At 43.6% G+C, this 57671-nt stretch carries 47 protein-coding genes and 1 pseudogene (1 of these 48 running past the window's edge); 37 read left to right on the top strand and 11 right to left on the bottom strand.

Annotation, left to right across the window (positions count from 1 at the left end):
• Both ACMQ5W_RS09435 and ACMQ5W_RS09430 read left to right on the top strand, forming a co-directional pair.
• Positions 1-199 carry the end of a toxic anion resistance protein gene (locus tag ACMQ5W_RS09435; RefSeq protein WP_419024959.1) on the top strand. It extends 947 nt beyond the left edge of the window, so only the last 199 of its 1146 coding nucleotides appear in the window; its start codon lies off the left edge, out of view; the stop codon is at positions 197-199.
• Between the two features lie 28 nt (positions 200-227).
• The gene (locus tag ACMQ5W_RS09430; protein WP_419025113.1) at positions 228-506 is read left to right on the top strand and encodes a DUF4143 domain-containing protein; all 279 of its coding nucleotides are present in this window, start codon (positions 228-230) and stop codon (positions 504-506) included.
• Positions 507-588: 82 nt separating this feature from the next.
• Here the strand turns inward: ACMQ5W_RS09430 and ACMQ5W_RS09425 are convergent, their stop codons facing one another.
• Genes ACMQ5W_RS09425 through ACMQ5W_RS09415 form a run of 3 tightly spaced genes read right to left on the bottom strand, consistent with a single transcriptional unit; the run spans position 589 to position 3754 of the window.
• Complete coding sequence (locus tag ACMQ5W_RS09425) at positions 589-1491, bottom strand: hypothetical protein (protein ID WP_419024958.1); 903 nt, start codon at positions 1489-1491, stop codon at positions 589-591.
• A 20-nt stretch (positions 1492-1511) separates the two neighbouring features.
• A complete protein-coding gene (locus ACMQ5W_RS09420) occupies positions 1512-2966 on the bottom strand; it encodes an SLC13 family permease (RefSeq protein ID WP_419024957.1) in 1455 nt (484 codons plus the stop codon).
• A 20-nt stretch (positions 2967-2986) separates the two neighbouring features.
• Entirely contained in the window at positions 2987-3754 is a 768-nt protein-coding gene (locus ACMQ5W_RS09415) for an HpcH/HpaI aldolase family protein (RefSeq protein WP_419024956.1), read from the bottom strand.
• Positions 3755-3908: 154 nt separating this feature from the next.
• Here ACMQ5W_RS09415 and ACMQ5W_RS09410 point away from each other — a divergent pair, with 154 nt between their 5' ends.
• The gene (locus ACMQ5W_RS09410; protein WP_419024955.1) at positions 3909-4805 is read left to right on the top strand and encodes a LysR family transcriptional regulator; all 897 of its coding nucleotides are present in this window, start codon (positions 3909-3911) and stop codon (positions 4803-4805) included.
• 552 nt (positions 4806-5357) lie between these two features.
• Here the strand turns inward: ACMQ5W_RS09410 and ACMQ5W_RS09405 are convergent.
• The 3 genes and pseudogenes from ACMQ5W_RS09405 to ACMQ5W_RS09395 form a co-directional block, all read right to left on the bottom strand.
• Positions 5358-6338 (bottom strand): Ig-like domain-containing protein, encoded by a 981-nt coding sequence (locus ACMQ5W_RS09405; RefSeq protein ID WP_419024954.1) that lies wholly within the window; start codon positions 6336-6338, stop codon positions 5358-5360.
• Positions 6339-6561: 223 nt separating this feature from the next.
• Positions 6562-7059 (bottom strand): helix-turn-helix domain-containing protein, encoded by a 498-nt coding sequence (locus ACMQ5W_RS09400; protein ID WP_419025112.1) that lies wholly within the window; start codon positions 7057-7059, stop codon positions 6562-6564.
• A gap of 54 nt (positions 7060-7113) precedes the next feature.
• A pseudogene (locus ACMQ5W_RS09395) lies at positions 7114-7368 on the bottom strand (AraC family ligand binding domain-containing protein); the annotation flags it as partial.
• A gap of 278 nt (positions 7369-7646) precedes the next feature.
• Here ACMQ5W_RS09395 and ACMQ5W_RS09390 point away from each other — a divergent pair.
• From ACMQ5W_RS09390 to ACMQ5W_RS09365, 6 genes are all read left to right on the top strand, one after another.
• On the top strand, positions 7647-10019 hold the full coding sequence (locus tag ACMQ5W_RS09390) for a glycyl radical protein (protein WP_419024953.1): 2373 nt from the start codon (positions 7647-7649) through the stop codon (positions 10017-10019).
• Between the two features lie 3 nt (positions 10020-10022).
• Positions 10023-10943 (top strand): glycyl-radical enzyme activating protein, encoded by a 921-nt coding sequence (locus ACMQ5W_RS09385; RefSeq protein WP_419024952.1) that lies wholly within the window; start codon positions 10023-10025, stop codon positions 10941-10943.
• A gap of 449 nt (positions 10944-11392) precedes the next feature.
• A complete protein-coding gene (locus ACMQ5W_RS09380; RefSeq protein ID WP_419024951.1) occupies positions 11393-11902 on the top strand; it encodes a helix-turn-helix domain-containing protein in 510 nt (169 codons plus the stop codon).
• 349 nt (positions 11903-12251) lie between these two features.
• Entirely contained in the window at positions 12252-13148 is an 897-nt protein-coding gene (locus ACMQ5W_RS09375; RefSeq protein ID WP_419024950.1) for a Fic family protein, read from the top strand.
• A 1184-nt stretch (positions 13149-14332) separates the two neighbouring features.
• Positions 14333-17029 (top strand): Eco57I restriction-modification methylase domain-containing protein, encoded by a 2697-nt coding sequence (locus ACMQ5W_RS09370; RefSeq protein WP_419024949.1) that lies wholly within the window; start codon positions 14333-14335, stop codon positions 17027-17029.
• The gene (locus tag ACMQ5W_RS09365) at positions 17013-19241 is read left to right on the top strand and encodes an Eco57I restriction-modification methylase domain-containing protein (protein ID WP_419024948.1); all 2229 of its coding nucleotides are present in this window, start codon (positions 17013-17015) and stop codon (positions 19239-19241) included. The genes ACMQ5W_RS09370 and ACMQ5W_RS09365 overlap by 17 nt, the downstream gene beginning before the upstream one ends.
• A gap of 18 nt (positions 19242-19259) precedes the next feature.
• Here the strand turns inward: ACMQ5W_RS09365 and ACMQ5W_RS09360 are convergent, their stop codons facing one another.
• Positions 19260-20495 carry a hypothetical protein gene (locus ACMQ5W_RS09360; protein WP_419024947.1) on the bottom strand — a complete coding sequence of 412 codons (1236 nt, stop codon included), beginning with the start codon at positions 20493-20495 and terminating at the stop codon, positions 19260-19262.
• A 732-nt stretch (positions 20496-21227) separates the two neighbouring features.
• On the opposite strand from ACMQ5W_RS09360, the gene ACMQ5W_RS09355 reads away from it, so the two are divergent.
• The 12 genes from ACMQ5W_RS09355 to ACMQ5W_RS09300 all read left to right on the top strand — a co-directional run bounded on the left by ACMQ5W_RS09355 (position 21228) and on the right by ACMQ5W_RS09300 (position 31940).
• The gene (locus tag ACMQ5W_RS09355) at positions 21228-21740 is read left to right on the top strand and encodes a replication initiator protein A (RefSeq protein ID WP_419024946.1); all 513 of its coding nucleotides are present in this window, start codon (positions 21228-21230) and stop codon (positions 21738-21740) included.
• Positions 21740-22522 (top strand): ATP-binding protein, encoded by a 783-nt coding sequence (locus ACMQ5W_RS09350; RefSeq protein WP_419024945.1) that lies wholly within the window; start codon positions 21740-21742, stop codon positions 22520-22522. Before ACMQ5W_RS09355 ends, ACMQ5W_RS09350 begins: the two co-directional genes overlap by 1 nt.
• A 28-nt stretch (positions 22523-22550) precedes the next feature.
• Positions 22551-22760, top strand: a complete 210-nt coding sequence (locus ACMQ5W_RS09345; RefSeq protein ID WP_419024944.1) for a MerR family transcriptional regulator — start codon at positions 22551-22553, stop codon at positions 22758-22760.
• Between the two features lie 135 nt (positions 22761-22895).
• Entirely contained in the window at positions 22896-24101 is a 1206-nt protein-coding gene (locus ACMQ5W_RS09340) for a tyrosine-type recombinase/integrase (protein WP_419024943.1), read from the top strand.
• A gap of 174 nt (positions 24102-24275) precedes the next feature.
• Positions 24276-24734: a low molecular weight protein-tyrosine-phosphatase gene (locus ACMQ5W_RS09335; protein WP_419024942.1), complete on the top strand. Its 459-nt coding sequence runs from the start codon at positions 24276-24278 to the stop codon at positions 24732-24734.
• 405 nt (positions 24735-25139) lie between these two features.
• Positions 25140-25985 (top strand): D-alanyl-D-alanine carboxypeptidase family protein, encoded by an 846-nt coding sequence (locus ACMQ5W_RS09330; protein WP_419024941.1) that lies wholly within the window; start codon positions 25140-25142, stop codon positions 25983-25985.
• On the top strand, positions 25975-26889 hold the full coding sequence (locus tag ACMQ5W_RS09325; RefSeq protein ID WP_419024940.1) for a hypothetical protein: 915 nt from the start codon (positions 25975-25977) through the stop codon (positions 26887-26889). The genes ACMQ5W_RS09330 and ACMQ5W_RS09325 overlap by 11 nt, the downstream gene beginning before the upstream one ends.
• 636 nt (positions 26890-27525) lie before the next feature.
• On the top strand, positions 27526-28245 hold the full coding sequence (locus ACMQ5W_RS09320; RefSeq protein ID WP_419024939.1) for a LytR/AlgR family response regulator transcription factor: 720 nt from the start codon (positions 27526-27528) through the stop codon (positions 28243-28245).
• Positions 28246-28559: 314 nt separating this feature from the next.
• Complete coding sequence (scfA, locus tag ACMQ5W_RS09315; RefSeq protein ID WP_067535701.1) at positions 28560-28703, top strand: six-cysteine ranthipeptide SCIFF; 144 nt, start codon at positions 28560-28562, stop codon at positions 28701-28703.
• Positions 28703-30073: a thioether cross-link-forming SCIFF peptide maturase gene (gene scfB / locus ACMQ5W_RS09310; RefSeq protein ID WP_419024938.1), complete on the top strand. Its 1371-nt coding sequence runs from the start codon at positions 28703-28705 to the stop codon at positions 30071-30073. The genes scfA and scfB overlap by 1 nt, the downstream gene beginning before the upstream one ends.
• Before the next feature lie 108 nt (positions 30074-30181).
• Positions 30182-31273 carry a glycerol dehydrogenase gene (locus ACMQ5W_RS09305; protein WP_419024937.1) on the top strand — a complete coding sequence of 364 codons (1092 nt, stop codon included), beginning with the start codon at positions 30182-30184 and terminating at the stop codon, positions 31271-31273.
• A gap of 100 nt (positions 31274-31373) precedes the next feature.
• Positions 31374-31940: a cob(I)yrinic acid a,c-diamide adenosyltransferase gene (locus ACMQ5W_RS09300; RefSeq protein WP_419024936.1), complete on the top strand. Its 567-nt coding sequence runs from the start codon at positions 31374-31376 to the stop codon at positions 31938-31940.
• On the opposite strand, the gene ACMQ5W_RS09295 is transcribed toward ACMQ5W_RS09300, so the two are convergent.
• A complete protein-coding gene (locus tag ACMQ5W_RS09295) occupies positions 31937-32557 on the bottom strand; it encodes an HAD family hydrolase (protein ID WP_419024935.1) in 621 nt (206 codons plus the stop codon). The genes ACMQ5W_RS09300 and ACMQ5W_RS09295 overlap by 4 nt on opposite strands.
• Before the next feature lie 190 nt (positions 32558-32747).
• On the opposite strand from ACMQ5W_RS09295, the gene trhA reads away from it, so the two are divergent.
• The 3 genes from trhA to ACMQ5W_RS09280 all read left to right on the top strand — a co-directional run bounded on the left by trhA (position 32748) and on the right by ACMQ5W_RS09280 (position 35798).
• Positions 32748-33407, top strand: coding sequence for a PAQR family membrane homeostasis protein TrhA (trhA, locus tag ACMQ5W_RS09290; protein WP_419024934.1), 660 nt, complete (start codon positions 32748-32750; stop codon positions 33405-33407).
• A 331-nt stretch (positions 33408-33738) separates the two neighbouring features.
• A complete protein-coding gene (locus ACMQ5W_RS09285) occupies positions 33739-35040 on the top strand; it encodes an FAD-dependent oxidoreductase (RefSeq protein WP_419024933.1) in 1302 nt (433 codons plus the stop codon).
• Between the two features lie 50 nt (positions 35041-35090).
• Positions 35091-35798: a pseudouridine synthase gene (locus ACMQ5W_RS09280; RefSeq protein ID WP_419024932.1), complete on the top strand. Its 708-nt coding sequence runs from the start codon at positions 35091-35093 to the stop codon at positions 35796-35798.
• A 134-nt stretch (positions 35799-35932) separates the two neighbouring features.
• Here ACMQ5W_RS09280 and ACMQ5W_RS09275 read toward each other — a convergent pair whose 3' ends face one another.
• A complete protein-coding gene (locus ACMQ5W_RS09275; RefSeq protein ID WP_419024931.1) occupies positions 35933-36550 on the bottom strand; it encodes a TetR/AcrR family transcriptional regulator in 618 nt (205 codons plus the stop codon).
• Positions 36551-37125: 575 nt separating this feature from the next.
• On the opposite strand from ACMQ5W_RS09275, the gene ACMQ5W_RS09270 reads away from it, so the two are divergent.
• From ACMQ5W_RS09270 to ACMQ5W_RS09260, 3 genes are read left to right on the top strand one after another with little or no spacing between them, the layout of a single operon-like run.
• Complete coding sequence (locus tag ACMQ5W_RS09270; RefSeq protein WP_419024930.1) at positions 37126-38793, top strand: OPT/YSL family transporter; 1668 nt, start codon at positions 37126-37128, stop codon at positions 38791-38793.
• Positions 38794-38805: 12 nt separating this feature from the next.
• Positions 38806-40548, top strand: coding sequence for an N-acyl-D-amino-acid deacylase family protein (locus ACMQ5W_RS09265; protein WP_419024929.1), 1743 nt, complete (start codon positions 38806-38808; stop codon positions 40546-40548).
• A 16-nt stretch (positions 40549-40564) separates the two neighbouring features.
• Positions 40565-41674, top strand: coding sequence for an aminopeptidase (locus ACMQ5W_RS09260; RefSeq protein ID WP_419024928.1), 1110 nt, complete (start codon positions 40565-40567; stop codon positions 41672-41674).
• On the opposite strand, the gene ACMQ5W_RS09255 is transcribed toward ACMQ5W_RS09260, so the two are convergent.
• Positions 41671-43014 carry an MATE family efflux transporter gene (locus ACMQ5W_RS09255; protein ID WP_419024927.1) on the bottom strand — a complete coding sequence of 448 codons (1344 nt, stop codon included), beginning with the start codon at positions 43012-43014 and terminating at the stop codon, positions 41671-41673. The genes ACMQ5W_RS09260 and ACMQ5W_RS09255 overlap by 4 nt on opposite strands.
• 109 nt (positions 43015-43123) lie before the next feature.
• Here ACMQ5W_RS09255 and ACMQ5W_RS09250 point away from each other — a divergent pair, with 109 nt between their 5' ends.
• Positions 43124-45316: a hypothetical protein gene (locus tag ACMQ5W_RS09250; RefSeq protein WP_419024926.1), complete on the top strand. Its 2193-nt coding sequence runs from the start codon at positions 43124-43126 to the stop codon at positions 45314-45316.
• Positions 45317-45376: 60 nt separating this feature from the next.
• Here the strand turns inward: ACMQ5W_RS09250 and ACMQ5W_RS09245 are convergent, their stop codons facing one another.
• The gene (locus ACMQ5W_RS09245; RefSeq protein ID WP_197492882.1) at positions 45377-45757 is read right to left on the bottom strand and encodes a hotdog fold domain-containing protein; all 381 of its coding nucleotides are present in this window, start codon (positions 45755-45757) and stop codon (positions 45377-45379) included.
• A gap of 175 nt (positions 45758-45932) precedes the next feature.
• Here ACMQ5W_RS09245 and ACMQ5W_RS09240 point away from each other — a divergent pair, with 175 nt between their 5' ends.
• The 9 genes from ACMQ5W_RS09240 to ACMQ5W_RS09200 form a co-directional block, all read left to right on the top strand.
• The gene (locus tag ACMQ5W_RS09240) at positions 45933-48008 is read left to right on the top strand and encodes a sigma-54 interaction domain-containing protein (protein ID WP_148492724.1); all 2076 of its coding nucleotides are present in this window, start codon (positions 45933-45935) and stop codon (positions 48006-48008) included.
• 169 nt (positions 48009-48177) lie between these two features.
• Complete coding sequence (locus ACMQ5W_RS09235; protein ID WP_419024925.1) at positions 48178-49224, top strand: L-erythro-3,5-diaminohexanoate dehydrogenase; 1047 nt, start codon at positions 48178-48180, stop codon at positions 49222-49224.
• 215 nt (positions 49225-49439) lie between these two features.
• On the top strand, positions 49440-50471 hold the full coding sequence (locus tag ACMQ5W_RS09230; protein WP_419024924.1) for an L-erythro-3,5-diaminohexanoate dehydrogenase: 1032 nt from the start codon (positions 49440-49442) through the stop codon (positions 50469-50471).
• A 181-nt stretch (positions 50472-50652) separates the two neighbouring features.
• Complete coding sequence (gene ablA / locus ACMQ5W_RS09225) at positions 50653-51915, top strand: lysine 2,3-aminomutase (protein WP_148492722.1); 1263 nt, start codon at positions 50653-50655, stop codon at positions 51913-51915.
• Between the two features lie 177 nt (positions 51916-52092).
• On the top strand, positions 52093-53109 hold the full coding sequence (locus ACMQ5W_RS09220) for a hypothetical protein (protein WP_148492721.1): 1017 nt from the start codon (positions 52093-52095) through the stop codon (positions 53107-53109).
• A gap of 15 nt (positions 53110-53124) precedes the next feature.
• Positions 53125-54768 carry a MutS-related protein gene (locus ACMQ5W_RS09215; RefSeq protein WP_419024923.1) on the top strand — a complete coding sequence of 548 codons (1644 nt, stop codon included), beginning with the start codon at positions 53125-53127 and terminating at the stop codon, positions 54766-54768.
• Positions 54769-54782: 14 nt separating this feature from the next.
• A complete protein-coding gene (locus ACMQ5W_RS09210) occupies positions 54783-56339 on the top strand; it encodes a lysine 5,6-aminomutase subunit alpha (protein ID WP_148492719.1) in 1557 nt (518 codons plus the stop codon).
• Positions 56339-57133 carry an OAM dimerization domain-containing protein gene (locus ACMQ5W_RS09205; RefSeq protein ID WP_148492718.1) on the top strand — a complete coding sequence of 265 codons (795 nt, stop codon included), beginning with the start codon at positions 56339-56341 and terminating at the stop codon, positions 57131-57133. Before ACMQ5W_RS09210 ends, ACMQ5W_RS09205 begins: the two co-directional genes overlap by 1 nt.
• Positions 57134-57318: 185 nt before the next feature.
• Positions 57319-57671, top strand: a 353-nt coding sequence (locus tag ACMQ5W_RS09200) for a CoA transferase subunit A (RefSeq protein WP_419024922.1), incomplete at its 3' end; no start/stop codon positions are given.

Here is a 57671-nt window from a genome sequence, read left to right as displayed (position 1 = left end):
AACTGCCAAAGAGTCTGAACGAGGCATCGTCGATATCGAAACCCTGAAAGCGACCAATCAGTCCTTGATTTCCACCTTGGACGAAGTCATGAACATACAGGAAGAAGGCCGCCGCAAACGTCAGGAGGCTGAGGTTGAGATTACCAGGCTGGAGGCAGAATTGAAGGATAAGATGCTGCAGATCAACAGTCAGAGATAAACTGTATCGGATTGGGTATTGAAAATTCATTACTGATAACCTGCTGCCGTTTTCTTCAGGTGTTCGATCCTCCGTTCGTGTGAAGCAGGCTGTCAAGCGTCATTTTTCAGATCCTTCACTGGCTTGTGCCCTGCTTAGAGGAACTCCGGCCAGTCTGTTGGGCGACTTGGAAACACTGGGAGTTTTGTTTGAAGCACTCTGTGAGAGGGATTTAAAGATTTATGCGGAATCTTTTGGCGGCACATTGTATCATTATCAGAGAGCAGATGGTGTGTATGTTGTTCCGATTACGGTATTGAAGAATTGAAAATTTGAAGTTTGAAGAAAAGCAAGAGCCGCTCACGGGAAACCGGAGCGGCTTTTAAAATGGATGCGATTGATGACATGCATTATTGCTGCATCCTGGCTAACTCAGCTTTGGCGCTGATGACGGGATTTCCGATGCGGCGGCTCATCTCAAGAGATGCGGCGACGCACTTTTCCAGATCTACGTCGCTGCCAATGCCCAGCTTATCCAGGAGATTTACGAAGTCTTCCGTAGCGATATTGCCTTTGGCATTTGGTATGACGGGGCATCCGCCCATGGCGCCCAGCGACGTGTCGAAGTCTGTAATACCGCATTCCAAGGCGGCGTAAGCGTTGGCAATGCCAAAGCCTTCGGTGTTATGCAGATGGACGGACAGCTGCGAGGGTGAAAAGCAGTCCAGAAACTTAGACAGAATGTCTTTGATCTGAGCAGGCGTGCCCATGCCGGCAGAATCTGCCAGACCGATGGCGGAAGCTCCCAGGGCGATCCCGCGTCGGGCATATTCGATGCTTCGGTTTGCCGGCGTTTCGTCTCCGAAGGGAGAGCCGAAGACGGCGCCAAGAGCCAGGGTGACCTTGATGCTCGGCAGCTTTGCAATTTCTGCTAAATCGGCAAAGCTTTTTTCGGCGGTGGTGTCAAAGCCTTTGGCGAATTCTTCGCTGACGGAGAGAAAGCAGGACACGTCGCTGATGCCAGCATCGAGGGAGCGGCAGGCGTCCTCATAATCGTTGACGAGACTGGTAATCTTTACGCCGTGTGCTTTGGCATAGGGCAAGATGGCGGCGGCAAGAACCTCTATATCCTGATACTGCCTGGTCAGCTTTGGTATTTTGGAAAAAACACCTAGTTCAATTTCATTGCAGCCGTAGTCGATCATCGATTTAATCAGAGCGATTTTGACGTCAGTGGGCAGGATTTGCTGATACCTCTGCCAGCCGTCTCTGGGGCAGACTTCGTGGATATTCACATGTTTTGGAAATTTCATAGATTACCTCTTTTCAATCATTATAGCATTAGCAGGATACTGGATGTAACAAAGGCGGAAATCATCCATAAGCCGAGAACCAGCAGACCTGAGGACCAAATGAACTTATTGGTGATATTTTTTTCACTGAGGAGCAGGGTTGCCTGTCCAGAGGAGGCGAAGGTCAGATACGCCATCTGGGCGCTGGTACTGATCGCAACAGGAAATACGACGATGTTGTACCCTGCATCGAGAAGCGGCATACAAAGGGATGCCACCAGAGCGCTCATGATATACATGGTCGCCGTGTTGGAGAAAAAGTTTGTCAGTATGGTTGAGACGACGATAGCGATGGCAAGGAGAATCAGCGGCGAGGAGGAGGTAATGGTGCTTCCCAGTTCACCGACTAGCCAGCCTTTGATGCCGTAGTCGTCAGCCAGAAGCTGTCCGCCCAAAGTGGCCAAAGAGCCGATAGCCAGACAGATGGGCCAGTTGATTCCTTTGGTAAAGGCTTCATTCAGATCGAAGATACGCTCCCCGTCTACGCGAACCAAGGCGAGAACTGCCATGACGGCGCACCCAAAGACGATGTTCTCCATGCCCTTGATGCTCGAAATGACTGGAATGCCGTCAGGAATAAAGCCGCAAAAGAAGGTATAGATCGCGATGAGGAGAAAAGCCAGCAGGGGGATCAGCTGTCTGCGGCTTGGTTTTGTATTTTCTGTGCCCAGAACCTGAATCAGATCCACCCCTGAAAGTTTATTCATGTCGCATCTGAAGATAAACTTCATCGAGAATATGTACACGAAGATGAAGACCAGCAGTAAGATTAGCGAGTAAAGGGAGAAGGCATAGGGTGGAATGTCCACACCGGTTCCGTCGATGAAGAACTGAGCGGTAGCCCAGTGGAGGGCATTCATCTTTCCCATGATATTGACGCCTACACAGGCACTTGTAAAGCACCCCAGATAGAGAAGGCGGCCGAATTGTGAATTAGGATCGATATCGGCTTCTTTACAGATGCTTTTCAGCAGTACAAAGCAGATTATCAGAGCACCGAAGACGCCGACAAAGACCGCAGCTGTCGCCAGTGTGAGCATCAGAACCGCAATGATGAGCAGAGGACGCTTCTGAAAACTTTTTCTGGTCAATATAAAGCGGGCGATGGTTTCCCCTGTCCCATCGCGGACGATGACATAACTGAGGGCGAAGAGGGTCATGACCTGCCATACCATGGGGTTTCCGATGAATGCGGCGATGACGCCTGCCGGCTCAAAGATTCCGTTGTACACCAGAGCGCACATGGAAAACAGCGCTGCCAGGATGCAGTCATTTGTCGCGATGAGTCCGATGATGGTGCCGATGAAGATGAGTACGATGCAGACGCCCGCATCGGTGATTCCTTCTGCCCAGGGTGAGACAAAGCGGGGAAGGAGAAAGGAAAAGAGGAACATGACGGCGGCTCCTATATAATATTGTTTGCTTTTCTTATCCATTTTGTTGCCTTTCTTAATTACTAAATAGGGAGATGGTTTCTTGCTTCTCGTGCGGTATCGCGAAGGTAATTCTGAATCTGTATCTCAGGACTTCCGCACATGATCAGCCTGCAGGCTTTGCTCAAGATGTCCTGGCTATCAGATGGTTCCATGATCATCGTGGTGTATATTTTACCGTATTGCTCGGCGAGGTTTTCTGCCTTCGCGGCCGCATCACGCACCTTTGGGTGGTCAATCTGGCCGGAAAGACCCAGGGAGACAGATAAATCAAATTGTCCTGTGCCGATACAATCGATTCCATTGAGACTGATGATTTTCTCCATATCTGCCAGGCCGCCGGTATCTTCAATGGTAGCGACGATAAAGAGATCCTCGTTGGTTTTTTTATAATAATCTGCGGGGGCGTCACTGCCGTAGTAGTTGGCTCGGGTGAAAGGACAGGCTCCGCGATTTCCCAGAGGCGGGTAATGGGCTGCAGTTACAAGGGCGATGGCATCTTCTTCGCTGCTGACATTTGGGACCAGAAGGCTGGTGACCCCCATATCTAAGATTTGATTGATCAGGATGGGGTCGATGGTCGCGATTCTCACCATGACGGCCAGGTCAACGGCTTCTGCAGCGCGAATCATGGTCAGCAGCTGACTTCGTGTGATGTGACCGTGTTCGCCATCGATGATAACATAATCAAAGTGTCTTGCCATTTCGACGATTTCCGGCGAGGGGATTTGAACAAAACAGCCAAATAAGTGTTCTTTTTCTTTCAGAAGGGTGCGTAAATTCTTTCTCATTTTGTGTTGGTTCCTTTCTACATTTTATTAGATTATATACAATGTCAATTAAAAAGTGAAATGCATCATTTTTGTTAAAATTAATAACTGATTGGAATAAGTGTCTTGTCAGCCTGCGGCCACTTTGATATAGTAAGAGTAAGGAGGTGGTGTCATGACCATTGATCAATTGGAACATTTTTATGCGCTTTCCCAGTGCAGAAATTATACGCAAGCGGCAAATCAGCTTTACATATCACAGCCGGCCCTGAGCAAGAGCATTCAGGCGCTGGAGAAAGAGCTGCATCTGGATCTGGTGCACCGCAATACGAGGACTGTGACCCTGACGGCGGAGGGCATCGCCTTCGCGGACACCTGCCGGGATTTGCTGCACACGCTGCGGCATGGGATCAACAATGCAAAATCTGCATCGGGCACACTGAACGGCCGGGTGGTTTTCGGTCTGCCGTCGGATCACTACGATGCTGCTGCAGTCAGCTTGATTTTGGCATTAAATGAGAAACAGCCGGGGATACGGTCAGATTTGAAGTTTTTTCCGCCAAACGGCCTGCTGCGGGCCTTGGACAATGACACCGTGGATTTTATCTTCTCATCCGATTGGCCCAGGGCGGAAAATCTGGCATTTCTTCGGGTCTGCGAGAGCGTCAACTGTGCTGTTCTGCCAAAGGATCACCGGCTGGCAGACAGGGAGGAGATTTCTTTTGCAGAGTTGAAAAACGAAGGCTTTCTCGCCATTTCCTATATGGTCTCCGGTAAAGAGCATGATTTGATTATTGAACTTGCAAGAGAGGCAGGGCTCTCGCCCAACTTGAACTATGAGGCAAATTCCTTTCCGGAGCTGCTGATGATGGTTGCGACAGGGAGAGGGGTGACGGTTTTGGCAGAAGAACACAAAGCACTGCAAATGGATGGGGTGAGCTTTGTACCTCTGATAGATGCGCCGAAGAAAGAAGAAAATCTGATTTGGAAAAGAAGCGATAACCCGTGTATTCTGGCGGTGGCGGAGCTGGCGGGAAAGATTTCCGAGCCGTGTGCAGAGGTTGAGGACTAAAGTGAAAGAAATGGATATGGCGAAAAAAAGCGCTATTTTAAGCTGGATATTGTTGGAGTGTGTACAACGATTAATGCAACTGTTATTACCATTGTAACTTTTGCTTGCCAATTGCGGCTTACTGAAAAAATAGTGGCTATTTCATATTTCGCTTTGATTGTTCTGTTCCTGTTGATGAGGATTGTTTTCGTGAAATACGAATTTAAGTTTTTTGCTGTTTTGGGATTTACAATGTTTCTAATGGTTGTATTCGTGCGGGATTTAAAACACGATTAATTGAAGAAGCCAGCCTGGGTATACCAATTTGACTGGAGATTTTAATAGGAGTGCTAACTTTTACGAGGAAGGTTTGCTTCATTGAAAATACTACTATTATAAGAAGAATCCTATATTGAGTTCAAAATTTTATTTCTGAATTATTGATGATGGTGACGATGGGTTCCTCAATTATTTAGAAAATGAGAAAATGGTGTATAAGATAGAGAAATGAATGATTATAGAGTCCAAACAACCTATCTTGTTACGGGCTGTTTGGACCCTGCTTCTTAGTATTTATAATTTTATAGAGTCTACATTAGAAATTGGTTCAAGTTTGATCGTTATTTCGTCATAGTTCAACGGGATACGAAGACTAAAACGACTTCCAGAGATATACTCTGGACCTAATATTGGATTTATATTGGCAATCAATGTTCCTTTTGCTCTGTAAATCAGTTTGTTATTTTTGTCGTAAGCACATGCATAAGCGTCAGTGTATTCCTCCCCACTGTAGTTTTCAACTACCTTAGTATTAATTACAAATTCTATTCCATAAGAATTATCCGAAGAAAACCATTTGCTTAGTGTTTTGATACCCAATAGACTTATCTTTGCATCATTATTTGTGAAAGTAGCGGTGGAGTCTACGGTTACATTCAATGGGAACTTTTCGTATACATTTATAGTAAGTATTCTATAATTTTCAGGATATGCTTTGGAATAAATTTTGATTTTTTCAACACCAGATGAAATAGCTCTGATTTCTGCTATTGCAGAGCTTGATGAGTTGGTTTGTTGAAATTTGAAATCCACACATTCTCCAGATATTACACTATACCCAATACTGTCCTTAAAATATACACGGATTGATGTAACCGTACTCGTATCCAATGACATATTTACTATATTATTCGGGGATATTCTTAAGCTATTTTTACCCTTAACAGTGCATTTGTAGCTCTTTCCTTTGTACTTTGCCGTAATCTTTGCGATACCTTCTTTCTTAACCTTGATTACGCCTTTGGAAGAGACTGTAGCGACACTCTTTTTGCTGCTCGCCCACTTTATCTTCGAATTAGAAATTACATTTCCTTTAGAAGAAATCAACTTCTGGGCATAAGTGTGTCCTAAGTGCATTGTTATATTTGCCTTTTTTAAGTGGGGTTTTGCTATAGCATAAGATGGTTCAGTGGCAAAAAGAACTGTAAATATCATTGCAATAATACATAGTGCAGCGATAACCAGCTTTGATTTTTTTCTAACATCGGTGCGCATAATGAGTCCTTTCTTAATTATTAAACTATTTCGTAAAAATTATTGATTATAATTATATTATGTAATTCTTAGGTTGTCAATAATAGCAAGCTTTGTGGTATTCTAAAGGTTTGTATAATATTTGGAAATGAATAAACTGCTTGAGTAAAAAGATGTATCTTGTGTATGAAATGTACTTTAAATTTAAGAAATATTTTTGGAGAAATTGTCGAGGCCTTCTTTGCTATTTAATATATTCCTCATAATAAACCTTTGCATTCTTATTATCCTGTGCATATTTTCCCGGAGAAACGCCGACGGCATTGTGGAATGTCCTGACGAAGTGGCTGACATCATGAAACCCCGATTCTTGGCATGCATTAGTCACACTGCTTCGCGAAGACAACAGAGACTTTGCCTTCGCGATGCGGCAGGAAACGATATATTTGTTTATGGTTGTACCGGTTTTGTCCTTGAACAGCTTACAGAGATGATATTTGCTGAGGCCGATGTGTTTGGCGATATTGTCCAGCGAAAGATCTGCCGTAAGATTGGAAGAGATGTATTCTAAGGTGTCTGCAACGATGCGTATGGAGTGATTGCTGCTATGCTGCGTCCGCAATGGAACAGGCGCTGTCAGGTAAACTTCCGATATAAAGGTGAGAATCTCAATGTAACAAACTTTTTTCAGAATATCACTGCCATATCTTTGTGCTTCTAATGATTCATATTTTTCTATCAAAGAAAGGATCTCTCGGAATTGGTTTTCGTTTAAGGAGACCTGATGAGAGAAATTTTTGTCTCTATTATAAACGTAATGAAGCAAATCTGTCTCGGCAGTGCAGTAGGGCAAAACAAAGATGGGCTTGAACTCAAAAATATAGCGCTCATAAATGTCTTGATCATTGGCTATGACGCGATGGATTTCGTTTACATTTGAAACAAAGAGATCTCCAGGCTTAATTGTATATATTTTATCGTTTATAATAAAATGTTTTCCTCCAGAGATGCTTAAATAAATCTCAACGAAATTATGGGAATGAAATTCCATATTGAATCCATCCGTATCAAGCAGATGCGAAATATTAAATTCTGCTTTTGATTCTTCTCTTTCAACAGATCTGCCGCTATAAAGACCACTCATCTTGAAATCCTCGTTTTTAAAATTGTCAGAAATCTATATAGACCAAAATACCACAATAAATGCAAAAAGTAAAGAAAGATATGCCAAGAATTGATAAATAAAGCGTGATAACATTGTTGTAAGACAACGACACCGATGGAAGGCTTTAAACCATTGCAAGAGAAGATGTAAAACGGAGGTAAACCATGATTACACCAAGAGTACAAAAACTGAAAGACAAGCAGAGAGATGCGACACCGACCTTTAGCGCGGAACGTGCCAGGCTGGCAACGGAAGCCTATCAGCTCTATGGCGGTGAGCCAAATGCGCTGCTCAAAGCAAACATGCTTTATTACATCATCGACAACATGACACTGTATCTGGATGAAGGCGATTTGATAGCCGGAAACTATACTGACAAACCTCGCTGTGCACCTATTTTTCCTGAATTCGCATCAAAGTGGATTGAAGATGAAATCGACGAGTTCACAACTCGTACACTAGACAGAATGGTCGCTTCAGATGAAACAAAGCAGGAAGTTCTGGATGTACTGAAATACTGGGAAGGAAAATCCTTTGATCAGATTACAGCAAATGCCTGTACAGACGAAGCCATTGAAGCGATGAATACAGGTATCCTTTCAATTGGCGGCATGGAAACGAGTACAGGACACGTACTGCCTAACTACCCGCGCCTTTTTGACGGCGGTCTGTCAAAGGTCATCGCGGACTGCGAAAAACTGATTGCAGACACGACCGTCGTCTGCCCGCAGGACCAGGAAAAAATCGACATGTGGAGGGCTATGATCATTTCTTGCAAAGCAGCGATCAGGTACGCTCATAGAACAGCAGGACTTATGGATGAACTGGCGGCGGAGGAAACAGACGCAGCCAGAAAAGCAGAATTGCAGGAAATGGCCGAAAACTGCAGAGTCGTTCCGGAGCACGCACCGGAAACATTCTGGCAGGCGGTTCAGTTTGCATGGATCATCCATATTACAATTTGGATTGAAAGCAACGGACACTCAAATTCATTTGCAAACTTTGACCGCACCATCAATGAATATTATGTAAAGGATCTAGCATCCGGAAAGATTACGGAAAGACATGCCTTAGACATCCTGGAATGCTTTTTCATCAAACTGACGGATATTCTAAAACTGAGACCTGCATACTTCAGCGAAAGCTGGGCGGGATATCCGATTTGGCAGAACATGACCATTGGCGGTGTTGGTGAAGATGGTCAGGACGGCTGCAATGAAGCCACCATGCTTCTTTTAAAAGCAAATGAAGAAGTGCAGACTTCACAGCCTACCATGTCGCTTCGTTATCATAAACACATGTCAGAAGAAGTATTTAACCAGGCGATTTCCATGATTCAGCAGGGAATGGCAACCCCTTCCTTCTTCAATGATCACCTCTGTATACCTTTGATTCTGACGAAGTGTGACGGAATCAACATCGCAGATGCCAGAAACTACGGAATGCTGGGATGCGTACAGCCAGTTCCAGGTGGCAAAACAGATGGCAGAGCACAGGTCGGCACCGTGAACCTTCTAAAGTGTGTCGAATTTGCTATGCATGATGGATTTGATCCACAGACAGGAAAACAGACGGGACCACACACCGGAAAATTTGCAGACTTCAAGACATACGAAGAATTTTTTGATGCATATATCAAACAGGTCGACTTCTCATTTGACCTGATGCTAAATGCGTACAACTCCGTTTCTTCCATTCACGCAGTAAGACAGAACATGCCTTTCGCATCACTGACCGTTGATGGATGCATCGAAAAGGGTAAATCGCTGCAGCAGGGCGGAGCAAAATACAACTATTCAGGGGCTCTTGCAGATGGTTTTGCCAATGCCATGGACTCCCTTGCAGCCGTGAAATTGTTTGTCTTTGATAAGAAAGAAATTTCGGCAGAAGATTTACTAAAACAGTGCGACAAAGACTTCCCGGATGAAGTCCTGAGACAGAAGCTGCTTAACATCGGACCTAAATATGGCAATGACGACGAATACGTAGATATGATCGGCCACGCAATCGTCAAGCACATCAACCAGTTCATCGAAGGGTACAGAGACAGCCGAGGTGCTCGCTTCTGCTTTGATATTGAATCTCAGTCATACAACATCAAACAGGGTAAGTGCGTAGGAGCAACACCGGAAGGACGTAAGAGCGGAGCCTCTCTGGCGGATAACGTATCACCCTGCATGGGCAGAGACATTACAGGACCTACAGCGACCGTGCTTTCCGTAGCGAAGATTGACCAGTTCTACACTACAGACGGCACATTATTCAATCTGAGATTCGACCCAAGGTCCATTGGCGGAGAAAAAGGGAAAAACGTACTGGGCGGAGTTGTCAAGACCTACTTCGACAATTACGGCGAGCATATCCAGATAAACGTAGTATCAAACGAAACGCTGAAGAAGGCGCAGGAAGAACCTGAAAACTATAAAAATCTGCTCGTAAGAGTCGCTGGCTACCTGGCTTACTTCACGGAACTTGACAAGAGTGTTCAAGACAACATCATTTCCAGAACATTACATACCGCAGAAGGTGGTTGTTAATCGATGACAAATAAGGAGCAAAGACTCATCGGCGGAATCCAGAGGTTTTCAACAGAAGATGGCCCAGGCATCAGGACGACCCTGTTTTTTAAAGGCTGTCCGCTGGACTGCAAATGGTGCCACAATCCGGAATTAATCAGCAGCCAGAAAGAGATCCTTTATTATGAACAAAAATGTATCAAATGTGGGGGATGCGCAGCTGCGTGTCCTCATCATGTTATTACCTTTGAACATAATGAGGTAAAAATCGACAGAGAGAGCTGCCGGCATTGCGCCATATGCACTAGCCATTGTTTTACAGGTGCGCTCAAGGTGGCGGGAGAAGAGAAGGAAAATGATCTGCTCATAAAGACGCTTTTAAGCGACAAAACCTTTTATGAGCAAACTGGCGGTGGAGTGACCCTTTCTGGTGGAGAGGTGACTTCCCAGGCGGATTATGCCCATGAGCTGGAAGAGATTTTAGTAAAAAAAGGAATCGACATTGCCATCGACACCTGTGGGCATTGCAAATATGAAAACCTCGAGAAGTTATGTAAAGATGCAAATCACATCCTTTTTGACATCAAGTGTTTTGATTCGCAGAAACACAAGGAGCTGACAGGAGTAAGGAATGATTTGATTATAGAAAATTTGAGAAAGCTGGCAGAGGACGCAGAGCTGAAGAGCAAAATCATCATAAGAATGCCGCTGATCCATCCGGTAAATGATTCTCTGGAAGAAATCAATCAAATAGGCACGTTGTTAAATGAAATAGGATTAGATGTTGTAAATTTAATTCCTTACCATGAACTGGGCAGGGGAAAGGCGAAGAGCATGGGTCTGACGCAGGATATTTATACAACCCCTACCGATGAGCATTTGGATGAAATCATCGCAACCCTTGTGAAATGGGGCTTGTATGTGACTGTCATGGGAAGGGAATGATGCCGGGAGAATGGTAATAAATTATCTGTGGACCTGTCGATGCGGCACTTTTAGAGACTGGAGCTTTTCCCATTCCACTTGAGGACGGAACAATTACGAGAGTAGGTATTAAGGGAAGCCTGAGAGGTGTGATTAACAGTGTTATTCGGGGAAGAGAAAATGACTCGGACTGTGCTGGGAGTAAAAATAATAAACTAGACAAGACTTCTCATTCGCTGGTCCGCATGCTATAATTTCCATATAGAAAGCCAAAGATAAATCGAAGATTGTCTTTTTGATTGAATAAATAGACGATGCAGGAACAATTAGCCAGGATTTGGGTTTTCCCCCAACATGACGAACAGCATGCCACGACAATAAAACTTTCATGTTAATATGCGTTGCTTGCAGCAACGGGCAATCCTTCATACAATGGGGTTAACAAATGTAGAGAAAAGAGGTTATTCAAAATGTTAAACGAAAACATGAAAGCAATCAGAAAATCAAAAGGACTTTCGCAAGAAGAACTTGGCATCAAGCTGAATGTGGTGAGACAGACAATCTCTAAATGGGAGCAAGGATTGTCAGTGCCTGATTCTGATATGTTAATCTCTATATCAGAGGCGCTTGAAACACCCGTAAGCACTTTGCTCGGAGAAACTGTTATTGAATCTGAGGTCGATGACTTGAAAGCGATTTCTGAAAAATTGGAGATTATAAATTTGCAGCTGGCACAAAGGAAAACCGCGAGACGAAAAATACTCCATTGGCTGCTTATCTCATTGTGTGCGGTCATAGTAATCATTTCTGTGGTCTTAATCCTATTAAACAGTCCCTATTTAGGCTGGAATTATAATGATTCTGAAACAGCCGTTGCTGGAGCAGCTTTTCACGCATTTGAATGGCTGTTTATCAGATTAGCCCCGATTATCCTTATAGGGGCGATCGTTGGGGTTTTCCTGACGCGGAAGAAAGTATAGAGCGGCTTTCCTTTTGAAGTATCGTTCTCACTGCAAATCAAAACATTTTAGGAGGACTTTCAATTATGATTAAGATACTTTTCATCTGCCACGGCAGGAGTAAGGTGTCAAAGTGCTTGGCGGCGGTTCGTGCGATAAATGGGGGCAAATCGGTGCAATAGGAGAAGCGGGGTACTACGGTTTTACTACGATTGTGAGATTTAAAATAGAGAAGTGTAAAATGTTTATCTGGAGGAGAAAAACATATCCTCCGGATTTTTTTATTATTCCGATACGCGAGAAATATTATTCCTATACATTGCTATTGTTCCGAAAACAGGGTATACTATTACTTGAAGCGAGGTGCAGAATGATGTATATATCCGTAAAACAGGCAGCAGAGAAATGGGGCATTTCAGATAGACGAGTACGAATTCTGTGCTCGGAAGGTAAAATTTCAGGTGTAATCCGTGAGGGACGTAGTTGGAGGATTCCAGCAGAGGCTGAGAAACCGGAAGATGGACGCTATAAGTCCGCAGAAAATCTTCTTGAGAGCATTGACAGGAAGAAAACAGAATTAGATTCCAGACGCCCTTTGACGGAGGGAGAGGCGGAACGGCTGACAGAGGAATTTGTGGTGGAATATACCTATAATTCTAACGCCATCGAGGGAAATACGCTGACGTTGCGTGAAACCGATATGGTGCTGCGCGGCCTGACTATTGATCAGAAGCCCCTGAAAGATCACATGGAGGCGGTCGGGCATAAAGAAGCCTTTGATTTGGTGCGGGACTTAGTGAAAGAGCAGACACCGCTTTCGGAGAGTGTTATTAAGCAGATCCATTATCTGGTGTTGGCTGACAAGAGAGAGGATAGAGGTGTTTATAGAAAAGTCCCAGTAAGAATTATGGGGGCAAAGCATAATCCTGTACAGCCCTATCTAATCCAGCCCCAAATGGAGCAACTGCTGGAAGCGTATAGAAACAGCACAGAGCATATCATTCCACGGCTTGCACGGTTTCACATCGAATTTGAAGGCATTCATCCCTTCATCGACGGCAATGGCCGAACGGGACGGCTGCTTGTAAATCTGGAATTGATGAAGGCAGGATATCCGCCGATTGATATTAAATTTACAGATAGGATTGCGTATTACAACGCTTTTGATGAATCCCATGTGAAACACAATTTGGGGGCGATGGAGAAATTATTTGCAGGGTATGTGAATACAAGGTTGGATAGTTATCTGGCAATGTTGGAAGAATGAAAAAATTGTGGAGATGTGGGAATGCTTGTTTTAGAATATTTTGAGTTAGACGATGAATTGGATAGAATAGGGGTATTTGATTGTGTTCTAAATAATGACAGTACACACCGTCTCTTAAGGTTGGGAGCGTAGGCGCATTGTTTCTGTTGAACAAATTTGTCACTGTGGAATGTGAGAGGTTTGCTTCTTTTGCCAGTCGGTAATCTGTTCAGCCACGCTCCACCATCAAATCTCTGATACACACTTATTAAAAAGAATGGAAAATTTGTTACACCCGATTATAGTGCTGGATTAAATATATTGGACAGTAGTAAAAAACCCCGATTTCTACAACGTTTTTACTACGTTTGACGGCATCAACTTGCCACATTTTGGCCCGTTTTGCGCATTATGTGAAATTTTTGATAATCTGGGAGGGCAAAACAGAGTCGGCAAAAGGTGCTAAAACACGGAAAATTAGCGCATTTTAGGAGGACTTTCAATTATGATTAAGATACTTTTCATCTGCCACGGCAGTGTTTAAGGGACGGGGCAAAAGCCTTGGTTTTACTGAGTTTCTTGGATGGAAGCATAGAATTTACACCTTATTTACACCTTTGGAAGATCGGATCGGAATAGTAAAGGCGTGGGGAAAACCTGCGTCTTTTGATATAATATGTGGTTGTTTTCTATATCAGAGAAAAAATCTGTGTTTGAAATTATCAATAATCACGAAGGTGTCAGATTTTGATAATAATTATCCAAAGAATCTGCTCAAGTATTAAAACAAGTGAACTTCCTGTGAAAGGCTAAATAAGCGTACAATTTGAACAAAAAAAGTCTCATGATCATGGGCAAAAATGAAAGCAAAGATTATTAGACGATATAATGTGTAGATTCAAAATTCAACAAGGTGTATATCTATTAAATTAATCAGGCCAGAAAGCAGGCGTGTATATATTGACTAACTGAAGATGAAATGTGGATGCAGGAGGAATTTTCATAGGGGGAAGTTCTCTTAGTCACTTTACAACGAACCTATCTAGAAAGGTTAATGTCTGGAATGACTTAACATTTCTAGATGGGTTTGTTCTTCTTCTGTATTTAGCGAAAGTAATAGGATGAAATGATGAGAAAGTAGTTGATAATATTCGTGATTGAGACTATAATAAAAAAGATTTGATATATGAGGAGAGATTGTATTTATGGATTTTTTGTCTATACAAGATGTTTCAAATAAATGGAACATTAGTAAAAGAAGAGTGCAAATATTGTGCCGTGAAGGGAGAATTAATGGCGCAAAAATGATAGGAAATATGTGGGTGGTTCCTGAAAATGCCGTAAGACCAACAGATGCAAGAACAAAGAACCCAGTAGTAGAGAAAAAAAAGTCATATTCACTTGTGAGGACGGATTTAAAAAAAGTATTAAAACATATGTATAAAAAGACGGAACAATATGAATTTGTTGAATCTGATAAAAAGATATATGTTTTGTCCATCCTTGCCGGGGCTCTGTGTTCAACTTATATCGGAATAAACAAAAGTGAATCAGAAATTATTAATCAGATTTTTGTTGATATATCGGGTAAGAGTAATCCATATGAAATTGATGAAGAAATTGTAGATATGGCAACTGAATTTATAGAATTATATAAAAATGACAAGGAAGTGGAAAGTGTTGTTTCATGGGCTTATCAATATTCAAATAAAATAGTTGATAATAGTGATTATAGTAATACGCAGTTTTTTACAGAAAAATATATGATAGATTTTATCGTTCATCATATCGAAGAATTATCTTTAACAAAAAAAATACTGGATCCGTGTTTGGGGGGAGGAAACTTTCTTGTTGAATGTTTGGAATTTTTGTGTGCGGGATGTACAGAGGTTGATGTTGAAAATACAGTCATATCTCAAACAAAAAAGTTATATGGGTATGATATCGATGATATTATTGCTAAAATTGCTGTGGTGAATATTAGAATAAAAGCACTTTCTATAATTCAAGAGAAAAGCGGTAAAGTATCTTTTGATATATGGCAAAAGATAATCCCCAATATTTTTTGTGCAATGGAAAAAGATTTCGCTGTTGGGTCTTTGGCAAAAGATAATAGAATTGTGTGTAATATTTTGAGTGGAGATATTGTGGAACATGATAAAGCATTAGGTAACGCTGAAGTAATAGTAACGAATCCTCCATTTGCATCAATAAAAGGTATGTCTAAAGAACAGAAAACTTTTTTGAAGATAAACTATCCTTTAGCAAATTGTGATACTTGTGTTGCATTTATGGAAGCCATAGGCAATCTTTTATGTACGGGCGGCGTTTGCGGAATTGTATCACAAAATGCATGGATGTATTTGAAATCATTTTCAGAAGCTAGGGAAAAGTATGTAAGTGAATATTATTTCCGATACATTGCGAATTTGGGTTCGGGTGCATTTATGGATTTGAGTGGAGAAAAATCAAATGTCTCTTTGATCGTATTTGAAAAGAAAAATAAAAAAAGAGTCCAATATGTTAAAGTTATAAATCTTTCTATGGATTCATTGTCGGGTAAAATCAAAAAATTAATAACAAAAGAAGGTTTATTTGAAACTCAACAAGAAAAACTAAATGGGGTGAATGGTTTTGCACTTTCTGACAACAATGCGTTAGATATGAAATATGTGGATAAGGAACAATATAGTTCTTCAGCGGTTCCAATGCAAGGAACATCGACTGGAAATTCTAAAGAGCTAGTAGGGTATTTTTGGGAACATTTTGGTGAAAATGAATGGATTCCAGTAAGTAAGGGCGGAGGGTATTGCCGCTGGGAAGGATTAAATAACAGTGTTGTAAAATGGGGAGATAATGGAGAATATATTAAGAGACAAAAGGGGTCTGCATTAAGAAATGTAAAATATTTTGGTGAAACACAGTTAGTATTTAGTGATACAGGAACGGCAGGATTAAACGTAAGGTTATTGCTAAATAATCAAATTTTTATTGCTTCAGGACCAGGAATAAGGATTCTGCAAGGTAATGAATATGCACATATGGCATTCCTTAATTCAAGGTTAGCAGCCAATTATGTGAGAACTATATCGCCTAAATTAACCATTGCAGCAGGGTATATAGGACGCATTCCTATAGAATCGACTCTGTTGTATTCGACAGTATTAGAAAGAAAGGCAAGGTTGTGTGTAGATTTGAAATGTAAACACTTACAATCCAGGCCAAATAATCTCGAGTATATTGATGTTATGCAGGTGGGAAATGAAATAGATTTGAATCAACAAGCATGGGAATTGTTTAAAAGTGATATATTGAATGAATTACTTAAATTGGAAGTAGAAAGTCAATGTGATGAAATAATTTTGTCTGAGTTTTCATTGAATGAAGTCGAAAGAAATTCTTTGTCTAAAGCAGTTGGAGAGTGTGCATTTAAAATAAGGACAGTTCAAGAGGTTGATATTATTAAATTTGATAAATATCTTGCAAAACTTCTTGATGATGCTTGTATGTTAAAACGATCACGGACATCAAAAGCTTCTTTGGGGTGTGATGGCTTACTAGAGTATGCAGCTAAGGATTTAGAAATAAATCCGACAAGCTTGGTAGAACAAATATGTCAATCATTTTTAATGATGCGATATACATTGGAAAAATATAGGGACTTAATTATTCATAACTATTTGTTGCATGAAATGGGATATTCGGTGACAACTGGTGTTGCTAAAAAGAAGATAAGCATCGATGAATTGATTGAAACATTTGAAAGTGTTTATGGGAAACAGATAGATATTGCTCAATGGTTAGAAAGTAAGTTTAATTTGATTCATTGTGGTATTTTTAAGGACAAACCGTTTATTATTTATAAGGATGGTGAAATAAAAAAGTATGGTAAATCAGTTTAGACAAATAGTGTCTGCATATATTAATCAGAACAGCGAAGAAAAAAGCTGGGAAGAAATACGAGAGTTGTTTACGGTATATTCATATGTGGTATTTCTTATGGTGGCAATAAAGAATACAGATGGAAAAGTTGATAGGGTAAAAGAACGAGCGGTAAGTTTAGGATTGGAATCAAAAGATAATTTGAATTTAATTTTTAATTATCCTGCAACCGAAAACATCGCTGAAGAAATAGCAAGGATTATAGATGCTGAAGCTCAAATTGATATTAATGCAGTATATCAAGCATATTTAGCAGTTGATTATCGTATGCGAAATAATCTTGTTGAATTCTCAGGAGGAAAGAACAGTAGGGATACATTGGGCTCTTATTATACTCAGGAAGAATTTGCTTATGAAATTACTAAAAAGGCTATAGATGAATACTTGGTGAATTGTATAACTAATCCGAATTTTATCAGTATAGCAGATTTCTCTTGTGGTGGAGGAGCATTTTTGATTGCAGCACATAAAGTATGTAAAAAATATGGTATTAAAGTGAAATTGCTTGGAGTGGATGTTGATCCAATTGCGATTATGATTACAAGGTCTAGGTTAATAGAAGAACATGTTGAAAATAATACCCTACATATTATTCTGGGGAATCCATTGTTGACTGTCAGAAATTCCATGGAGTCTACGAAGGCATTTTCTATGGCTTTAAGCGGAAGGTATTATAACTCTGATTTAGCTATTGATATTAACGAGTTGTATGATATTGTTATTGGTAATCCGCCTTGGGAAAAAATTCGTTTTGAAGAAAAAAAATTTCTTTCTCATTATATGGATGCACAATTGATAGCTTCTAAGAAAAATCGCGAGAATGCTGTAAATAATGCTCTTGAGACAAATCAAAAATTTTATCGATCAATTTTAGAAGACTATAAGACTGCAAAGGAAGATATAAAAAAACAAGAGGTATTTATCGATACAAGAGTGGGTGAACTTAATACATACGCATTGTTTACAGAATATGCGTTAAAACATATATCAAAAAAAGGTATCGTGGGAATTATTGTAAAAAGTTCATTATTGAAAATGCCGGTGTATAGTGAATTTATGAAACATAGTATGGCTTCTAAAAAAATCCGTGAAATCTACATGTTTGTGAATCGGAAAAAGATTTTTAATATTGATTCGAGAGAGGAATTTTCGATTGTATATTATAGTAATGATAATAAAAACGATTTGCAAATAGTGGTAGATTTAGATGATTATAGAGGATTTTATGTTAAAGATAAAATTACAATATCATGCGAAATGCTTTGGGTATTAAACCCGGAAACCGGTATGTTACCGAATATAACAAATAATGACGAATTGAATTTTTTATGTAATGTCTATAATAATAATCCCATCTTTGCAGATGAATATACTGGATGTCATTTTGGAAGATTAGTACATCTTACTAATCATGCACAGTATATATTACATGATGAAAAAGTGGGTTATTTACCTATTTATGAAGGAAAGTTTATTGAGCTTTATACAGGAAACTATGCTACATTCAAGGGAATGAGTGAAATTGAAAAATATAAGAATAAGGCTACAGCAATACCGATTGACGATGTTACAGGCATGGAATATCCTGAAGCAAGATTTTATATTAAAAGTGAAATTTGGGATAATCTATCAAAAAATTTTCACGAGGGTTATATTATTGCATGGAGAAGTTTGACTTCTGCAACAAATCGAAGAACCATGCTGGCAACATTATTACCCTTAATACCTACATGCCAGTCGATACAGATGCTTCAGCTAGACAATATTGATGATATGATACAAGTACTTGTGCTATTTAATTCGATAATATTTGATTATATAGTCAGATTGAAGATGGCAGGATTAGACTTGACTCAAACTGTAATTAAACAAATACCTGTACCGAAGAAAGAAATATATGAATCAGTAATTGTTTTTCAAGATAAAGAGGATACAATACGAAATCATGTATATGCGAGAATTAAGTACTTATATGCGAAAGACAAAAGAGTAAGCGCTTTATTTGAGAATAACAGTATGTGCGACAGTACAGATAAAAGCCGCAAACAGATTATTGCAGAGCTGGATTGTTTAGTAGGGGTTATGTATGGTTTATCTACAGAGCAAATAAAAGAGATAGCGAATACATTTGAAAAATATTATACGAAAAAAGAAGTGGAACAGTGGTTTTAATCACTGTTCCATAAAATATTATAACATTCCATATGCTTTGGATGCAGCACCACTTCCGTTTCTTCCCCACACGCGACTGAGAGATTTAATATTATCTAACTTACTGTTGTCTAGGAGCGAGAGAACATAGTAGTCAGAAGTGATTTTTTCAAAAACAAGAATTTTGAAGACAAAATCTCCGCGGTTGCCAAATTTTGATAATTCATCTGTACCATCTGCTGGTTTGCCTTTTAGCTGGATTCTCCAACTACCATTATTAGGAGCAAATTTGATTGTGGAAGGAAAATAGTCTTTTCCTAAGTAATTGATGGTAATATTTTTTTCTCTATTAGTATCTTCTGGATCAACTTCAAAGAATTTAACGCCTCCATACATACGATGGGGATCTGTATATTCATATGGAGTTCCTACAACGGAACCTTCTACGATTTGTCCTAGTTTTGATAAATCAAGAATATTTCTTGATCCACCAGTGGATTTACGCATCTCAAACCAAAATTGTTCATTTGTAAATGCTGGTGTAGTAGTTGGAACATCAATAATATAATCAACATCTGGATTTGTTTTTTCCTTGGAGAACAGTTTTATTGTTTTTTCTCTTGTTATGATAGTAGGAATAGATACCTTTTCAGAACCAAATAGATGATTCTTTTTTTGATTTGCTTTTTCTGCTGATCTTTTTTTGATTGTCTTTATTTTTTGAGAAACTTCTGTATTTATGTAATTAGAATTTAACAAAGTATCAATGTCATCTATTGATTCGATTTTAGTAGAACAAATATATGAAGTATCTGAATATTTATCAATTATTGAATAAATATTGTTCAGTTCACTTTTTTGTGAGGGTAATGAGTATTCCTGGATTGAAGTACTTTCAAAATTTGTCCATAATCCTCCACCAGTTAGATTGTTTGATCCAATGGCGCACCATGCACAAGTGGCATTTTCCAATAGATAGATTTTACTGTGATATGTGGTTGACATATTCTCGGAGTGAATAACATACAATTCATCACATAGAGAAAATAGATTCAAAAGTGCTTCATAAGAAGTACCATCTAAATCTATACCGATAAATGCCCTGATATGTCCAGTAGACTTCTTGAATTTTTCCAGTGAGGATTTTAATCTGAGTACACCACTGTTCTTGGCAAAGGCCGAGAAAATAGTAAGGTTAGAATAATCATAGTTTTCTATTTTGTCTATAAGTATATTACCTAATTGTCCTTGAAATGGTTGATTTAATATCGACATAATAACACCTCCCGAATATAGTATATATTAGAATGGGTGGAAATGACAAATAAAAATATGATTCATAATAAAAATTTTTAACTAGTTATTAGTTCACGTCAAGAGGACAAAGAAATATGGCGAATTTATACCTTTTATAAAATCAATTCTACGGTAAAAACATACGGTCTAGACAGTTACTTTTTGCTCTCTTATCTGAAAGACATATAATATATAGGCTCAAATTGGGAAAATGCCCATTTGGGCCTATTATTGTATGAATTAATACGTTATAACCAGAGCAAGATCCACCCGTGTAATACAGTATTGTCATTTTTACAATTTTGTATTACTTACGAGTAGCAGCCTTGATGAGGATTACGGCCCCATACCCACGTGAAAATATAATTGTTGGCAATTACATTTTAGCAGATACGCAGGCGTATCTGGATAAGCGTCACAGACAACAAAACAATGAAATTTTGATAAGGCATTCACCTGGAATAGGTGAGTGTTTTTTGTTTTCAAGTATTCAATTAACCGAAAAAATAAAAAAATTTCCTTAGAGGGCTGTAAATATGCCTCTCAGCGTTTCGTATTATGTAAGGGTATTTTTGATAGAAAAAAATAAAAAGTTTTCATCAAGAGGCTGTATTTATGCCCTTCATCTTTTGGATATGTGTAAGGACATTTTTTAGCCGGCTTAAAAATGATTTTTACAATAATTTGAAATAGAAACGAGGCGAGAAAAGAATGAAATATGAATACATGAAAGAGTCAGAGCAGATACTTCAGTACTTCCAGTTTCCGAAGTTTTTGTTAAAGCTGCCAATTTCTCAAAATGCAAAATTTCTTTATATGATTTTGTATGACCGGGCACGGATATCGAGAAAGAATAGTTGGATTGATAAGTATGGAAATGTTTATCTGATATTTCCAATAGAAGAATTGTCCAGTCAAATCGGTAAATGTAAATCTTCTGTGAAGATAGCATTGAAGGAATTAGATGAGGTTGGATTGTTGGTTCGCAGATCCGGCGGATTTTCAAAACCTAATCATTTATATGTAAGAATTCCATCTGATGAGATAGGTTTACAGCCGGATGAAAAGATGACTGCGATAGAGTCAGAAAAGCAACCTTCATCTAGTCGTAAAAATGGCTGTGCAGGAGTCGGAAATGTGGCACCTAGTAAAGTAACTGAGAAATATAAAAGAAATAAATATCATGAAGTAAATTATTGCTACGGGGAAGGAGAGAGTTTGTGATGAGAGAAGAAGATACATTGTGTGTGGGCAGTGATGGTTTGCGATATTGCAAAGACTGCGGGGAAGCGAAAGAAGCTTATTTTCCAAATGGTGGATTCATGGGAATGAAGAAACATTCCAGGCAATGTGCCTGTGACAGAAAAGCGTATGAAGAAGAACAAAAATATTTTAAAGACAAAGAGCACCGGGAATTAGTCAGCAGAAATACGAGCATCTGTTTTGAAGAAAGCAGAATGGAAGAGTGGACATTTGAGAATGCAGATATGTCAGATGCGGTAATGCACAGAGCAAAAAACTATGTTGATAACTGGGATGAAATGAAAAGAAATCATATAGGTTGCTTATTCTGGGGACCGGTTGGCACTGGAAAAAGTTATATTGCCGGGTGCATTGCCAATGAACTTCTCAAACGGGAAGTAACGGTAAAGATGACAAATTTCAATACCATTATCGATGATATATTTCCACTGGCAGATAAAACGGAATATATCAATGCATTGGCTTCTTATCAGCTTTTAATTATTGATGATCTTGGAGTGGAACGGAATTCAGAATATGCATTAGGAATTATTTTTAGTGTCATAGACCGCAGAATCCGTTCGGGACGACCTTTGATCATAACAACCAATCTTCCGTTGAAAGAGATAAAAAGCGAAACCATGTTAGATAAAAAGCGTATTTATGACCGTATTTTAGAAATGTGTACGCCCATGTATGTTGGAGGTACGAGTAAACGAGAAGTGATTGCAAGTAAGAAATGGATCAAGCGAAAAAGTTGTTGAATACTAACCGAGGGGAGGAGGAATGCGAATGAACCATATAGAAAAAACAATACCTGTTTGGAAAAAATATTCTTTAAATGTGTCTGAAGCAGCAGAATATTATGGAATTGGAGAAAAAAGATTAAGACAGATTGCAGGTGAAAATGAAGGGGCAGATTTTATTTTGGAAGTCGGTTCTCATATTCGATTTAAAAGAAAATTATTTGAAGAATATCTAGATACAGCCAGTGTAGTTTAAGCAAAAAGAAAGATGGAATAGTAATAAAAATAATGTTCATTTTATCTTAGCGTAGAAAGTGTCTTGTGATATAATCAATACTACCGAGACGGTCTTCCAAGTTAAATGAACATTTGATGAATGAGACTGAATATTATGAGTGAAAAAAGGAGAGATCATAGAGGGCGTATATTACACAATGGAGAAATGCAGTTATCTGATGGCAGATATCGGTTTAAGTATGTAGATGAGATGGGAAAAGAACGCTGCGTATATAGTTGGAGACTGGATCATAATGATGCGACTCCAAAAGGGAAACGTCGCACATCATCACTCAGGGAAATGGAAAAGAAAATCCAGGCAGATCGATTTGACCAAATTGTAACAAATGGCGGAAACATGACGGTGTTGGAACTGGTTGAAAAATATATTTCAACTAGAACTGGTGTCAGACCAACAACGATTGCCGGATACGGGACGGTTATCAATCTTCTGAAGAAAAACCCATTTGGAAAAAGAAGGATTGATATGGTTCGGATTTTTGATGCGAAATGTTGGCTGATACATCTTCAAAAAGTTGAGAAGAAAAGCTACAGTTCCATTCATTCTATCCGTGGAGTTCTTCGCCCGGCATTTCAATTAGCAGTAGACGATGATCTGATTAGGAAAAATCCATTTCAGTTTCAACTGGTGGAAGTGATTGTGAATGACAGTGTGACAAGAGAAGCAATCAGTAGGGCGGAGGAACGCAAGTTCTTACAATTTGTGAAGGATGATCCACATTTCAGTAAATACTATGAAGGTATTTATATACTGTTTAAGACAGGGCTTCGTATCTCCGAATTTTGTGGACTGACTGTTTCTGATATTGATTTTAAAGAACATACAATCAATATTGATCACCAATTGCAGAAGAAATCAAAAATCGGATATTATATTCAAGAAACAAAGACAACCAGCGGAACACGAAAGATACCTATGACTGCGGATGTGGAAGAATGTTTTAAAAAGATTATAGAAAAACGAAACCCACCAAAAGCAGAACCTATGATAGATGGGAAAAGCGGATTTTTATACTTTGATAAGGACGGAAGTATATGCTATTCCTTACACTGGGAACATTACTTTAAGCATATCGTTCAGAAGTATAATAAAATTTACAAAGTTCAGATGCCGAATGTTACACCGCATGTGTGTAGACATACATATAGTTCCAATATGGCAAAGTCGAGAATGAATCCAAAAGCATTACAATATTTGATGGGACATTCAGACATAAGCGTTACATTAAATACATATACGCATGTCAATCTTGAGGATGCCAGAGAAGAAGTCGCCAGACTTCAGATTGTGTATCTATGACTTTAAAGCTTAAAATGGCAAGGTGTAAAACCCTGGAATCTACACCTTATTTTACACCTTTTGCGGTATAACATATGCCATAACACACCAATTTATGCCGAATGGAAATTTTTTACAATGGCTCACAAAGCACGAAATACCAAGAAAAACAAGGAAATGCGAGGTTATGCAACAATGATAAACATACTTTTCATCTGCCATGGCAATATCTGCCGTTCCCCGATGGCAGAATTCATGCTAAAGGCTATGATCGTCCGTCAGGGCTGTTCACACCAATTCCATATCGAGTCCGCTGCGACCAGTCGTGAGGAAATCGGCAACGATATTCACCGTGGTACCAAGGCGAAGCTGCGCGAGGCAGGTATCGCCTTTGAACGCCGTGGCGCCCGACAGGTCATGCCAGATGATTATGATAATTTTGATTATCTCATCGTCATGGATCGGGAAAATATCCGCGGTCTTGCGCGCATCATCAAAACGGATCCCGATGAGAAGATATACAAGCTGCTTGACTTTGCGGGACAGGATCGGGACATCGCTGACCCTTGGTACACAGGGAACTTCGACGATACCTATGAGGATATTCTGATAGGACTCGAAGGTTTGATGGGGTTCCTACAGAAAAAAGCATAAGACATTGCACAGCAGCCCATCGATTGTCAAACCGGGCTGCGCTGCGTCCTGCACTCCCTTTGCAGTTTTAACTTTAGAAGAGATTTTTTGTATTTTGAGTATAAGGAAATGGGAAAATATGATTGATGCCGGATTAAAAACGTCGAAAATAGCCAATTTCGCGGTGATCAAACTGAGGGATTACCAGATATTAATATAAATTTATACTCAAAAACGAATTCATAGGCTCTCCAGGTAAAAATAAACAGCCGAAACAAAAAGTGCAAGTGCTCCCGCTCTTGTCAGATGCTTTTTTAATTTTTAGTGCGTCTTCTTCGTCCTACGAAATCCCTGCCACTCAAAACCAAAAAAACATTCATAAATCCCCCTTAGGAAAATATATTGATAAGGGAGATTTTTTTATTTATGAGAAAAGTACTGATAATTATTTGTGTAATCTTGGCCTTCGTCTTTGGTCTGATGATCTTCGGCTACATATCGGAACCAGGCAGCAAGGTGACGGCAGCCGATTTGCCGTCTGTGCCGTCAGTCAGCGCTCAGCAGGCGATTTTAATCGACGGTAAAACAGGAGAAGTGCTGTTTGAGAAAAATGCCGATGAAAAGGGGTACCCGGCCAGTACCACCAAAATCATGACGGCTCTGGTTGCGCTGGATGTCTGTAAGGAGAGCGGCATCGGTATTGATGAAGAAGTGACCATTCCCAAGGTAGCGGTAGGCGTGGAAGGCTCATCGCTCTACCTGAAGGAAAACGAGAAGAAGACCATAGAGGAGCTGCTCTATGGCGTCATGTTGCGTTCAGGCAATGACGGCGCGACAGCACTGGCAGCCTGTATGGGGGGAAACCTAGAACATTTTATCCGGATGATGAACGAAAAAGCGGAGCGCCTGGGGTGTACAGGCACGAACTTTGTGAACCCCAGCGGTCTCTTTGATGAAAACCACTATACCACTGCGAGAGATTTAGCAAAAATAGCAAAATGTGCGATGGAAAACAAAACTTTTCGCAAAGTAGTAGGCACAAAAACGTGGAAACAGTATACAAATAAGAATAAGACCGTATTCCAGTACGACGGAGCTACAGGTATCAAGATCGGCTTTACTAAGGCGTCCGGCAGGACTTTGGTCGCTTCAGCGAAACGAGGGGACGTGGAAATGATCTGTGTCGTGCTCAACGACGGAGACTGGTTCAACGACGCCTACAGTCTGATGGACTACGGATTTGGAGTAAAGGGGTGTAACAATGAAAAATAACGGATGTATCGACGCAGGAAGAGAAGGTTGTCCTTGCGCCCTAGCCGAATACGGAAAATGCCTTGTCTGCAGCAAACTGTCGGGTGGCAGCTGCGAAGATTGCAATTGGCAGGGATCGTGTATTTATACGCTGTATCAGCAGAACGGCAGGAAATTAGTCAAAGCACGACAGGATAAGACTTATGAAATCGCAGAGACAAAACAGTATGGCGAGAACTTCAAGGTGTTCGTGCTCAAGGCTGATAAAGGGTTTTGTCAGAAAGCGCAGACGGCGGGCGCCTATGTCTTTGTCAGAGCCTCGGAAAGTGAAGAATGGTACGGAATGCCAGTCTCTGTGTTAAAGGCAGAACCGGAGAAGGAGCGGCTGCACCTTGGGATCTCCAGCTGTGGACCAAAGAGCGGCAGCCTGCTTACAGCAGAGAAAACCCTGTGCGTGAGGGGCGTTTACTACAATGCCCTGTCCGGCATGGGCGGGTTAGATGCAGAACCGGAAGGATCGCTGATTTATGCTAAGGGTATCGCTATGGCACCGCTGCGTAATTTCCTAGATGGCGGAACCAGGTACAGTCAGTGGCTGAAAAACATGAACCTTTATGTGGATATTGACAAAGTGGGTTTTGACTTTTTTAAAGACTATTTTGGAGATCTGCCTGTCAGCTCCATCCATGTCAAAGATTTTGCTGGCGATGGCCTTTGCAGTATGGAAGAGATGGGGACGAACGAAAAAATCAATGTCTTTTCATTGACGTCGCCGTATTATGCCGACAAAGTTGAAGCCTCAGCGGGCAAGAAGATTGTCAGACCGACCAAGGGCAACATGTGCTGTGGAGAGGGCGTCTGCGGTGCCTGTACCTATGACGATGAGACGGGCAAGACGATACATAGGTGTAAAGCGAGAATTTAGAGCAAATAAAAAACAAGCACTTTTCTGCAAGTGCTTGTTTCTTTTTGCATTAAAGCATAGGAGCAGCTGGGGTATGATGACTCCCGAAGATATGGTAATTACGCTCATTGGGATAAATACCTTATATGTGTATGCTCCCAGACCTAAAAAGGCTGGCAGGCAGATGAGCAAGATTCCCGCAGAGACAAGCAGCACTTTAATGAAAGACAGTGTTTTAGTTTTCATTTCTATATACCTCCGTTCTTTTCTGCTTTTAGCATACTGCAAGAGGTCGTGCACCGCTATCAAACATGTGTAAAACTTTTGTTAATTATGCGTGAACTGACCGTTGACTCTATCTTTTTATCCCTTGGAAGCACTACGAGCTATGCCCTTGCCGTATATAGAAAGTTTGTGTTATAATGAACGCACTAATGCAACGGCAATGCGGAGGGGAAGCGTTCATTGAAACACGACATGGGATTCAAAATATAAAGGAATTGTCGTGTTATAATAAACGCACTAATGCAACGGCGATGTGGAGAGGAAGCGTTCATTGAAACACGACATGCGATTCAAAATATAAAGGAATTGTCGTGTTATAATAAACGCACTAACTCAACGTGAGGCCGGAAGAAAGGAAAGCGGGGTACTTATTTGATTAAAATCTGTATCTGTGACGACAACATTGAGGACTTGGAATATACCTTTGATCTTGTAAAGGAATTTGCAGAATCGCATTCTGAATATGCGATAAAACTGCGAAAGTTTCAGTCTGCTTATGACCTTCTGGATTGTATTGAAGCGGATTGCAGTTTTGACATATTCATTTTGGACATAGTACTGCCGCATATCAACGGCATCGAGTTGGCGAAGAAAATTCGCCAGCGGAAGGAACCTTGCGAAATTATCTTTGCCAGCACATCCAGAGAATTCGCAGTGGACGCCTTTGAGGTCAACGCTACAAATTATATTGTGAAGCCTATTGCAAAAGAAGATTTTGATCGGATTCTCGAGGAAACGATGAGAAAAATTCAACTCAATAACAGGCGGACTTTGATTATCAAAGTAAAAGGCGGCATGAGAAAAATTGCAACTTCTGATATCATTGTCATCGAGAGTTTCAGCAGGAGAAGGGGAATTTCCTTGCTCAGTGGTGAACAAATTGAAACCGGATCAACACTGGCCTCTCTATTTGAACTGTTAGATGATTACGATCAATTTTTTATGCCCCACAGAGCGTATATTGTCAATTTGGAGCATATAAGCAGCATCATGGGAAGTGATATTCTGATGTGTGACGGCCAGAGAATCCCCATCTCCAGAAATTGCGGCAAAGGTTTAAAAGACGCTTATTTGAAATTCTTGTTCCAATAGCATACATTTTGAGCAAAAATTTCTGCATTTCAGACAAAAAGTGATAAATTTCGACCTTTCTGTTGTAAAATATACATAGTACATCAAGGACACATTATAGATTGTTTTACGTATGTCCTTTTTCGTAACTACATAAAACTTTTTCCTAGAAGCGTCATGCTCAGCATCCCAAAAGAGCATGATGTTTCTTTTTTTCTTCTGCGCGATCCCTCACACCTTCAAAGTCGCAAAAGCAGAGCCTTTGAGACTTGACAACCTGGGGCAAAATCGTTAAGATAGAAAGAGTACATTATCATAGAAAGGCGAGATGAAAAATGAAAAGAATCAAGACAATAGAAACGAGAAACCTAGAAAAGAGCATCAAAGACGGCGGATGCGGCGAATGCCAGACTTCCTGCCAGTCAGCTTGTAAGACTTCCTGCGGTGTTGCCAATCAGGAGTGCGAGAAGAAGAACTAATGATACATCAATATAAACTGAACGGATACAATATCGTTTTAGACGTTTATAGCGGATCGGTACATGTGGTGGATGATGTTGCGTATGACATCATCCACGATTATTTTTCTGCAGAAAAAGAGAAGCTGGTGGAACAGCTCTTAGAGAAATACAGAGACGAGCCAGACGTAAACCGCGAGGAACTTTTAGAGGTCTTTGACGATATTGAAGAATTGAAAAAACAGAAAAAGCTGTTCTCTGAAGACATCTATGAACCAGGCGCTTACAATCTGAAAAACCGCCATACGGAGGTCAAAGCCTTGTGCCTGCACGTAGCCCATACCTGTAATCTCAACTGTACATACTGCTTTGCCAGCCAGGGTAACTTTAACGGCGAAAGAGGGCTGATGAGTTTTGAAACAGGAAAACGGGCCTTGGACTTTTTGATCGAGAACTCGGGTGACCGCAGAAACCTGGAAGTGGATTTCTTCGGCGGCGAGCCGCTGATGAACTGGCAGGTTGTAAAAGATCTGGTCCGCTATGCCCGCAGCATCGAAAAAGATCATGGCAAGAACTTTCGCTTTACGCTGACCACCAACGGCGTGGGCATCGACGACGATGTGATCGACTTTGCCAATAAAGAGATGCACAATGTAGTTCTCAGCCTGGACGGAAGGAAGGAAGTACACGACAGGCTGCGCAGAACGATCAATGATGAAGGCAGCTACGATATGATTATACCTAAGTTCAAAAAGCTGGTGGACGCCAGAGGGGGCAAGGGTTACTACATGCGCGGCACCTTCACCCACAACAATGTGGATTTTACAGAAGATATTTTCCATATGGCCGATATGGGATTTACAGAGCTTTCTATGGAACCAGTGGTCTGTCCGCCAGAGGATCCTTTTGCTCTGACGGAAGAAGATCTGCCGAAGCTCTTTGAACAATATGAGATTTTGGCCAAGGAGATGATTGAACGCAAGAAGGCAGGCAAGGGCTTCACCTTCTATCATTATATGATCGATCTGACTCACGGACCGTGCATCTACAAGAGAATCTCCGGCTGCGGTTCGGGAACAGAGTATTTTGCGGTGACGCCTTGGGGGGACCTCTACCCATGCCATCAGTTTGTAGGCGACGAGAAGTACAAGATGGGCGACATATGGCAGGGCGTGACCAACGAAGCCATACGCCAGGACTTCAAGATGTGCAACGTCTACGCGCGCGAAGAGTGTAAAGACTGCTGGGCCAGGTTTTACTGCAGCGGCGGCTGTGCGGCCAATGCCTATCATGCGACGGATTCTATCAAAGGCGTCTACGACTACGGCTGCCAGCTCTTTAAAAAGAGAATGGAATGCGCCATTATGATGCAGGTTGCGGAAACAAACTGATATGAATAAAAAACATGTCCTCATTACATCTTTACGTTGTTTGAGGACCTTTTTATGTGGTAAGATATGATTATAGCTAATACTGTATACATCAAAGGAGGTAAATTTATGGCCAAAATTATTGGAAGTCCTAGCAGATATGTGCAGGGCAAAGGGGAATTGAAGAACTTATGTGCTCATGCGGGTAACTTTGGTAAAAAACTCTTTATTCTCACCAGTGCTTCTGGCAGAAAAAGAGTTGAACCTGCAATCGCTCTTGGTCAAGGGGAGGCAGAGATTGTCTATGAAGTTTTTAATGGAGAATGCTGCAAGACTGAAATTGAACGGGTGAAAGCTGCCTGCCAGACTGCCGGCTGTGAAGTCATCGTCGGCATCGGCGGCGGAAAAATTCACGACACTGCCAAGGCTGCTGCCCATTATCTGGGCATGCCGGTGGTGATTGTACCAACCATCGCTTCCACTGATGCACCTTGCAGCGCGCTGTCCGTTATCTATACCGACGACGGCGTTTTCGAAGAGTATCTGTTCCTGCCAGCCAGCCCTAATATGGTTCTGGTAGATACTGATATTGTCAGCAAAGCACCGGTACGCCTGTTGATTTCTGGCATGGGAGACGCTCTGGCAACCTATTTTGAAGCGAGAGCCTGCCTGCAGTCTGACGCGTCCAACTGCGTGGGCGGCAAAGCCACTTTGGCGGCGATGGCTCTGGCGAAGCTTTGCTATGAGACTTTGATGACGGATGGCGTCAATGCGATGCTGGCTGTCAAGGAAGGCGTATGCACCAAGGCGGTAGAGAATATCATCGAAGCCAACACGTATCTGTCCGGTATCGGTTTTGAGAGCGGCGGTCTTGCGGGTGCCCATGCCATCCACAATGGATTGACCGCTATCGAAGAAACCCACAGTTTGTATCACGGTGAAAAGGTCGCTTTTGGTACTTTGGTGCAGCTGGTACTTGAAAATGCACCGGAAGAAGAGATTGCAGAGGTGCTGGATTTCTGTATGGAAGTGGGACTGCCTGTAACTCTGGGCGATTTGGGCATCAAAGAAGTCAAGGCTGACCAGATTATGGAAGTTGCAAAGCTGGCTGCCGGGGAAAACGACACCCTGGGCAACATGCCATTTGCAGTGACGCCGGAAGATGTCTACGCTGCCATCATGGGAGCGGACGCTCTGGGCAGATATTACAAAGGTGAATAAGAACTTCTTAAGGGGCTGCAGATGCAGCCCTTTTTATGTATAGAAAAAGTCACTTCTACATATCCTAATGATAAAATTGAAAATTTAGGATGTGATGAATTTGGCAAATCTTTATACGAAAACAGGAGACGGAGGAGAGACCGGCCTGGTTGGCGGCAGCAGAGTCAGAAAGGACAGTGCCAGGGTGAATTGTTATGGAACCATGGACGAAGTGAACGCGATGTTGGGAGTTGCTTATGCTCTGACTCATAACGATTATATCAAAGAATGCATCGATGACATGCAGCATACCTTGTTTCGTGTCGGTGCTGAACTGGCCAGCGACAAGAGAGGATTGGTCCTTTTGGCAGACGACGTGATAGGCGAAAAAGACGTTACGGAATTGGAAGGGATAGTGGATCGCTGCACCTTGACCACAGGGGTACAGACCGAGTTTGTCATTCCAGGCGTAAATCCTGCATCGGCAGCTCTTCATGTGGCCAGAACCATCGTTCGCAGAGGAGAGCGGGCAATCATCGCGGCCAGGGAGGAAATAGAGGTGCGCGACGTATTACTGAAATATGTCAACCGCTTGTCCGATGCGGTCTATGCTTTGGCCAGACTGGAGGAAACCGTTTGTCAGCAGGACCAGGGCAAGAGCAAAAGCCGCTGCTGGCCGTCTCGCTAGAGGCAGAGAGACGGCAGTTCTGTGAGAGCATGAATTGCAGGTACACTGCGATTTACCTGTCCAAACCCATAGGCGGCGTGAATAAAAGGAATCGCGGCTAGATCTGCGGCATCCAGGTCGCCCTGGGTGTCACCTACATAAACTGCCGAAGTCAATTGATTGCGAGTCATGATATCTCTGATGTTTTCTCCTTTCGACTGGCCGCTGCTGCCCTCCCACTGAAAGTCCTTAAAATAGTGATTCAGCTTGTGGACGTTCATAAAGGTTTCGATATAACCTTCTTGACAATTGCTGACGATAAATAAATCGTGCTGTCCGGCTAGGGTGCGGAGCGTTTTTTCCAAATGTGGATAAAGGGTACCGCCGCTCTGTTCCAGATAGACCAGCTCCTCCAGGCAGCAATCCTTTACAACCTGCAGGCTTTCTGCCAAAGGAGCGTCAGGCAGTATTCTCTGTGCAATCTGTACAGCTGTTTTTCCCATACAGCCTTTGATATCCTGATGACTGAGTCTGTTTTCTTTTCCATTACGTTGTAAGACGATGTTCCACGCTGGCAGAATCTGCAGAGTAGAATCCCACAATGTGCCGTCCAAATCAAATATAATTCCCTGATACATGAATAATACCTCCTTGTTACTGCTATATTATAATATTTTTTCCCCTATGACAAGAGAAAAATAATTAGTGACTTGACAAAATGAAATTGCTGATATAATATAATGTAGTAATGAAAATTATATTTGGAGACATAAAAAATCATTTATGGCATATAATAAGAATAGAAATTGACAGTAGGAGGCGAGTTTTATGGCAGATAGAACTTTAAAAAGATATACAGTAGGAGAAGAGATTTTTAACAGCGTGTCCCACGGCGTGGGGTCGCTGCTGGCAATTGGCGGCACGGCACTGCTAGTGGTCATGTCAGCAGCCCACGGCAGCGCTTTAGCCCTTGGAGCCAGCTTGATTTACGGAATCTCTCTGATCGTGCTCTACACCATGTCCACGGTATACCACGCGGTGGCTAATCCAAAAGCAAAAGAAATTTTGCGGATTTTTGATCATACATCGATCTTCCTTTTAATCGCGGGAAGTTATACCCCGTTTTGTCTGGTAGCCCTTTCAGGAAACAGCAGGGGACTGGCGGTGATTATCGCCGTGTGGGCCTGCGCAGTTTTGGGCATCGTGCTCAACGCCATTGATTTGAAAAAGACAGAGAAATTTGGAACTGTCCTCTATGTCATCATGGGATGGTCAATTTTGGCAGTGTTCAAAGATATCATCCATGTGCTGCCATCACCAGCGTTCTGGCTTCTTCTCATCGGCGGAATCAGCTACACAGGCGGACTGGTATTTTACGCATTGAAGAACGTAAAATACATGCACAGTATATGGCACTTATTTGTCCTGGCGGGCAGCGTGCTCCACTATCTATGCATCTCAATTTACGTTTTGCCTATGGCTTATTAATTCTTCCAACAAAATGACATATAGACGTGCCCTGGTATCATATGAATACTATACGGGGATACGATGTAAAACGGCATACCCTGGAGGGGTATGCCGCCTTTCGTTTTCGGGAGAAATGCCATAAAAAGATGTTTTTTTCTAAATTTAGGCAGATTTTCAGGTGGTTTGAAGGGCAGAAGCAGGAAAAATGGGATGTCCTTACAAATTGAAGCAAAAATGTTAAAGATTTTTGGATAATAAATGCTAATTTATGAGCGTAATCTTGAGAATACCCTGATGATGGCACTGAAATATGCCATAATTTCCTTGAAAATAGTACATATCAGGCGTTATGTACGTTATCCCCGATACTCGGAAAAGTAAATTGGAGGTTCATATGGCAAAAATCGTAATTATCGGCGGCGGCTGGTCTGGCTGTGCTGCCGCCATCGCAGCAAGAAAAACGGGAGCGGAGGTAGAAATACTGGAACGGACTGATCTGCTTCTGGGACTAGGAAACGTAGGAGGAATCATGAGAAACAATGGCCGTTTTACTGCGACCGAAGAGAACATAGCCATGGGCGCAGACGAGCTCTTTGCTATTACAGATAAATGCGCGACCCACAAAAATGTAAATTTCCCAGGTCACGACCACGCAACTTTTTACAATGTCGTCAAAGTGGAGCCAGAAGTGAGGCGGCTGATGAGAGAAATGGATATCGAAGTACATCTGATAACGAGGATCACAGACGTCATCAAAGAGGACGGCAAGATTACTGCGCTGGAATCGGCGGACGGCGAACGCTTTGACGGCGACGTCTTTGTCGACTGCACGGGAACCACGGGGCCCATGGGAAACTGCATGGAATTCGGCAACGGCTGCAGCATGTGTGTGTTACGTTGTCCTGCTTTTGGCCCCCGCGTCAGCATTTCAGAAAAAGCCGGCGGCCACGACTATTATGGAAAGCGGGCGGACGGTACGCCCGGTGCTTTCAGTGGTTCCTGCAAGCTGGAAAAATCCAGTCTGTCAGAGTCAATTGTAAAAGAACTCAATGAAAAAGGCGTAGTTGTTGTGCCGCTGCCAAAGGAATTGATCAACGAAAGCAAACTTTCGAAAAAAGTATGCCGTCAATATGCCCTGCCGCCTTTTGCTGAGAATGTGATTTTGATTGATACGGGCTATGCCAAAATGATGACGCCGTACTTCCCATTGGCTGAATTACGCCAGGTAACAGGCTTTGAAAATGCTCGTTTCGTCGATCCTTATGCAGGCGGAAAGGGGAATTCTATCAGATACACGGCCGTCACTGAAAGAGATCCTTTCATGAAGGTGAGAGACGTTGATAATCTGTTCTGCGGCGGTGAAAAATCCGGACTATTCATCGGTCATACGGAGGCTATTTCTACAGGTTCATTGGCCGGGCACAATGCGGGCAGAGCAGCGCGCGGTAAAACGCTGATCACACTGCCGGAATCAACCGCTATCGGCTCTCTTCTTACATACGAAAAGCCAGACGGGGGCATGATTACCTTTGCCGGAGATGAATTCTTTGCGCACATGAAGGAGACGGGACTTTACACCACTGACAAAGATAAAATCGCAGATCGCATTGAGGCGGCAGGTCTGACAGGGATATATAACTCTTTTAATTAATCGCGTTTTGTGTTAAAATCACTAAAGACAAAGTGAACGGAGAGAAACTAATGAGAATTAACAAATATATTGCACAGGCTGGTGTAGCCAGCCGCAGAAAAGCAGATGAACTCATTGCCAATGGCAACGTTAAAGTCAACGGTCTGATTTTAAAGGAGCCGGGCTATGACGTTGTCAGTGGTGATGTAGTGGAGGTCAACGGCAGGAGAATTGAAGCGGAGGAAAAGAAGGTATACATCCTTCTCAACAAGCCAGTTGGCTACATCACCAGCGTCAGCGACGACAGGGACAGGCTGACCGTCATGGATCTGGTTCAGGATGTGGACGCGAGAATTTTCCCTGTGGGCCGTCTGGACTATAATACCTCGGGTATGCTGATCATGACCAACGACGGAGATTTCGCCTATACCTTATCCCATCCTAAACACGAGATGCCGAAAACGTATCGAGCTGTGGTGGCCGGCGTGCTGTCAAACGAAAAGTGCGCGAAACTCCGAGAAGGCGTGGACATCGGCGGTTTTGTCACATCAAAGGCAAAGGTGGAGATCGTCAAAGGACATCCCCGGAATACGGTGGTGGACATCACCATCCACGAGGGCAAAAATCGCCAGGTCCGCAAGATGTTCAAGGCTGTCGGCAACAACGTGCAGAGTCTTGAGCGTATCGCCATCGGTGACGTAAAACTGGGAAGGCTGGCAGAAGGACATTATCGGAAACTGACCAGGGAAGAGATCGAGTATTTGAAGAATGGAAGATAAAAACAAAAAGGATTGCGAATCAGTAGAAAGACTACTGTTTCCACAATCCTTTTTTGTTTTGCCAGATGATTGGGCAGTTATGATCGTAAAGGCGCTTAGCAGGCAGCCGGGGACATCGCTCCCTCCGCAAAAAATTATTTCTCCGTCATTCCTCCTTTTGCGTCATCACGATAGATGCCGAAGAAAAACATATCTGTCATCTTGCGAAGGATTTCCGTGTCCTTAGAAAAATCGAGACCGTGGGCGGTACAGTACTGATAGGCGTTGAACTCGATAGTGGAATAAAGATAGGCGGCTACCTCCAAGTCAATGTCGTCCTTTAAGATACCGCGCTCTTGGTCCTTTGCCAGATAGTCTTTCAGCTTTTCCAGATAATCCGGCGTTGCCGTATCACTGAACACTAAGCCTTGAAATAATCCGGTGTTTTGAAAAATAATATTTGCCAAGTCACTGCCTACTTGACCTTTTTTTAAGTCTAAGCCGATTTCTTTTTTTGAATAATCATACAAAGTATCTGACTCCGCCAAAGTCTGAGGCCGTTCTTTGTTGCTGTTAAAAACGCAGAAAAACAAGTCGTCTTTGTCATAAAAATACTTGTAGATGCTGCCGACCGAGATGCCTGCTTTGTCTGCAATGCGATTGACACTGCTCTTTTCGTATTGATCTTTATATTCAATAAACTCGTCCTCTGCCGCGTCGAGGATTCGTTGCTGTTTCTCTGGCGGCAATTTCAAAAATGTTCTTTTTGGCATGGATATTCCTCCTCTTTCTTATCTTGTTTTAACACAAATTTCCTTTTGGCGCAAGGAGAAAACCGCCAATCACCCTCCTTACGATATCCTTATGCTTTTTGGGTGTATCAGGACATTCTCGCGTAACCGGGCTGCTATCTGGAGGCCTACACAAGGGGGTATATTTGATTATGGTTACTTTTGGCTTAAATTCCTCCACTCCAAACATCGCTTAAAACCTAGAAAAGTAACCGTTTACAGATGTTTTACAGATTCTGCAAGCAATATGAACTATTTTCATGAGGAATGGTTCCCGATGTTGTTGTAAAGTTATGCGAAACCTCTAAAACTGTATCAAAAAACCTAACCGTTTCGTAGAAGCGGCTCATCCTATACCCCCATACCCTATACGCCTAGATAATAGAATTCAGTATTTTTTGAAAAAACAACAAATATCGATTGACTTGAAGAGGAAAAAGGTGTATAAAAAAAGTGAGTCGACTCACTTTTGCTAAAACGATCTTTTGACGAGGTGTACCGCCAGCGATAAATCTAGTGATGAATACAGTCTGGTGAGAACACCTATGGAGGAAATTATGAAAAAAGAAATAAAGGCGGCCTCTGGGCTGAGCCTGGACAGAGAATTCAGTTTTCGCGCTATCTTCTTTGGCGTGATGATCGGCCTTCTTCTCATGGCGCTGATGATGTATCTGGATGCGGTATTAGGTCTGGATACTGATGTGGCACCGATTGCGTCTATGATTGGCGTCCTTCTGATTCCGCTTTTTGGCGGTCCCACCAACAGACGAGAAGTCAACATCATGCAGACCTGTGCGACGGCGACTACTTTTGCCGCCTATTCGCTGACTGGTAATATCGTGCCGTTGCTGATGATGGGAGAGCGATTAGAAGTGCTGCCGACCTTTGTACTGCTATTGCTTGCAGATGCCATCGGTATCTGCTTTGTATCCATACTCCGAGACCAGTTTGTTTACGATAAAAATCTGCCTTTTCCCGGCGCGGTCATGTGCACTACGGCGATGGACCAAATTGATGCTAAAGACAAGAGTTCGACGAAGCTGTTGTTTGGCGCAGTGGCCTTCAGTGTAGTGATTTCCTTTTTGCAGAACATGGAATATCTGCCGTATTTGGCAGACTTTACGCCTTTTCTGCCAGAGAACGGTATGACCTTGGGTATTTTGATTATGCCTCTGATGCTGGGCATGGGATATGTGCTGGGCTCGAGAAATGCGCTCTGCATGTTGGTGACCAGTTTATTGATCTGCCTCATCGAAGCCCCTGTTGGCACGAGCCGCGGTTGGTTCGCAAACCCCGCCGAGGACTACTTTTCGGAAATTCAGGACTTTAACCTGCCGATTGTAATCGGCATTGCACTTTTGGCGGCAGTAATTCCCATCTGCAGACAATGGAGAGCCATCGTCCACGCCTTTCAGTTCAAAAAAGACGCGGACCAAAAAAGCGACCGAGACTATTCGCTGAAATCTATCCTGATTCTGCTCCTGGTACTGAGTGCTGCCATGATCGCCTTCTGCAACGCTTATTATCAGATCAAAGTCATCCACCTGGTCATCTGCACGGTGGTAAGCCTGCTCTTTGCCATGATTGCAGTCAGAGTTTCTGCGGAATCAGGTTTAAGTGCAGGACTGGCGCTGAACATTTTTATGATCGTAATTTCCTACGGGCTGACTGGCAATGCAGTATTCTCCATGCTAATCGCCTTTATGAACTTCAATACTTTCATTCTGGCGCAGGATACCATGTATGATTTGAAAATCGGACAGATGGTCAGCGCTTCTCCTAAGAAGCAGATTAAGGCGCAGTTTATCGGCATTTTTTTCGGATGCCTGGCAGGTACGGCTCTGTTCTATGCAATCATCAAAGTCTTCGGCCTCAACGACGAGCTGTTCACATTCCCTTTTGGAAACATGTATTATGCAGTGATTAACGGCATTTCTGAAGGCGGCGTTTCAACCCTGTTCAATCCAGGGCGATTCGCAATAGGCGGGGTCTTGGGCGCAGTGCTTTCGCTGATCGGCTTGCCGGCAGGAGGTATCGCGCTAGCTATGTATCTGGCGCCGAAGACCATTCTGGGTATTGCCTTGGGAGGCATGATCCGCCTAGCTGTGGAAAAGACAAAAGGCATCGCTTTTGCTGAAAAAATGGATAATGTGGCGACGGGATTAGTCATCGGAGATGCAATGGTCTGCGTACTGATGGTCATCATCACGATGGTGACGTTTTGATAGGGGGCGCGTATGTTTGATATAGTGATCAAAAACGGTCTGATCTGTGATGGCACGGGCGGACCAATCTATCTCGCAGATATGGGCATCACTGGCGACGTGATTACATATATCGGTGAAATTCCTCTGGCCGATGAGGTTGGGGAAGACTGCAAAGTCATCGATGCGGCGGGAAAGACTGTGACACCTGGTTTCATCGATCCGCATACCCATGTGGATCAATCCATTCTCACAGCACCGACAATGGAACCTTATTTAAAACAAGGGGTGACCACTGTGGTAACAGGAAATTGCGGTTACGGCATGGCGCCGCAGGGCGAAGAAGTCTTCTATTGTTCGGACCTGGACCAGGAATTTCTAAATCTGGCGGGAGCAGATCCCTTTGCGCTGTTGTCTCTGCTCTTTGACAGAGAGAAAGCTGCTGACGCCTACGAAAAGCGATACGGCGTGCGGTTGGATTGGAGGAGCTTTGATGAATTTAATCAAAAATGCGATTCGCTGCCACTAGGCGGCAATCTGGCGCCTTTGATCGGCTACAGCGCCGTGAGAACTGCTGTCATGGGCAGAGATTGCCAGCGGCAGGCGACCGAAAACGAAATTGCCGCTTTAGAATCTGTCATTCAGGACTGCATGGAAGCGGGAGCCTTTGGCATTTCAACGGGCAGGGACCCTATGTATATTCCCGGCCCCTTTGCGTCAGATGACGAAATGAACAGAATGCTGCAGATCGTCGCTCGGTATGAGGGAATCTTCGCAAGCCATACCTTCAACTGCAATGGACTGGGTCAGCCTGACCGGCTCGGCGGTTATGCGGAAATGGTCAGACAGGCGGAGGAGACGGCTATCAAAATGAATATTTCTCATGTCCATGTCATGAATATGGCTGAGGACGCGGCAGGGGCTGTAAAAGCGGCTCGAAAGACGCTGGATTATTTTAAGGGGCTCGCCGCTTCGGGGGTAGACTTGAGTTATGATGTCATACCCAGTGCAGCTTGTTCTGACTATACCTTGACGTCCTGCGGCTATTATCTGAGCCCTTTGGTGCTGCTGGCTGGGACGAGAAAAAAACTGGGGGAATTGTTTCAGCAGAAAGCTTTCCGCCGGCGAGTACACGAGATCGTGAAGAAAGGAAAGATGCCGATTCTGGATGAAAATTCCGATACCTGCTGGCTGGGGGAACTTTTGATTACAAAGCATGTGAACCCGGCCTATGTTGGGCAATATTTACACCACTGTGCTGAAAAACGCGGTCTTTCACCTCTCGATGAATTGATGGCAGTATTTGCGGAAGACCCTGATATGACAGCAGATTTGACAGCGCCGGACTTTCAGCAGAGCGTGGATCTTCTATGCAGCAGCGAGATTGCCATGCCGTGTTCCGATGGCAGCAGCTACAGCAAGGATACCAACCTCAGCGGCAATGCAGAAATCGAAATTTACCCCAACAGCATGAACATCAGCTATATTCCGCGCTATTTAAACCGTTATGGGAAGAAAGATTTTGCGAAGGCGGTGTACCAGGCCAGCGGTTTTGTGGCGCAGCGGTTCGGAATCGAGAAAAGAGGTGTGATTAAAGAGGGCAGCTTTGCGGATCTGGTTATCATGGACCGAACTTTGCTTCACAGCTTTGATGAGGCGGAGAACCCGCTGCAGGACCCAGAGGGGATTTTATACGTGTTGGTTAACGGGCAGATTGCCCTAGAGAATAATATTCTGATAGAGAAAGCAGCCGGCAGGGTGCTGCGTAAAAAGTAAGGAAGAGGTGATGAAAATGGACAGCAGAATCACAGCACTGTCCAGGCAGCTGACGGAATATTCCTGTGATCTTAAGGCTGGGGAACGAGTGCTGATAGAATATGAGGGACGAGAATCCCTGCCTTTGGTGCGGCAGCTGATCAAGGATGTGTATCGTCTTGGCGGCAGACCTTTTGTTTTGGCCAGGGAGGACAGTGTGCTGAGAGAGATTTTGATGGAGGCGGATGCGGAACAGATGAAGCTGCTCTTTGACTGGGAGCTGGCACAGATGGAAGCCATGGACGCCTATATCGGCATCAGAGGGAATGCGAACATTGCAGAGCTGGCCGATGTGCCGACGAAACAGATGAGCCTTTATTATAAATTGAGCCAGCCTGTAGTTGAACGCAGGGTCTATGAGACAAAGTGGATCATACTCCGCTATCCTAATGCCTCCATGGCACAGCTGGCCGGCAGAAGTCAAGAGAGCTTCGAACGGTTTTTCTTTGATGTGTGTACCATGGATTATGGGAAGATGAGCCGTGCCATGGATGCATTGGTGGATTTGATGAACAGAACGGATCGGGTCAGAATCAAAGGGCCGAGTACAGATTTGACCTTTTCTATCAAAGGAATTCCCGCTGTCAAATGTGACGGCAGAATGAATCTTCCAGACGGGGAGGTTTATACTGCGCCGGTAAAGAATTCGGTGAACGGTTTCATCCGCTATAATGCCTGCAGTGAAATGCTAGGATTCACTTATGAAAACGTGCAATTCGAGGTGGAAAACGGGCGCATTGTCAAGGCCGAAGCCAACGACACAGAGCGGATTAACGCCCTCCTGGACACCGACGAAGGGGCGCGCTTCTTCGGTGAATTTGCCATCGGCGTCAATCCGTTTGTGCTGGAACCGATGAAAGACATCCTCTTTGATGAGAAAATCTGCGGCAGTTTTCATCTGACACCGGGAGAGGCTTACGAGGACGCTGACAACGGCAATCGATCAGCGGTGCACTGGGATTTAGTGATGATGCAGCGGGCAGAATATGGGGGCGGGGAAATCTGGTTTGACGATATGCTCATCCGCAAAGACGGACTTTTTGTCTGCCCGGAACTGAAACCCCTGAATCCGGAGAACTTGCTTTAGCGCACGTATTTGTTTTCCCACTTATGTCCGCGGTACCGCAGGACGAAGATGACGATGCGCACGATCCAGTCGATGAACATGGCCATCCAGATGCCGAGGACGCCGAATCCTAGGTTCTTGGCTAAGAGGACGCCGGCGGCGATACGGAAGAGCCACATGGAGGCGACAGCTGCGCCCATGACAAAGGTAGTGTCGCCGGCAGCTTTCAGGGTCTGCGGCAGGGTGAAGGACAGAGGCCAGAGGAGAATGCCCAATCCTCCGTGCATCCAGAGAATCAGCTTGGCCAGATGGGAAGCTTCATCAGAGACGTTGTACAGATTGATCACCAGCGGCAGAATCAAGAAGATCACCGCATTGATGGCAAGCATGGACAGATAAGACCACTTGAGCAGTTTCTTGGTGTAGAATCTGGCACTGTCAAAGTCCTTGGCACCGACACATTGGCTGACCACGGTAATCATGCCCACCCCGATGGCCTGGGCTGGCAGAATCTGAAAAGTGGCCATGGAGTTGCCGATGGCATTTGCTGCGATAGAGGCGGTGCCAAAGGCCGAAACCACGCTGAGAAGCATAATTTTCCCCAGGTGAAAGAGACTGCTCTCCAGCCCGCTGGGCACGCCCAGTTTTAATATTGTTTTGACGATATGTCCCTCCAAGCGGCAGCGGAACGGCTTGCTGATATGGAGGGTATATTTTTCGTTGCGCAAGAGCCAGACCACGGCGATGGCACCGATGATTCTTGAGGCCAGGGTGGGAATGGCTACGCCTTCGACACCCATGTGGAAGCCGAAGATCAAAAGGGCGTTTCCGCCTACGTTGATGATATTCATACCGATGGAAATCCGCATGGAGACAGAGGAGTTGCCCATGACACGGAAGAGGGCAGCACCGGCATTGTAGAGAGCGATAAAAGGAATCGACGCTTCTACGATGATGAAATAGGTATTGGCGTGGTTCATGACCTCCTGGTCGATGTTGCCAAAGAGACCGTGGAGGATGAAATACTTTGTCATATATAAAACGGCGGTCAGTCCCGCAGCCAGCAGGACGATGAATACCAAAAGCTGCTCGGCCGATTCGTTGGCTTTTTTCAAGTCGCGGCTGCCGATAAACTGCCCGCAGACGACAGCGCCGCCTGTTGCCAGGGCTGCAAAACCGTAAAAGACAAGGGTATTGATGGAGTCCACCAGGGATACTGCTGATACAGCAGCTTCGCCTACACTTGCCACCATGATCGAGTCAGCCAGGCCTACTGTGATTGCGAGGAACTGCTCGATGATCAAGGGCAGGATTAAGCTGAATAGTCGTTTATTTGTAAAATTTATTGTCAGTTCGTTCAAAAGTTCCACCACCTTGTAATTATTAACAGAAATATTTTATCATATCTGTCAAGTGTGATATAATTATTTTGCATATCAGGAATTAGAAAAGAATTGAGAGACGAGTTTTATGGAACGTAGTAATGAGCGGCAGTTTAGTAAGAGATGCTTTCGCAAGATGGTGATACTTTGTATGATGCTACTCCTCGTGATACCTGTCCAGGCTGCAGGGGCAGAGAAAGAAAGTGGTGATGCGGTGAACATTATTTTTGATATAGGAAAAAATACAGAAATAATGGTATATGAAACCCCGAATGGATCTGGCAAGGCGAGAGAATTGAAGGACAAGCAGTTTATATTTGAAAATGCAGAGGTGGGTGATGTATTCAGCTATAAGGCGTCTGCACCGGGATGCTATACGGTGACGGCAGCTGTTGCAATCGGAGAAGAAGATGTCGCCAAAGAAACAAAACTGGTGACGGTTCATTTGCAGCAGAGGACAGGCGGCGATTATGAACCTGGGCAGATTTTTCGCTGGAGCGATGAAATTGAAAACACCTTGTTTGCAGTGAAAGACCTGCAGGACGTAGACGCCGGCGTTTTGGATACGCCTGCTTTTACCGCAGGCAGACAGGGTCATAAGTTTACGACCCAGAAAGAGTCCATCGCTTATCTGCAGAGTTTGGATCAACAAAATGAAAAGGCTTACCTCTATTTCCTCGATGAAAAAAAGTCCTGGCCAGTGATGATTTTTACAGAGGTGGATTTGACCCATTATGAGGATCTCGAAGGTGCCTTACAGGCTCTGGCACGAGAGGATCACCTGAAAGTCATGTATCAGGCGCAGATTCATGGAAATGAACCGGCGGCAGGTGAGGCCGCTTTGGCGGCAGCAAAGCCCCTTGCGCAGGGGAAAACTGATCTGCAGAATATGGATGTTATTGTAATCCCTTTTGCAAATCAATATGGTGCGAAGCGTTTTACCCGTTATGGAAATAATCGAAAACTAAACTTGAACAGAGATGGATTGCAGCTGCAGTCAGCCGTTACAGAGAAACTCCATTGGCTGTATGGCAAGCTGATGCCGGAGATTTTTATAGATGGCCATGAATTCAGTGGAAAGACTGCCTTTGTCGGAAATGAGAAGGGACGTTATTTCTTAAAATGTCTCGATGACATTCAGATTACCTGCGTCAATAACCTAAATCGGGATAGCGGCATTTTTCCCGAAGAAGAAGCAATGATGCGCAATACCATAGGACAACTGCAGAAAAAAGGGTTCAGAGCTTTTTTTTATGACCTGTCCTGCGATAATACTACATCCTGCAGTTATGCCAGGCTGCGAAATTCCCTCGCTTTTCTGGTGGAATCAAACGGCATTCATTTAGGAAAACAACACTTTGACAGAAGGGTATTATCTCACAGAGAGGCCGTGCTTTCTATTTTGCGACAGGCGGCAGAAGATGCAGATTCCATTAGGCGAAAGGTGGAAGATGCCAGAGCGGCAATGGTCCAAAAAGGAAAAAACTATTCTGCTGCAGACAAATTTGTGCTGTCCCACGATTCATCCGGGCGAGATGGTCTGACAGTGCTGAGACCGTCCTTTGATTTCCTCGGAGAATATGTGGGTGATCCGGAAAAAACAGATATAAGCTATAATATAGATATTTCCGTAAAAAGCAGAACCAGGCCTACTGCGTATATCATACCGAAGGATGCAGAGGGAGCAAAAAAAGCGGCACAAGTTCTCAAGAACAATGGTGCAGCCTGTTTTGAACTGCAAGACGGTACAAAGGTTCCTGTAAACCAATATAGAGGAACATCGACGCAGGCGGTGACAGGAGCTGCAAAAAAAGTGTTATTTAAAGAAGGCGCGTACGTTTTTTACATGGATCAGGAACCGGCTAACATCATCTCTGCTTCATTGGAACCAGATGTCGCGGATACGCAAGAGTCAAAAGGTTCCTTCGTGCAGGCTGGACTGCTGAAGAAGCAGCGTTCTGGCGGCTATCCCATTTACAGATGTAAAATTGCAGATCCGCAGGAGAATCTGAAACTAAAGATTCTTTTCTCACCGACGGATAAAAGTGCCAGAAAGAGCGGCGAAGTCAGTTTCTCAGTTAAAGCAAAAGGTGGAAATCTTCGATATCAATGGTATTACAAAGGAAAAAACAGTAAGTCCTGGAAAAAGTCCGGAGCGGCGTCTGCTGCAAAGAGTACCTTGATTTTGCATAACACGATGAAAAGAAGAGGATACCGGTATCGATGTGTCGTATCCAATGGATTGATAGAAGTTTATTCAGGAGAGGCAAGGCTGAAGTAAAAACTTAGTTAAAAAGGGATGTGCGTTACCTGCACATCCCTCGTTCGTTTTAATTGTATCTTATTTTCTCTTAAATTCTTTTGGTGTTACACAAGTTCCAGTCGCTCTGGCAACGACGATCGGCTCTTCTAAGAAATCAGCAGCGGATGCGTTGATGTCTTTTCTGGAAACGATGACTTTTCTAGCTTCGAACTTCATCTGTCTGGAAGTATTTCCAATCTTTGTGATTTCGCCGTAAGCTTCGATATAGTCTCCAGCGTATGTAGGAGCTAAGAATTCGATGTTGTCATAAGCGCAGAAAAGACCTTCGTCTCCGTCTAACTTGATTAAAAGTTCTGTCGCTACGTCTCCGAACAGGTGGACCATGTGCGCGCCATCCACTAATTCTCCGCCGTAATGTGCATCCTTTGCAGACATTCTCAGTCTAAGGGTTGATGTGATTTTTTCTTCCATGATAAAAATTCTCCTTTTCTATAATTAAAATTCTTTATAAGTAGTATAACTTTGAATTCGTTACCTGTAAATAATAATTGCAAAATATGTGCCAATGGGTTATCATTGAAATTACATAAAAAGTGAACCGAAATGTGTTCATACAAAAAGGAGCGAATCAAAAATGACCCGCAATTATGGGACGAACAGAGTCATGGAACCGCAGCACGTACTGCCTACCTCTGCCTGGCGTCTGGACAACAGCAGAAATATAGCGCCTGAAGAAATCAGGGTAGACATCAAACGGATACATATAGAACAGACCAGTTTTAAACAGATCTGCCTGGAAGCGGCCGACAACGACCAGCGCATTAAACAGAAAATCATGGACATCGTGATTAGAAGGGGGAAACTGCACAATCCTGTCACGGATACGGGCGGCCTGTTCTACGGTACCGTCTCTGAGGTGGGGAGAGAATATGACAACAAAAAAGGCTTCAAACCGGGAGAAGAAGTCGTTTGCAATGCATCCCTGGCCTCGGTGCCTATTTACATAGATAAAATCATATCTATCGACAGGGCCTTTGGCCAGATTGATATAGAAGGCTATGCGGTTCTTTACGACGAGGTGCCGCTGGTTCGCAAGCCGGAGGGTATTCCCATCAACCTGCTGCTCTTCGCGTTCAATGAATCGGGAACCCTGTACAGAATCAGCAATACAGCGGTTGGAAAGAAGAAGTTTTTGATCGTCGGAAATAACCTGCTTTCCAACCTGCTCTTCGGTTATGCTGTCAGAAAAGTGGCTCGAGAGGATGCGGAGGTGGTCTGTCTGTTGGACAGAAAGACGGACATCGTTCTCAAGGGACAGTCTATCAACGACTTGATTGCCAGGGTGTTCACGGAGGTACATTATGTGGACATCCTCAAGCCCATGGAATGCCTGTCAGGTCTTAACGCGGATTCGCTCTTCGATCTGTCTGTAAACTGTGCTGATATCCCGGGGGCAGAGACCATCAATATTTTGGCGACAAAGAGCGGAGGCACTGTAGTTTTTGCCAACCTGATCAACAACTACAACATCGCCTTGTACATCACAGAGTCTATATCCCGGCAGCTGGATATCCGCTGCGCAGACGGCTATTTGGAGGCTTATGACGAATTTGATATTGAAATCGTCAAGGATCTGATTCCCTACATCGAAAATGCAGTGGAGACGGACCCCTATGTGGATGATGATCCGTCATATCCTATCAATAGGGAAACGCGGCTGCTTGAGGCTTCAGGGCAGAGAAAGACCATGCTGGAGGATTTTGTCTGCGAAAGCCGGGCCATGGCGGCGGTGCTCAACGACATGCTGACTGTGGCAAAATACGACTGTAATGTTTTGATTACGGGAGATACGGGCGTCGGCAAAGAGAAGGTAGCGAATATCATCCATAAGAACAGCAACCGAAAGATGCAGCCTTTCATCAAGGTTAACTGTGCATCCATTTCGCCTACTTTGATTGAATCGGAATTCTTTGGTTATGAGCGAGGCGCTTTTACCGGTGCCAATTCCAATGGGAAGAAGGGATACTTTGAACTGGCGGACAATGGCGCCATCTTTCTGGATGAAATCGGGGAATTGCAGCAGGACATGCAGGCGAAACTCTTACGTGTGATTCAGGATGGCGAATTTTTCAGAGTCGGGGGTACGACGCCCATCAAAACCAACGTGAGAATTCTATCCGCTACCAATCGCGACCTGGAAGATTTGATTCAAGAGGACAAATTCAGACGGGACTTATATTACCGGCTCAACGTGGTGAGAATGCGCGTGCCCAACCTGCGGGAGCGGACGGGAGACATCCCTGCGCTGGTCAACCATTTTATCAAGAAATACAGTGACAAATTTGAAATTCAGAGAAAAATTGACGACGATGCTGTCGAATACCTGAAGCAATGCGAGTGGCCGGGCAACATCAGGGAATTGGAAAACGTAGTGCAGCGGCTGATGATTTCGGCAAAGGGAGAACAGATTACGTTATTGGATGTCATGAGGGAGCTGCACGCAGAAGTTTTCGAGAACACCAGTCCTGAAGCCGCTGCCAACGCAGATGAAGAGGGACGGGCTTTGGACTTGGAAAAAATGGTGGAAAACTTCGAAAAAAACATCATCAAACATGCCTGCGAAAAGTACGGCTCTACCCGAAAAGTGGCGAAAGCCATTGGAATCAGCCAGACACAGCTAGTCAGAAAAAAGAAGAAATACGAGATTTAAAACGAATGAACCGAATTTGGTTCGATAGAAATATGCGTGAACATAAAACGGTTCGAATCTGAGATTTGATTTAGAAAAACCCATTGGAAACAGTGGGTTTTTATTTTGGCACGCTATTTGCTATAGTGTAAATCGACGAAAATTTACATACATTGAGGAGGAAACACACATGCAGAACATGGAATACAGAAAAGGTGATCCATTTGGCACACACAGAGTTATCAGTCCGGAGGGCGTGCTTCCACAACCAGCAGACGTAATTGACAACACGATGGAAATTTACGACAACGAAGTGCTGATCGACGTGCAGACTTTAAACGTGGATTCGGCTTCGTTTACTGAAATAGAAAAGAGAGCGGATGGTGATGTTGAAGAAATCAAAAACATCATGATGGGCATCGTCGAGAAGACGGGAAAACATAAAAATCCGTGGACTGGATCTGGCGGCATGCTGATTGGAAGCGTTGCAGAGGTCGGACCGAGCTATGACGGAGATCTGAAGGTGGGGGACAGAATTGCTACATTAGTATCTCTATCCTTGACACCCCTGAGAATCGATGAAATTGTCGAAGTGAGAAAGGATATCGACCAGGTGGATATCAAGGGCCAGGCAATCTTGTTCGAAAGCGGCATCTATTCTATTCTGCCGGATGACATCCCGCAGAATCTGGCTCTCTCGGTTCTTGATGTCGCAGGTGCACCTGCGCAGACTGCGAAAATTGTTGAACCTGGCGATACTGTAGTAGTTTTAGGCGGCGGCGGAAAATCCGGCATGCTCTGTTGCTATCAGGCGAAGAAAGAGGCAGGCGTCAACGGAAAGGTCATCTGCGTCGATGGATTTGAAAGCTCCATCGAAAGAGCGAAGGGCGTAGATGTGGCGGATGAATACCTGGTGGCAAACGCGACGGATGCGGTTGGACTGTACAGGGAAGTCGCCAGACTGACGGAGGACAAATTGGCTGACGTCGTAATTAATGTAGTCAATATACCGAATACGGAGATGGCTTCTATCATGGCCTGCAAGGATAATGGCATGGTATATTTCTTCTCCATGGCATCTGATTTTACCAAGGCGGCACTGGGCGCAGAGGGCGTGGGCAAAGACGTCAACATGCTGATCGGTAACGGCTACACGAAAGGACATGCAAATGTCGCTCTCCAGGTTCTGAGAGAGGATGATAAATTAAGAGACCTTTTCGCGCAGCTTTATGCGTAATATACCTCTATCATTCGGGCTGAATTAAAATCGGTTCAGCCCGAAATGAAATTGAACACATTTCGGTTCGGTTGTTATTTTTTTGATAATCACACAAATCACACGAATGTAACTGTAGACACCATATGGTTCAGAGGCTTATAATGAGGATTAGTTATTGGATATGCGCACGCATAAATTAAAAGTTAAAATATTTTTCTAGGAGGATGATTATTATGAAAAAAGGATGCCCTTACGGAACACACAGAGTTATTTCACCAAAAGGTGTTTTACCTCAGCCGGCAGATGTAATTGACAACACAATGGAAATCTACGACAACGAAGTATTGATTGACGTTAAAACTTTGAACATCGACTCAGCTTCTTTTACAGAAATTGAAAGAAGAGCTGGCGGTGACGTTGAAGAAATCAAAAAGACTATGCTTGGCATCGTTGCTAAAGCTGGTAAACATAAGAATCCTTGGACTGGATCCGGCGGAATGCTGATCGGTACTGTTAAGGAAATCGGACCTGCTTACGTAGGCGACCTGAAAGTTGGAGACAAAATCGCTACATTAGTATCCCTGTCCCTGACTCCGTTAGTAATCGAAGAAATCTTAGAAGTCAGACCAGAAATCGACCAGGTAGACATCAAGGGTCAGGCAATCCTGTTCCAGAGCGGAATCTATGCGAAACTTCCAGAAGATATGCCAGAAGGACTCGCTCTTTCCGCATTAGACGTAGCTGGAGCACCTGCACAGACTGCAAAACTGGTGAAACCAGGACAGACCGTTCTCGTTATCGGCGGCGGCGGAAAATCCGGACTGCTGTGCTTATACGAGGCAAAGAAGAGAGCTGGCGTAACTGGTAAAGTTATCTGCGCTGCAGGTTCACAGAAATCAGAAGACAGAGCTAGAAAGTTAGACTTAGCTGACGAATACTTCCACCTGGATGCAACAGATGCAGTTGGAATGTACAACAAAATTATGGAACTGACTGACGGCGAACTCTGTGACATCGTTATCAACAACGTAAACATCGAAAATACAGAAATGGCTTCTATCCTCGCTTGCAAGGATGATGGTCTTGTATACTTCTTCTCCATGGCAACAAGCTTCACAAAGGCTGCCCTGGGAGCAGAAGGTGTAGGTAAAGACGTAAACATGATTATCGGTAATGGATACACCAAGGGACACGCTGCAATCACTCTTCAGTGCCTGAGAGAGCACGAAGGTCTGAGAAACTTATTCGCAGAAATGTACGCATAGTCGTATAATGGCGTTTAACTGCTGACACATACTTATGCCACGGCTTCTTACGGGAGGCTGTGGCGCATCTTATGCAAATCTGTTTGAATCCAAAGAATCAAACACACAGCCGCGAGCTGTTTGAATAATACAAAATCAAAAAATAATCATACGACGAAATCGTAAATTAAGGAGATTTATTATGGCAATTAGAAATTGGAAGGATATTCCTCTATTCAAAGATGTAACAGATGAACAGTGGAATGACTGGCATTGGCAGGTTTCCCACAGACTTTCAACCGTAGAAGACATCGCACAGGTTGTAAATCTGACTGAACAGGAAAAAGCTGATATCGAGAAAGTAATCGGTGGATTCAGAGTTGGAATCACTCCATATTACGCTTCCCTGATGGATCCAGATGATCCTAGATGTCCGGTAAGAATGCAGGCAGTACCTACTCTGGCTGAAATGCACAGATCAGAAGCTGACGATGCTGACCCTCTTCACGAGGACGCTGACTCTCCGGCTCCAGGACTGACGCACAGATATCCAGACAGAGTTTTATTCCTGATCACTGACCAGTGCTCCATGTATTGTCGTCACTGCACAAGAAGAAGATTAGCGGGTGAAACTGACGGAGCTAGATCAAGAGAAGACATCGATGCATGTATCGAATACATCAGAAAGACACCAGTTGTAAGAGACGTTCTTCTTTCCGGCGGTGACTGCTTATGTGTTGAAGACGATACATTAGAATACATCATCAGCGAACTGAGAAAGATTGACCATGTTGAAATCGTAAGATTAGGTTCAAGAACACCAGTTGTTATGCCTATGAGAATCACTGACGATCTGGTCAACATGCTGAAGAAGTATCATCCAATCTGGCTGAACACACACTTCAACCATCCAAAGGAAATGACTGCAGATGCTGCTGAAGCTTGCAGAAAGCTAGCTGACGCTGGTATTCCTCTAGGAAACCAGTCCGTACTGCTCAGAGGTGTTAACGACTGTAAGCACATCATGAGAGACCTGGTTCAGATTCTGGTAAAGAACAGAGTAAGACCTTACTACATCTACATCTGTGACCTGTCAGTTGGTATCGAGCACTTCAGAACAACTGTTGCAAAGGGAATCGAAATCATCGAAGGTCTGAGAGGACACACTTCAGGTTATGCAGTACCTACATTTGTAGTTGACGCTCCTGGTGGCGGCGGAAAGACTCCGGTTATGCCGCAGTACATCATCTCAGAAACTCCTGATAAGGTCATCCTGAGAAACTACGAAGGTGTTATCACTACATATACACAGCCTCGTCTGCCAGATCTGAAATGCACTTGCGATTACTGCACAGGCAAGAAGACTTACAAATATCAGGGTGTATCAGCGCTTGGTGAAGGACTTCAGATTAAATCAATGGAGCCAGCGAACCTGCTGAGACACGAAAGAAATAAACACGAATAAAGCATATGCAATAGGGGGGCCTTCTGACAACCCAGTCCACTTACGTGGATTGGGTTAGGTCTCCGGTCGTAAACGTCAACATGCTGAAGCCTGGACGTTCTGACGGGGGACCTGCCGACAATTTCTTTCAGAAATTGGGTTAGGTCTCCCTATCACTATCAAACGAAGGATTTTATTATGGGTTTACTCTACGATTTATCAACAAAATATAAGACATTGTCTATCGTTGGAATGGCCAAGAACGCGGGAAAAACTACAGCCCTCAACTATCTGATAGAGGAGGCTGACGACGAAGGCATCAGGCTTGGAATCACTTCTACGGGAAGAGATGGCGAGACCCAGGATTTAGTTACAGGAACGGAGAAGCCGAAGGTGTATCTCTATGAAGACACTGTGGTCTCTGTACCGACGCAGCTCTATGACCTGGCGGATGCAGGTCTGGAAATCGTAAAGAAATCGGACTACAGGACTTCCATCGGAGATTTGCTTCTCTGCAGAGTGGCTGACAGCGGTTATGTTCAGATTGCAGGTCCGGTAGCTACGGCGCATACCAAGAAGATGTGTCAGGAGATGTTCGAGATGGGCTGTGAATTGATTCTGATTGACGGTGCAATCGATCGGAAATCTATCGCTTCGCCTGAAACCTCCGATGCCATCATCCTCTCCACAGGTGCAGTCTTGTCGCGAAATCTGAAAAAGGTCATCGAGGATACGGCTCACATCGTGGAGCTTTACAGTCTGCCCGAATTGGAAGACTGCAAGGCGCGCCAGCTGATTACAGAACATATGGATGAAGAGCGTATCATGGTCATCAAAGGAGACTGGGTGGAAATTCTTGATTTGACTACAGGATTGGGTTCCAGCCGCTTTATCGATGAGGCGATCGACGATGACACGGACTATGTATATATTCCGGGCGCTTTTACAAATAGTGTGATTGCGGATATCAACCCGAGTAAACTGAAGAGGGTAAACTTTGTGCTCAAAGATCCGACGAAGATTTTTATCAATCAAATGGACTGGGGACAGCTTCGTAAGAAAAAGTTTAAAGTGAGCGTCATGAAAAATATCAAAGTAGCAGCAGTCACCGTGAATCCCATAGCGCCAAGCGGATATTCTTTTGACCATCAGGTGTTGAGGGATGCTATGCAGAAAGCGCTTGCAGATATTCCGGTTATCGACGTTAGAATATAAACAGGAGGGGCGTTTATGAAACATGGAAGCAACAGACGACTTGCAAATGTAAAGACGAGATCCGAAACAGGTCTTGATTATGTGATGTCGCAGATTGACCTTAACACTCCTTTTGGTAAGAATATATTAAAAGAAACAAAACCCTTTTTTCCGGGAGAAGAAGAGGAACTGAGAAGAGAACTGGACAAGGTGGAGGACATGATTTGCTTTGCCAGGGAAAATCAGAAGTCAGTCAATATGCTCTCTGAAGCTTTCATGGAAATAAAGGATACGACATATACCATTGAGCGAAGCGGCAGAAATGCCCTGTCCGTAGTAGAATTATACGAAATAAAGACACTGCTTTTGATGATGCGGAAGATCGAACAGATCTGCAGCCAGACGAAAACAGCGGTGCCGCAGGAGTTTATTCTGGAGCCTACAGAGGCGCTGCTTGACGTACTTGACCCCAATAAAGACAGACTCAACACCTTTTATATCTACGACGAGTTTTCCGAGAAGCTGAAAGAGATGCGGAAGGAAAAACACGGCATCGAAATTACCATCAGGAAACAGCAGAAAGCAAGAAAAGAAGAAATCAGAAAAGAATACGGCATCGTTTTGACGCCTAAATTTGACTGTGCTGTTTCTAAGTCAGCGGGCGAATTAGAAAAGTATCGGTCCGTGCCCGATTTAGAGCAGGTGGACGAAGACTACATGACCGTGACCTTTCAGTTGAAGCCAGGCGAAGCTGTTTATCAGTTGACGCAGAAGATGGAGGATTTGACGACGAAGATCGAAGAAGAAGAGGCTGTCGTTAGGCAGAACCTTTCTCTGAAGATTGCGGAATTTGCGGAGATATTGAAATCCAACTGCCATAAGATCGGCTGTCTGGATGTGGCAGTGGGGAAAGCGCTCTATGCCATCAAACATGCCTGCGTCAAGCCGGAAATCGTGACAGACCATATGATTGTCATTGAAGAGGGCAGACACCTGAAGGTGGAAGATGTGTTGAAATCCAAAGGCAAGGAATATTGCCCGGTGAGCATTTCACTTGTTGACGGAGTGACCTGTATCACAGGCGCCAACATGGGCGGGAAGACAATTTCCCTCAAATTGGCCGGTCTGATACCGATTTTGGCACAATACGGTTTTTTTGTTCCATGTAAATATGCAAAGGTCGGACTTTCTAACTACATGCAGATTCTCATCGGAGACAGCCAGTCGGTGGAAAGAGGCCTTTCCAGCTTTGGCAGTGAGATGGAGGAACTGAAAGAAATCCTCGATCACAGCGAGGAACGTTCTCTGCTTCTCATCGACGAGATTGCCAGCGGAACCAATCCGGTCGAAGGCCTTGCCCTGACCAGGAGCTTGGTGGATTATCTGAGAGAAAAACCGTATATCACCCTCATTACTACGCATTTTGAAGCGGTCACCGAAGCAGTCGGCGTCAAGAATATGCAGGTCAGAGGTTTGTCAGACGTGGATTTTAGAAGGCTTGACAGCGAACTTCGATATGCCAATAGAAAAGAACGAATCAATATCATATCAAAGTATATGGACTACAGACTATATACAGTAGAACAACAAGGACAAATACCAAAAGATGCGCTGAACATCGCAAAGATGTTGGGGATCAATAAAGAAATTATTGATGGAGCACAAAAATACATTAAGTAAGGAGAGAGAAAAGGATGAAAAGCAAATTAAATCTTGACCCAAAGGTAGTAGATAGTGCTCGTTCTCATGCTGCCAACATTGCACATGACATGCAAGAGTTTATCGACAGACACACCACTGTCAGCACAGAGAGAACGATTCTGAGACTTTTGGGGATTGACGGCGTGGACGACGTTGAAAATCCACTTCCAAACGTTGTAGTTGACCAGATCAAAGAAGCAGGCGGTCTCCCTAGAGGAGTCGGTTATTGGATTGGAAACGCCATGGTTCAGACCGGTAAGACGCCGCAGGAAATCGCTGAAGAGATGGCTGCAGGCAAGCTGGATGTTACAAAGCTTCCTACTTGTTCCGCAGAAGAAGCTGAGGCTGCAATCATGCCGAAGGTTCACGAAGCGCTGAAGAAAATCAAAGAACAGTCTGCAAAGAGACTTGAATTAATCGATAGATTGGGAGAGGGCGCACAGCCTTATCTGTACGTAATCGTAGCGACTGGAAACATCTATGAAGACGTTGTACAGGCGCAGGCGGCTGCAAGACAGGGCGCTGACATCATTGCAGTTATCAGAACGACTGCCCAGTCCCTGCTTGACTACGTACCTTACGGCCCTACGACAGAAGGCTTTGGCGGTACTTATGCGACACAGGAGAACTTCAGAATCATGAGAAAAGCCCTGGACGAAGTCGGTGAAGAAGTAGGCAGATACATCAGATTATGTAACTATTCATCCGGTATGTGTATGCCTGAAATCGCTGCCATGGGTGCATTAGAGAGACTGGACGTCATGCTCAACGACGCAATATACGGCATTTTGTTCAGAGACATCAACATGCAGAGAACTCTGGTTGACCAGTATATGAGCCGTGTCATCATCGGCTATTGCGGCATCATCTTTAACTCTGGAGAAGACAACTATCTGACCACAGACGATGCTTATGAAGCTGCACACACAGTCACTGCATCCCAGTTCATCAACGAGCAGTTTGCGGTTCTGGCTAACATCAAAGAAGAGCAGATGGGTCTTGGACACGCATTCGAGATGGATCCGAACATGGAAAATGGTTTCCTCTACGAACTTTCACAGGCTATCATGGCTAGAGAAATCTTCCCGAAGGCAAGCCTCAAGTACATGCCGCCTACAAAGTTCATGACTGGAAATATCTTTAAGGGACACATTCAGGATGCACTCTTTAACCTGGTATCCATCTGGTCAGGTCAGTCACTGCAGTTACTGGGCATGATGACAGAAGCGATCCACACTCCACATATGCAGGATAGATATTTATCTATTGAAAATGCACAGTACATCTTTAACAACTGTAAGGATCTGGGTTCCGAAGTGGAATTCAAGCAGGACGGAATCATTCAGAAGAGAGCACAGGATGTTCTTGGAAAAGCTGACGAACTACTTGCAGAAGTTGAAAAAGACGGCCTGTTTGCTACAATCGAAGCAGGTAAATTCGGCGGCGTCAAGAGACCGAAAGACGGCGGTCATGGCTTAGACGGCGTTTGTGCGAAGGATGATATGTATTTCAATCCGTTTATCCCACTTATGCTCGGAGGTGAAGAATAATGACAACAGAATGCAAAGCAACTAGCAACGTAGATTTAACAAAAGTGAAGCCTTATGGCGATACCTTAAACGACGGAATGACAGAAATGTCTTTTACTCTTCCAGTACCTTACAGTGAAGAGGCGGAAGAAGCTGCGAAGCAGCTGGTAAAAAAGATCGGTTTTGATGAACCGAACGTTACTTACTATAAGGAACTCTGCCCTGGATTTACTTTCTTCGTAGTATACGGAAAGATGCAGGCGACAGTTGACTTTACGGCAATCAAAGTTCCTAAGGTAGAAGGCACGACCATGGATAGAGTAGAGTGCGGAGATTGGATCGGCGAGCACATCGGCAGAGATATCGTAGTCGTAGGCGCTTCCATCGAATCCGATGCCCACACCGTAGGAATCGACGCCATCATCCAGATGAAGGGCTTCCACGGTCACTTCGGATTGGAAAGATTCAAGAATGTAGAGCCTTATAACATGGGTTCCCAGGTTCCTTGTGAACAGCTGATCGCAAAGGCGAAGGAAGTCAACGCCGATGCAATTCTGGTATCTCAGACTGTTACACAGAAGGACATCCACATCAAACAGCTGACGAAGATGGTAGAGCTGATGGAAGCAGAAGGTCTTCGTGACAAGATGATCCTCACTTGCGGCGGACCGAGAATTTCCCATGAGCTGGCGCAGGAATTAGGATATGACGCAGGTTTCGGCCCTGGAAAATATGCTGAGCACGTCATGAGTTATATCATGCAGGAAGTCGAAAAGAGAGGCTGGCAGGACAAAGCAAATATTGCTGATCGTTAATATGACGTAGTTTGCCGGGCGTTGATTTTCCATATTCAACGCCCATTGGTTGTGCTTACCAAAGGGTAACTCTTGCGGGATGTTTCCCCTTGGTGTATGATAATAGATAGATAGCAATTCTAAGAACGGCGCCCGGGCGCTGCGGATAGAAAAGAGTAATATTGAAAGAAAGGTGATTTTAAGCAATGATTAACAAAATCAAAACTGCTGACGAAGCAGTTGCAGGCATCAAAGACGGTATGACAATCATGGTCGGCGGATTCCTCGGAACAGGAACTCCAGAATGCCTGATCGATGCGCTGGTAAAAAAGGGCGTGAAGCATTTAACGGTAATCGGCAACGATGGAGGCCTTCCCGTCGGTACATATGGAGCAAAGACTGCCAGAGGCATCGGCAAGCTGCTGGAAGCAGGCATGGTGGACCACATCATCGCTTCCCACGTAGGCATGAACCCGCTGATCGGCGACGGCATGGTAGCCGGAACGCTCAAGTGCACACTGGTTCCGCAGGGAACCCTTGCTGAGAAGATCAGAGCTGC

The organism is Emergencia sp. (assembly GCF_048465375.1).
Classification (GTDB): Bacteria; Bacillota; Clostridia; order Peptostreptococcales; family Anaerovoracaceae; genus Senimuribacter.
This window is presented reverse-complemented; position numbering and strand designations above follow the sequence as displayed.

What these genes read in the sequence shown, in the direction of transcription:
- ACMQ5W_RS09420 (WP_419024957.1), bottom strand. Translation starts at nt 2,966, where the DNA reads ATGGATAAGAAAAGCAAACAATATTATATAGGAGCCGCCGTCATGTTC.
- ACMQ5W_RS09345 (WP_419024944.1), top strand. Translation starts at nt 22,551, where the DNA reads ATGAACCATATAGAAAAAACAATACCTGTTTGGAAAAAATATTCTTTA.
- ACMQ5W_RS09410 (WP_419024955.1), top strand. Translation starts at nt 3,909, where the DNA reads ATGACCATTGATCAATTGGAACATTTTTATGCGCTTTCCCAGTGCAGA.
- ACMQ5W_RS09375 (WP_419024950.1), top strand. Translation starts at nt 12,252, where the DNA reads ATGATGTATATATCCGTAAAACAGGCAGCAGAGAAATGGGGCATTTCA.
- ACMQ5W_RS09270 (WP_419024930.1), top strand. Translation starts at nt 37,126, where the DNA reads ATGAAAAAAGAAATAAAGGCGGCCTCTGGGCTGAGCCTGGACAGAGAA.
- ACMQ5W_RS09260 (WP_419024928.1), top strand. Translation starts at nt 40,565, where the DNA reads ATGGACAGCAGAATCACAGCACTGTCCAGGCAGCTGACGGAATATTCC.
- ACMQ5W_RS09390 (WP_419024953.1), top strand. Translation starts at nt 7,647, where the DNA reads ATGATTACACCAAGAGTACAAAAACTGAAAGACAAGCAGAGAGATGCG.
- ACMQ5W_RS09220 (WP_148492721.1), top strand. Translation starts at nt 52,093, where the DNA reads ATGGGTTTACTCTACGATTTATCAACAAAATATAAGACATTGTCTATC.
- ACMQ5W_RS09205 (WP_148492718.1), top strand. Translation starts at nt 56,339, where the DNA reads ATGACAACAGAATGCAAAGCAACTAGCAACGTAGATTTAACAAAAGTG.
- ACMQ5W_RS09215 (WP_419024923.1), top strand. Translation starts at nt 53,125, where the DNA reads ATGAAACATGGAAGCAACAGACGACTTGCAAATGTAAAGACGAGATCC.
- ACMQ5W_RS09330 (WP_419024941.1), top strand. Translation starts at nt 25,140, where the DNA reads ATGAGAAAAGTACTGATAATTATTTGTGTAATCTTGGCCTTCGTCTTT.
- scfA (WP_067535701.1), top strand. Translation starts at nt 28,560, where the DNA reads ATGAAAAGAATCAAGACAATAGAAACGAGAAACCTAGAAAAGAGCATC.
- ACMQ5W_RS09425 (WP_419024958.1), bottom strand. Translation starts at nt 1,491, where the DNA reads ATGAAATTTCCAAAACATGTGAATATCCACGAAGTCTGCCCCAGAGAC.
- ACMQ5W_RS09275 (WP_419024931.1), bottom strand. Translation starts at nt 36,550, where the DNA reads ATGCCAAAAAGAACATTTTTGAAATTGCCGCCAGAGAAACAGCAACGA.
- ACMQ5W_RS09295 (WP_419024935.1), bottom strand. Translation starts at nt 32,557, where the DNA reads ATGTATCAGGGAATTATATTTGATTTGGACGGCACATTGTGGGATTCT.
- ACMQ5W_RS09340 (WP_419024943.1), top strand. Translation starts at nt 22,896, where the DNA reads ATGAGTGAAAAAAGGAGAGATCATAGAGGGCGTATATTACACAATGGA.
- ACMQ5W_RS09365 (WP_419024948.1), top strand. Translation starts at nt 17,013, where the DNA reads ATGGTAAATCAGTTTAGACAAATAGTGTCTGCATATATTAATCAGAAC.
- ACMQ5W_RS09380 (WP_419024951.1), top strand. Translation starts at nt 11,393, where the DNA reads ATGTTAAACGAAAACATGAAAGCAATCAGAAAATCAAAAGGACTTTCG.
- ACMQ5W_RS09360 (WP_419024947.1), bottom strand. Translation starts at nt 20,495, where the DNA reads ATGTCGATATTAAATCAACCATTTCAAGGACAATTAGGTAATATACTT.
- ablA (WP_148492722.1), top strand. Translation starts at nt 50,653, where the DNA reads ATGGCAATTAGAAATTGGAAGGATATTCCTCTATTCAAAGATGTAACA.
- ACMQ5W_RS09265 (WP_419024929.1), top strand. Translation starts at nt 38,806, where the DNA reads ATGTTTGATATAGTGATCAAAAACGGTCTGATCTGTGATGGCACGGGC.
- ACMQ5W_RS09250 (WP_419024926.1), top strand. Translation starts at nt 43,124, where the DNA reads ATGGAACGTAGTAATGAGCGGCAGTTTAGTAAGAGATGCTTTCGCAAG.
- scfB (WP_419024938.1), top strand. Translation starts at nt 28,703, where the DNA reads ATGATACATCAATATAAACTGAACGGATACAATATCGTTTTAGACGTT.
- ACMQ5W_RS09355 (WP_419024946.1), top strand. Translation starts at nt 21,228, where the DNA reads ATGAAATATGAATACATGAAAGAGTCAGAGCAGATACTTCAGTACTTC.
- ACMQ5W_RS09285 (WP_419024933.1), top strand. Translation starts at nt 33,739, where the DNA reads ATGTACGTTATCCCCGATACTCGGAAAAGTAAATTGGAGGTTCATATG.
- ACMQ5W_RS09235 (WP_419024925.1), top strand. Translation starts at nt 48,178, where the DNA reads ATGCAGAACATGGAATACAGAAAAGGTGATCCATTTGGCACACACAGA.
- ACMQ5W_RS09210 (WP_148492719.1), top strand. Translation starts at nt 54,783, where the DNA reads ATGAAAAGCAAATTAAATCTTGACCCAAAGGTAGTAGATAGTGCTCGT.
- ACMQ5W_RS09415 (WP_419024956.1), bottom strand. Translation starts at nt 3,754, where the DNA reads ATGAGAAAGAATTTACGCACCCTTCTGAAAGAAAAAGAACACTTATTT.
- ACMQ5W_RS09230 (WP_419024924.1), top strand. Translation starts at nt 49,440, where the DNA reads ATGAAAAAAGGATGCCCTTACGGAACACACAGAGTTATTTCACCAAAA.
- ACMQ5W_RS09325 (WP_419024940.1), top strand. Translation starts at nt 25,975, where the DNA reads ATGAAAAATAACGGATGTATCGACGCAGGAAGAGAAGGTTGTCCTTGC.
- trhA (WP_419024934.1), top strand. Translation starts at nt 32,748, where the DNA reads ATGGCAGATAGAACTTTAAAAAGATATACAGTAGGAGAAGAGATTTTT.
- ACMQ5W_RS09350 (WP_419024945.1), top strand. Translation starts at nt 21,740, where the DNA reads ATGAGAGAAGAAGATACATTGTGTGTGGGCAGTGATGGTTTGCGATAT.
- ACMQ5W_RS09370 (WP_419024949.1), top strand. Translation starts at nt 14,333, where the DNA reads ATGGATTTTTTGTCTATACAAGATGTTTCAAATAAATGGAACATTAGT.
- ACMQ5W_RS09335 (WP_419024942.1), top strand. Translation starts at nt 24,276, where the DNA reads ATGATAAACATACTTTTCATCTGCCATGGCAATATCTGCCGTTCCCCG.
- ACMQ5W_RS09280 (WP_419024932.1), top strand. Translation starts at nt 35,091, where the DNA reads ATGAGAATTAACAAATATATTGCACAGGCTGGTGTAGCCAGCCGCAGA.
- ACMQ5W_RS09385 (WP_419024952.1), top strand. Translation starts at nt 10,023, where the DNA reads ATGACAAATAAGGAGCAAAGACTCATCGGCGGAATCCAGAGGTTTTCA.
- ACMQ5W_RS09405 (WP_419024954.1), bottom strand. Translation starts at nt 6,338, where the DNA reads ATGCGCACCGATGTTAGAAAAAAATCAAAGCTGGTTATCGCTGCACTA.
- ACMQ5W_RS09240 (WP_148492724.1), top strand. Translation starts at nt 45,933, where the DNA reads ATGACCCGCAATTATGGGACGAACAGAGTCATGGAACCGCAGCACGTA.
- ACMQ5W_RS09305 (WP_419024937.1), top strand. Translation starts at nt 30,182, where the DNA reads ATGGCCAAAATTATTGGAAGTCCTAGCAGATATGTGCAGGGCAAAGGG.